52 protein-coding genes and 1 pseudogene (1 of these 53 running past the window's edge) are annotated in these 56492 nt (G+C 71.3%); 25 read left to right on the top strand and 28 right to left on the bottom strand.

Translation table 11 applies throughout. The annotated features are described in order from the left end of the window. The 3 genes from ACIBK1_RS35900 to ACIBK1_RS35890 form a co-directional block, all read right to left on the bottom strand. On the bottom strand, positions 1-1577 hold the 5' portion of the coding sequence (locus tag ACIBK1_RS35900) for an ABC transporter substrate-binding protein (protein WP_036408688.1). 34 nt of this gene lie to the left of the window's left edge; only the first 1577 of its 1611 coding nucleotides appear in the window; the start codon lies at positions 1575-1577; its stop codon lies beyond the left edge, outside the window. Continuing rightward, a complete protein-coding gene (locus ACIBK1_RS35895) occupies positions 1574-2788 on the bottom strand; it encodes an MsnO8 family LLM class oxidoreductase (RefSeq protein ID WP_396740210.1) in 1215 nt (404 codons plus the stop codon). Before ACIBK1_RS35895 ends, ACIBK1_RS35900 begins: the two co-directional genes overlap by 4 nt. A gap of 110 nt (positions 2789-2898) precedes the next feature. Beyond that, positions 2899-4107, bottom strand: a complete 1209-nt coding sequence (locus ACIBK1_RS35890) for an LLM class flavin-dependent oxidoreductase (RefSeq protein ID WP_396740100.1) — start codon at positions 4105-4107, stop codon at positions 2899-2901. Positions 4108-4325: 218 nt separating this feature from the next. On the opposite strand from ACIBK1_RS35890, the gene ACIBK1_RS35885 reads away from it, so the two are divergent. Further along, on the top strand, positions 4326-5273 hold the full coding sequence (locus tag ACIBK1_RS35885; RefSeq protein WP_030511522.1) for a GlxA family transcriptional regulator: 948 nt from the start codon (positions 4326-4328) through the stop codon (positions 5271-5273). Between the two features lie 154 nt (positions 5274-5427). After that, positions 5428-6426, top strand: a complete 999-nt coding sequence (gene gap, locus ACIBK1_RS35880; protein ID WP_396740099.1) for a type I glyceraldehyde-3-phosphate dehydrogenase — start codon at positions 5428-5430, stop codon at positions 6424-6426. Between the two features lie 16 nt (positions 6427-6442). Here gap and ACIBK1_RS35875 read toward each other — a convergent pair whose 3' ends face one another. Next, a complete protein-coding gene (locus ACIBK1_RS35875; RefSeq protein ID WP_396740098.1) occupies positions 6443-7699 on the bottom strand; it encodes a PP2C family protein-serine/threonine phosphatase in 1257 nt (418 codons plus the stop codon). A 264-nt stretch (positions 7700-7963) separates the two neighbouring features. Here ACIBK1_RS35875 and ACIBK1_RS35870 point away from each other — a divergent pair, with 264 nt between their 5' ends. Further along, the gene (locus tag ACIBK1_RS35870) at positions 7964-8578 is read left to right on the top strand and encodes a trimeric intracellular cation channel family protein (RefSeq protein WP_363425690.1); all 615 of its coding nucleotides are present in this window, start codon (positions 7964-7966) and stop codon (positions 8576-8578) included. 146 nt (positions 8579-8724) lie between these two features. Continuing rightward, the gene (locus ACIBK1_RS35865; RefSeq protein WP_030511518.1) at positions 8725-9525 is read left to right on the top strand and encodes a crotonase/enoyl-CoA hydratase family protein; all 801 of its coding nucleotides are present in this window, start codon (positions 8725-8727) and stop codon (positions 9523-9525) included. A 74-nt stretch (positions 9526-9599) separates the two neighbouring features. On the opposite strand, the gene ACIBK1_RS35860 is transcribed toward ACIBK1_RS35865, so the two are convergent. From ACIBK1_RS35860 to ACIBK1_RS35835, 6 genes are all read right to left on the bottom strand, one after another. Next, the gene (locus ACIBK1_RS35860; protein WP_396740097.1) at positions 9600-11837 is read right to left on the bottom strand and encodes a heavy metal translocating P-type ATPase; all 2238 of its coding nucleotides are present in this window, start codon (positions 11835-11837) and stop codon (positions 9600-9602) included. A 29-nt stretch (positions 11838-11866) separates the two neighbouring features. Continuing rightward, positions 11867-12811 (bottom strand): hypothetical protein, encoded by a 945-nt coding sequence (locus ACIBK1_RS35855; protein ID WP_396740096.1) that lies wholly within the window; start codon positions 12809-12811, stop codon positions 11867-11869. Continuing rightward, the gene (locus ACIBK1_RS35850) at positions 12808-13020 is read right to left on the bottom strand and encodes a heavy-metal-associated domain-containing protein (RefSeq protein ID WP_030511515.1); all 213 of its coding nucleotides are present in this window, start codon (positions 13018-13020) and stop codon (positions 12808-12810) included. The genes ACIBK1_RS35855 and ACIBK1_RS35850 overlap by 4 nt, the downstream gene beginning before the upstream one ends. A 25-nt stretch (positions 13021-13045) precedes the next feature. Then, positions 13046-13327, bottom strand: coding sequence for a metal-sensitive transcriptional regulator (locus ACIBK1_RS35845; RefSeq protein ID WP_030511514.1), 282 nt, complete (start codon positions 13325-13327; stop codon positions 13046-13048). 105 nt (positions 13328-13432) lie between these two features. Next, entirely contained in the window at positions 13433-14860 is a 1428-nt protein-coding gene (locus ACIBK1_RS35840; RefSeq protein WP_396740095.1) for an MFS transporter, read from the bottom strand. A gap of 137 nt (positions 14861-14997) precedes the next feature. Next, positions 14998-15303 (bottom strand): heavy-metal-associated domain-containing protein, encoded by a 306-nt coding sequence (locus ACIBK1_RS35835; RefSeq protein WP_396740094.1) that lies wholly within the window; start codon positions 15301-15303, stop codon positions 14998-15000. Between the two features lie 286 nt (positions 15304-15589). Here ACIBK1_RS35835 and ACIBK1_RS35830 point away from each other — a divergent pair, with 286 nt between their 5' ends. The 5 genes from ACIBK1_RS35830 (at position 15590) to ACIBK1_RS35810 (ending at position 18003) form a co-directional block, all read left to right on the top strand. Then, entirely contained in the window at positions 15590-15925 is a 336-nt protein-coding gene (locus ACIBK1_RS35830) for an ArsR/SmtB family transcription factor (RefSeq protein ID WP_030511511.1), read from the top strand. Further along, complete coding sequence (locus ACIBK1_RS35825; protein WP_396740093.1) at positions 15925-16626, top strand: cation transporter; 702 nt, start codon at positions 15925-15927, stop codon at positions 16624-16626. Before ACIBK1_RS35830 ends, ACIBK1_RS35825 begins: the two co-directional genes overlap by 1 nt. Before the next feature lie 112 nt (positions 16627-16738). Further along, a complete protein-coding gene (locus ACIBK1_RS35820; RefSeq protein WP_396740092.1) occupies positions 16739-17125 on the top strand; it encodes a hypothetical protein in 387 nt (128 codons plus the stop codon). Next, positions 17122-17568: a MerR family transcriptional regulator gene (locus ACIBK1_RS35815; protein WP_396740091.1), complete on the top strand. Its 447-nt coding sequence runs from the start codon at positions 17122-17124 to the stop codon at positions 17566-17568. The genes ACIBK1_RS35820 and ACIBK1_RS35815 overlap by 4 nt, the downstream gene beginning before the upstream one ends. A gap of 102 nt (positions 17569-17670) precedes the next feature. Then, positions 17671-18003 carry a YnfA family protein gene (locus ACIBK1_RS35810; RefSeq protein WP_396740090.1) on the top strand — a complete coding sequence of 111 codons (333 nt, stop codon included), beginning with the start codon at positions 17671-17673 and terminating at the stop codon, positions 18001-18003. A 535-nt stretch (positions 18004-18538) separates the two neighbouring features. Here the strand turns inward: ACIBK1_RS35810 and ACIBK1_RS35805 are convergent. The 6 genes from ACIBK1_RS35805 to ACIBK1_RS35780 form a co-directional block, all read right to left on the bottom strand. Continuing rightward, entirely contained in the window at positions 18539-18838 is a 300-nt protein-coding gene (locus ACIBK1_RS35805; protein ID WP_063754708.1) for a DUF6247 family protein, read from the bottom strand. 714 nt (positions 18839-19552) lie between these two features. Further along, positions 19553-20008 (bottom strand): hypothetical protein, encoded by a 456-nt coding sequence (locus ACIBK1_RS35800; RefSeq protein ID WP_156081194.1) that lies wholly within the window; start codon positions 20006-20008, stop codon positions 19553-19555. 265 nt (positions 20009-20273) lie between these two features. After that, positions 20274-20405, bottom strand: coding sequence for a hypothetical protein (locus tag ACIBK1_RS35795; RefSeq protein ID WP_269321828.1), 132 nt, complete (start codon positions 20403-20405; stop codon positions 20274-20276). Positions 20406-20736: 331 nt separating this feature from the next. Next, the gene (locus tag ACIBK1_RS35790; protein WP_396740089.1) at positions 20737-22731 is read right to left on the bottom strand and encodes an aconitate hydratase; all 1995 of its coding nucleotides are present in this window, start codon (positions 22729-22731) and stop codon (positions 20737-20739) included. 573 nt (positions 22732-23304) lie between these two features. Beyond that, positions 23305-23967, bottom strand: a complete 663-nt coding sequence (locus ACIBK1_RS35785) for a response regulator (RefSeq protein WP_396740088.1) — start codon at positions 23965-23967, stop codon at positions 23305-23307. After that, a complete protein-coding gene (locus tag ACIBK1_RS35780) occupies positions 23955-25091 on the bottom strand; it encodes a sensor histidine kinase (RefSeq protein ID WP_396740087.1) in 1137 nt (378 codons plus the stop codon). The genes ACIBK1_RS35785 and ACIBK1_RS35780 overlap by 13 nt, the downstream gene beginning before the upstream one ends. A 132-nt stretch (positions 25092-25223) precedes the next feature. On the opposite strand from ACIBK1_RS35780, the gene ACIBK1_RS35775 reads away from it, so the two are divergent. Then, the gene (locus tag ACIBK1_RS35775) at positions 25224-26216 is read left to right on the top strand and encodes a hypothetical protein (protein ID WP_396740086.1); all 993 of its coding nucleotides are present in this window, start codon (positions 25224-25226) and stop codon (positions 26214-26216) included. Between the two features lie 122 nt (positions 26217-26338). On the opposite strand, the gene ACIBK1_RS35770 is transcribed toward ACIBK1_RS35775, so the two are convergent. Beyond that, the gene (locus ACIBK1_RS35770; RefSeq protein ID WP_396740085.1) at positions 26339-27283 is read right to left on the bottom strand and encodes an SMI1/KNR4 family protein; all 945 of its coding nucleotides are present in this window, start codon (positions 27281-27283) and stop codon (positions 26339-26341) included. A gap of 280 nt (positions 27284-27563) precedes the next feature. Here ACIBK1_RS35770 and ACIBK1_RS35765 point away from each other — a divergent pair, with 280 nt between their 5' ends. The 3 genes from ACIBK1_RS35765 to ACIBK1_RS35755 all read left to right on the top strand — a co-directional run bounded on the left by ACIBK1_RS35765 (position 27564) and on the right by ACIBK1_RS35755 (position 30620). Continuing rightward, on the top strand, positions 27564-28490 hold the full coding sequence (locus tag ACIBK1_RS35765; RefSeq protein WP_396740084.1) for a hypothetical protein: 927 nt from the start codon (positions 27564-27566) through the stop codon (positions 28488-28490). A 547-nt stretch (positions 28491-29037) separates the two neighbouring features. Continuing rightward, positions 29038-29178, top strand: coding sequence for a hypothetical protein (locus ACIBK1_RS35760; RefSeq protein WP_156081192.1), 141 nt, complete (start codon positions 29038-29040; stop codon positions 29176-29178). After that, on the top strand, positions 29175-30620 hold the full coding sequence (locus ACIBK1_RS35755) for an aminobutyraldehyde dehydrogenase (protein WP_030511497.1): 1446 nt from the start codon (positions 29175-29177) through the stop codon (positions 30618-30620). The genes ACIBK1_RS35760 and ACIBK1_RS35755 overlap by 4 nt, the downstream gene beginning before the upstream one ends. Here ACIBK1_RS35755 and ACIBK1_RS35750 read toward each other — a convergent pair. The 8 genes from ACIBK1_RS35750 to ACIBK1_RS35715 form a co-directional block, all read right to left on the bottom strand. Continuing rightward, positions 30607-31842 (bottom strand): RNA polymerase sigma factor, encoded by a 1236-nt coding sequence (locus tag ACIBK1_RS35750; RefSeq protein ID WP_396740083.1) that lies wholly within the window; start codon positions 31840-31842, stop codon positions 30607-30609. The two genes, ACIBK1_RS35755 and ACIBK1_RS35750, sit on opposite strands and share 14 nt — an antisense overlap. Then, complete coding sequence (locus ACIBK1_RS35745; RefSeq protein ID WP_396740082.1) at positions 31839-32177, bottom strand: YciI family protein; 339 nt, start codon at positions 32175-32177, stop codon at positions 31839-31841. The genes ACIBK1_RS35750 and ACIBK1_RS35745 overlap by 4 nt, the downstream gene beginning before the upstream one ends. A gap of 108 nt (positions 32178-32285) precedes the next feature. Continuing rightward, positions 32286-33173: an alpha/beta fold hydrolase gene (locus ACIBK1_RS35740; RefSeq protein WP_396740081.1), complete on the bottom strand. Its 888-nt coding sequence runs from the start codon at positions 33171-33173 to the stop codon at positions 32286-32288. Next, the gene (locus ACIBK1_RS35735) at positions 33170-33763 is read right to left on the bottom strand and encodes a TetR/AcrR family transcriptional regulator (RefSeq protein WP_030511493.1); all 594 of its coding nucleotides are present in this window, start codon (positions 33761-33763) and stop codon (positions 33170-33172) included. The genes ACIBK1_RS35740 and ACIBK1_RS35735 overlap by 4 nt, the downstream gene beginning before the upstream one ends. A 99-nt stretch (positions 33764-33862) precedes the next feature. Beyond that, entirely contained in the window at positions 33863-35686 is a 1824-nt protein-coding gene (locus ACIBK1_RS35730; protein WP_036408678.1) for an ABC transporter ATP-binding protein, read from the bottom strand. Positions 35687-35691: 5 nt separating this feature from the next. Beyond that, a complete protein-coding gene (locus ACIBK1_RS35725; RefSeq protein ID WP_396740080.1) occupies positions 35692-36234 on the bottom strand; it encodes a peroxiredoxin family protein in 543 nt (180 codons plus the stop codon). A 131-nt stretch (positions 36235-36365) separates the two neighbouring features. Then, entirely contained in the window at positions 36366-36881 is a 516-nt protein-coding gene (locus ACIBK1_RS35720; RefSeq protein ID WP_156081191.1) for a MauE/DoxX family redox-associated membrane protein, read from the bottom strand. Positions 36882-36911: 30 nt separating this feature from the next. Continuing rightward, complete coding sequence (locus tag ACIBK1_RS35715) at positions 36912-37316, bottom strand: hypothetical protein (protein WP_156081190.1); 405 nt, start codon at positions 37314-37316, stop codon at positions 36912-36914. On the opposite strand from ACIBK1_RS35715, the gene ACIBK1_RS35710 reads away from it, so the two are divergent. After that, on the top strand, positions 37308-37784 hold the full coding sequence (locus ACIBK1_RS35710) for a S26 family signal peptidase (RefSeq protein ID WP_396740079.1): 477 nt from the start codon (positions 37308-37310) through the stop codon (positions 37782-37784). The two genes, ACIBK1_RS35715 and ACIBK1_RS35710, sit on opposite strands and share 9 nt — an antisense overlap. On the opposite strand, the gene ACIBK1_RS35705 is transcribed toward ACIBK1_RS35710, so the two are convergent. Further along, the gene (locus ACIBK1_RS35705; RefSeq protein WP_396740078.1) at positions 37733-41008 is read right to left on the bottom strand and encodes an AfsR/SARP family transcriptional regulator; all 3276 of its coding nucleotides are present in this window, start codon (positions 41006-41008) and stop codon (positions 37733-37735) included. The genes ACIBK1_RS35710 and ACIBK1_RS35705 overlap by 52 nt on opposite strands. 318 nt (positions 41009-41326) lie before the next feature. Between ACIBK1_RS35705 and ACIBK1_RS35700 the strand changes: the two genes are divergently transcribed. From ACIBK1_RS35700 to ACIBK1_RS35660, 9 genes are all read left to right on the top strand, one after another. Beyond that, on the top strand, positions 41327-42160 hold the full coding sequence (locus tag ACIBK1_RS35700) for a lysostaphin resistance A-like protein (protein WP_396740077.1): 834 nt from the start codon (positions 41327-41329) through the stop codon (positions 42158-42160). After that, complete coding sequence (locus ACIBK1_RS35695; RefSeq protein WP_030511485.1) at positions 42157-43311, top strand: sensor histidine kinase; 1155 nt, start codon at positions 42157-42159, stop codon at positions 43309-43311. Before ACIBK1_RS35700 ends, ACIBK1_RS35695 begins: the two co-directional genes overlap by 4 nt. Further along, positions 43308-43967 carry a response regulator gene (locus ACIBK1_RS35690; protein ID WP_396740076.1) on the top strand — a complete coding sequence of 220 codons (660 nt, stop codon included), beginning with the start codon at positions 43308-43310 and terminating at the stop codon, positions 43965-43967. The genes ACIBK1_RS35695 and ACIBK1_RS35690 overlap by 4 nt, the downstream gene beginning before the upstream one ends. Positions 43968-44139: 172 nt before the next feature. Then, positions 44140-45183 (top strand): LacI family DNA-binding transcriptional regulator, encoded by a 1044-nt coding sequence (locus ACIBK1_RS35685; protein ID WP_156081187.1) that lies wholly within the window; start codon positions 44140-44142, stop codon positions 45181-45183. A 224-nt stretch (positions 45184-45407) separates the two neighbouring features. Further along, entirely contained in the window at positions 45408-47666 is a 2259-nt protein-coding gene (locus ACIBK1_RS35680; protein WP_396740075.1) for a rhamnogalacturonan lyase family protein, read from the top strand. Positions 47667-47772: 106 nt separating this feature from the next. Continuing rightward, on the top strand, positions 47773-48192 hold the full coding sequence (locus ACIBK1_RS35675) for a hypothetical protein (protein ID WP_396740074.1): 420 nt from the start codon (positions 47773-47775) through the stop codon (positions 48190-48192). Between the two features lie 111 nt (positions 48193-48303). Continuing rightward, positions 48304-49962, top strand: coding sequence for a GNAT family N-acetyltransferase (locus ACIBK1_RS35670; RefSeq protein ID WP_197042887.1), 1659 nt, complete (start codon positions 48304-48306; stop codon positions 49960-49962). A gap of 299 nt (positions 49963-50261) precedes the next feature. Continuing rightward, the gene (locus tag ACIBK1_RS35665) at positions 50262-52052 is read left to right on the top strand and encodes a ricin-type beta-trefoil lectin domain protein (RefSeq protein ID WP_396740073.1); all 1791 of its coding nucleotides are present in this window, start codon (positions 50262-50264) and stop codon (positions 52050-52052) included. A gap of 261 nt (positions 52053-52313) precedes the next feature. Continuing rightward, complete coding sequence (locus ACIBK1_RS35660; protein WP_396740072.1) at positions 52314-53339, top strand: LacI family DNA-binding transcriptional regulator; 1026 nt, start codon at positions 52314-52316, stop codon at positions 53337-53339. A 112-nt stretch (positions 53340-53451) separates the two neighbouring features. Here ACIBK1_RS35660 and ACIBK1_RS35655 read toward each other — a convergent pair whose 3' ends face one another. After that, entirely contained in the window at positions 53452-54189 is a 738-nt protein-coding gene (locus ACIBK1_RS35655) for an SDR family oxidoreductase (protein ID WP_030511477.1), read from the bottom strand. Positions 54190-54269: 80 nt separating this feature from the next. Here ACIBK1_RS35655 and ACIBK1_RS35650 point away from each other — a divergent pair, with 80 nt between their 5' ends. Continuing rightward, positions 54270-54830 carry a TetR/AcrR family transcriptional regulator gene (locus ACIBK1_RS35650; protein WP_030511476.1) on the top strand — a complete coding sequence of 187 codons (561 nt, stop codon included), beginning with the start codon at positions 54270-54272 and terminating at the stop codon, positions 54828-54830. 88 nt (positions 54831-54918) lie between these two features. Here the strand turns inward: ACIBK1_RS35650 and ACIBK1_RS35645 are convergent, their stop codons facing one another. Then, a complete protein-coding gene (locus ACIBK1_RS35645; protein WP_357317450.1) occupies positions 54919-55473 on the bottom strand; it encodes a TetR/AcrR family transcriptional regulator in 555 nt (184 codons plus the stop codon). Between the two features lie 687 nt (positions 55474-56160). On the opposite strand from ACIBK1_RS35645, the pseudogene ACIBK1_RS35640 reads away from it, so the two are divergent. Continuing rightward, a pseudogene (locus tag ACIBK1_RS35640) lies at positions 56161-56492 on the top strand (hypothetical protein); the annotation flags it as partial.

Below are 56492 nucleotides of genomic sequence, written 5' to 3'. Positions count from 1 at the left end.
GGCGTGCCGGAGACGGGGTCGAATCCGAGGCCCTGCACGTTCCTGCTCGCGGCGATCTGGTCGGACGGCACGTAGACGGGGAAGACGACCGCCTCGTCGGTCACCACCTTCCGCTGGACCTCGGCGTACAGCGCCTTGCGTTCCGAGGGGTCGGAGCTCGCCGACGCCTTCGCGAGCCAGTCGTCCAGCTCGGCGTCCTCGTAGTGACTGCGGTTGATGGCCCCGCCCTTCGGCAGGATGAGGTTGAGCGCGGCCCCGGCGTCGGAGTCGCCGCGCGAGTTCTCGAAGATCTCGTACTCGTCCTCGTCGTACGCCTTCTGCGCCGTGCCCTGGTCCACGATCCTCACCTGGAAGTCGATGCCCGCCGTCTGCTTGACCTGCGCCTGGATCGCCTGGGCCAGAATGTCCCTGCGGTCGCGGACGAACGGCGCCGACGCCACCGAGCGGACCGACAGCCGCTTGCCGTCCTTGGTCCGATAGCCTTCGGCGTCGCGCCCGGTCCAGCCCGCCGCGTCGAGTAGCGCGTTCGCCTCGGCGGCGTCCCCGCCGTACGTCCTCTCCAGCGACGGGTCGTAGAAGGGGCTGGTGTCGGCGACGACGCTCCAGGCCCGCTTGGCGGTGCCCTGGTAGACGGACGCCAGCACGGCGTCGACGTCTACGGCCTCCCGGAACGCCTGCCGCACGCGTCTGTCGTCGAAGGGCGGGTGGGAGGTGTTGAAGTAGTAGGAGAACGACGTGCCGGAGTTGAGCGCCGACTGGAAGGACAACGCGGGGTCGCCCTTGACCGACTGGACGTCGGTGGCCGGGACGCCCTCGACGACCTGGACCTGCCCGGAGGTGAGCGCGCCGACGCGGACGGCCGCCTGCGGCAGGAAGCGATAGGTGACCTCCGACAGGTACGCAGGTCCCTGGTGGGCGCTGCCCTGCGGCGCCCAGTCGTAGCGGGGGTTGCGTCGATAGTGGGCCTCCTGGCCCCGCACGTAGCGGTCGAGGACGAACGGGCCGGTCCCGACCACGTCCGGACCACCGGCCTTGAGGTCCTTGGCCTCCCTGAGAGACTTCGGGGACACCTGCCCGGCGTACGGCGAGGCGAGGAAGTCGAGGAACAGCCCGTCAGGCTCCGTCAAGGTGATCTTCAGGGTGGTGGGCGAGAGCACCTCGGCCTTGTCGAGGGCGTGCAACTGGATGGCGGCGACCGCCGGGTTGTAACCGGGCTCGCGCAGCTTGTCCAGGTTCGCCTTCACCGCCGCCGCGTCGAACTTCGTGCCGTCCTGGAAGGTGACGTCGTCGCGCAACTCCAGGGTGTAGGTGCGACCGTCGTCCGAGACCTTCCACGACCGGGCGAGCCAGGGGACGAACGACCCGTCCTCACCGTACGCGAGGAGCGCGTCGAACTGGTTGAACACCAGCAGCCTGGCCTTGTTCTGCGCCCACAGATGAGGGTTGAACGTGATGGGCTCCGTCTCGACGGCCCACGTGAGAGAGGTGCCACCCGACTGCGCGGCGGGCGTCTGGGACCCGCACGCGGCCAGGGCCGCGACGAGGACGAGGGGCAGCGCGCCCCTGATGGCCTTCACAGTGATCCTCCTGCTCTGCCCGCGTGCAGCGCCCCGGCGTGCCACGCCTCCGCGAGCAGCTCGTAGGAGCGCACCCGGTCGGCGTGCCCATGCGTGATCGTGGTGATCAGCAGCTCGTCGGCGCCCGTGACCCGCTGGAGCACGCGCAGCCGCTCCGCGACCGTCTCCGGCGAGCCCGCGAACTGCGTGTCCACGCGGTCGGCCACCAGTTCCCTGTCGGCCTCGCTCCAGACGTGCGCGTCCGCCTCCCCCGGCGTCGGGTAGGGGATCGCCCCCTGGCCCGTACGGATGGCGCGCACCCAGAGGCCGTACGGTTTGGCCAGCTCCCTGGCCGTCGCGTCGTCCTCGGCCACGACCACGTCGGCGGAGACGACGACGTACGGCTCGGACAGCACCTTGGAGGGGGTGAACGCCTCCCGGTAGGCCTCCACGGCCTCCAGCACCGACGCCGGGCTGACGTGATAGTTGGCGGCGAACGGCAGCCCGCGCTCCCCCGCCACCTTCGCGCTCTGCCCGCCGCTGCTGCCGAGGATCCACAGCTCCACCTCGGCGCCCTCACCCGGCACGGCATGCACCGCGATTCCGCCGGGCGACCGGTAGGTACCCTCCAGGAAGGCGACGACCTCGTCGACCTGCTCGGCGAAGTCGGGGGTCCGTGCGCCCGGCTGCTGCAGCAGCGCCGCCTGGAGGGCGAGCTGCGGAGAGCGAGCCAGCTCGGCGAAGGAGAACGCGGGCGGGATCAGCAGCCCGTCCACCACGCGGGACTCGCGGGGCGCCGCTGTCCGGGCGGCCTGAGGAGCTTGCGCGGCCTGAGGGATCTGGGCGGATTGGGGCGTCCGGGCGGGTTGGAGCGACTGGGGAACCTCCGCCACGATCTCTGCCCTGCGCTGCCCGGAACGGCCCAGCCCGAGGTCGATCCGGCCCGGATGGAGCGCGTCGACGAGGCCGAACTGCTCGACCACCGCGACAGGCGTCTGGTGGCCGAGTTGCACCGCGCCCGAGCCCACCCTGATGTGGTTCGTCGCGGCCGCGATGAGGCCGATGAGCACCGCCGGCGCCGAGCTCGCGACACCGGCCGCGAAGTGGTGCTCGGCCACCCAGTAACGGAGGTACCCGAGACGCTCGGCGTGGCGCGCGAGGTCGATGCTGTTGCGCAACGCGTCTCCCGCGCCGCTGCCGGACGGGATCGGGGACAGATCGAGGATCGACAGGGGAACCGGCCGGCTGACCGGCTGCGCTGTGCTGACCGACCGTGCTGTGCTGACTGACCGTGCTGTGCTCACTGACTGCGCTGTGGATTGTGCTGTCGGCTCGGGGACGCTCATGCCGGCGCTCCGGTGCTCGTGACGGTGCTCTGACGGGTCTCGGCGCTCTGGTCGGTCTCGGTGCTGTGGTTGGTCACGGCGGTGTTCTGTTGAGCCACAGTGCTCCGGCGGGTCACGGCGCCTTCCTGCCGGGTCGCGCCGGCGCTCTGCGGAACCACCGGCACGGCGGGGAACGGCCTGCTCGGGATCTCCTTGCGCAGCACGGGGGCGACGTCGCTCTGGAACAGCTCCAGCGCCTCCCGGTGCTGCGCCCGGGTCAGGCCGTCGGCGTCCGCGCTGATGTGCATGACCTCGTGGCCGAGCCGCTCGTGGTAGCGCAGGACCTTGTCGATGATCTGCTGGGGGCTGCCGACGAGGATCGAGCCGCGTTCGACGGCGTCCTCCAGTGAGTCGAAGACCGGCTCCACGCCCGACTTGCGGAACAGCGCCACGCGCGCGTCGTAGATCGGGCGGTAGGTGGCGATCGCCTCCTGGGAGGTGCGCGCCGCATAGAAGCCGGCGCTGCCCGCACCCACCAGCGCGCCGGCCGGGTCGTGCCCGTAGTGCGCCCACCGTTCGCGGTAGTGGTCGACCAGCTCGGCGTACGGCTCGACAGGGTTGGTGACGTTCGCCGAGAACAGCGGATCGCCGTAGCGGGCGGCCAAGTCGACCGAGTCCTTGCTGGTGGCGCTGCCGTGCCAGACCCGGATCGGCCGCTGCAGGGGGCGCGGCCAGGTCTCCGCGTCCGTGAGGGACGGCCGGAACCGGCCCTCCCAGGTGACCCTGTCCTCCCGCCAGAGCCTGCGGAACAGTTCGTACGCCTCCCGGTTGCGGTCCCACTGGTCCTCGGGGGTGACGTGGAAGAGCCGCGCCTGGGCCGACCCGTTCCCCTTGCCGATGATCAGCTCCAGCCGGCCGTCCGACAGGTGGTCGAGCGTCGCGTAGTCCTCGTACGCCCGCACGGGGTCGAGCAGGCTGAGCGTGGTCACCGCGGTGAACAGCCGGATGCGGGAGGTCAGGGCGGCGATGTGGCTGAGCACGACCGGCGGCGACGAGGAGATGAAGGGCCGCTCGTGCCGTTCTCCCACCCCGAAGCCGTCGAAGCCCAGTTCCTCGGCGAGTACGGCGCTGTCCACGACGTCGCGGAACCGCTCGGTGGTGGACCTGGTCTCGCCGGTCAGCGGGTCGGGGCCGTGCGCGATGAGGGTGATGGCGAGGAATTTCACGTGGTCGCATACCTCTCGAAGGGGCGCTTTACCTACTAACTATGTAGGAAAAGCATGCTTTGTCAACGGCCGGGGAGAAGTCCGCCGTCCCCCGGATCCCCGGGCCCACACCGGCCGGCGCCCCGACGCGGACCGGTGGCAGGATGCTTGCGGTAGTGGTCACGGCGGTCACGGTGCGCGAGAGGCCCGCCGGACCGAGGGACAGCCGAAGGAGGCCGATGAGCCGGAAGAACCATCGCATCGCCGTGCTCGTGCTGGAGGGCGCGAAACCGCTCGACGTCGGCATCCCCGCACAGGTGTTCTCCAACCGGCCGAGCATGCCGTACGAAGTCCGGGTGTGCGGAGCCGCGCCCGGGCTGGTGACCGGCGGCGACGGCCTCTCCTATCACGTGGCCGAGGGCCTCGACGCCTTCGAACAGGCCGACACCATCTTCATCCCCGGCTACCGCGAGCCCGCGACCACGGAACCGCCGGCCACGGTCGTCGGCGCGCTCATGGCCGCCCGCGAGCGCGGAACCCGGCTCGCGGCCATCTCGACCGGGGCGTTCGCGCTGGCGGCGACGGGCCTGCTCGACGGCAAGCGGGCGACGACCCACTGGCACTACACGAAGGCCCTCGCCGACAGGCATCCCCTCGTGCGGGTGGACGAGAACGTGCTCTTCGTGGACGAGGGCGACGTGCTGACGTCGGCGGGCGCGGCGTCCGGCATCGACCTGTGCCTGCACCTGGTGCGGCGCGACCACGGCGTCGGGCTGTCCAACCATGTGGCGAGACGGCTGGTGGCGGCGCCCTATCGCAGCGGGGGCCAGGCACAGTACGTTCCCCGCAGCGTCCCCGAGCCGCTCGGCGACCTGTTCGCGAACACGCGCGAGTGGGCCCTGGCGCACCTGTCGGAACGGCTGACCCTGGAGACCCTCGCCCGTCACGCGCGGGTGTCGCCGCGCACCTTCTCCCGGCGGTTTGTGGAGGACACCGGCTACACCCCGATGCAGTGGGTGCTCAGGGCGCGCGTGGACCTGGCTCGCGAGCTGCTCGAACGCAGCGATCTGGGCGTGGAGCAGATCGCCGACCGGGTCGGGCTCGGCACCGGCGCCAACCTGCGCCTGCATTTTCAGCGCATCCTCGGCACCTCCCCCACCGAGTATCGCCACACCTTCTCCGCCTGAGCTTCCACACCTTCCCTCGTACGGGAGGATGTGGCGAGATCCTTGCGGACGGTGGCGAAACTTCTGGCTGGATCCTTGCGTACGCTGTCGTTCGAGCCACTGTCGGCCCGGCATCCGGATGGCGATCATGGAGCCCGGAACGAAAGGAACGCCCATGACTCGCATCGCCGTCAACGGATTCGGCCGCATCGGACGCAACACCCTCCGCGCCCTGCTCGAACGTGACAGCGACCTCGAAGTGGTCGCCGTCAACGACCTCACCGCCCCCGAAGCCCTCGCGCACCTGCTGAAGTACGACAGCGCGCTCGGCCGTCTCGGCCGCTCCGTCGAGGTGGACGGCACCACGCTGGTGGTCGACGGCCGCCGCATCGCGGTGCTCGCCGAACGCGAGCCCGCCAAGCTGCCCTGGGCCGAGCTCGGCGTCGACATCGTGCTGGAGTCCACCGGCCGCTTCACCGCGGCGAGCGCCGCCCGCGCGCACATCGACGCGGGCGCCAGGCGCGTGCTGGTCAGCGCTCCCTCCGACGGCGCCGACGTCACGCTCGCCTTCGGCGTGAACACCGAGACGTACGACCCCGCCCGGCATGTGATCGTCTCGAACGCCTCGTGCACCACGAACGCGCTGGCTCCGCTGGCGTCGGTGCTGGACGACCTGGCCGGCATCGAGCACGGCTTCATGACCACTGTGCACGCCTACACCCAGGAGCAGAACCTCCAGGACGGCCCGCACCGCGACCTGCGCCGCGCCCGCGCGGCCGGCGTGAACATCGTGCCCACCACCACGGGGGCCGCCAAGGCCATCGGCCTCGTGCTGCCCAACCTCGACGGCAAGCTGTCGGGCGACTCGATCCGCGTGCCGGTCCCGGTGGGTTCGATCGTGGAGCTGAACACCGCCGTCTCGCGGGAGGTCACCCGCGACGAGGTGCTCGCGGCCTACCGCGCCGCCGCCGACAGCAGGCTCAAGGGCATCCTCGAGTACGCGGACGAGCCGCTGGTCTCCAGCGACATCACCGGACAGCCGGCGTCGGCGATCTTCGACTCCGCCCTCACCCGCGTCGAGGGCAGGCACGTCAAGGTCGTGGCCTGGTACGACAACGAGTGGGGTTTCTCGAACCGGGTCGTCGACACGCTGGAACTGCTCGCGCGCGACTGAGCCGGCCGCGCGCGGCTCACATCGTGAGCTGGTGCTGCCGCCCGGTGCACCACTCGACCAGCAGCACCGTGGCGTCGTCCTGCAGGTGGCCGCGCTGGTAGACGAGGATCGAGCGGATCAGGCGGCGCAGGGTCTCCGGGGCGGAGACGCCGTCGATCTCCCGCCGGATGACGAAGTCGGCGAAGCGCTCCAGCCCGAACCTCTCCCCGTCCGGGGTCTGCGCCTCGATGATGCCGTCGGTGTAGAACAGCAGCCGGTCGCCGGGCTCGAGCTGACGGCGTGCGAGCACGGCGGCCGGGCTCAGGCGCAGGCCCATCGGGGTGTCCGGCGGACTGTCCAGCACGCACGCCACCCGCCCCTGCCGCAGGACGAGCGGCGGCGGATGGCCCCGGTTCACCCAGGTCAGCCATCCGGTGCGGAGATCCAGATCGGCGAGGACCCCGGTCGCGAAGCGTGAGGCGTCGAACTCCCCGGCGATCGCCTCGTCGATCGCGTCGCTGACCTCGAGCAGCCCGGCCCGGCGCCGGCGGCGGTTGTTGCGGTAGGCGCTCAGGGCGATGGCCGCGGTCAGCCCGGCGGAGGTGTCGTGCCCCATGGCGTCGAAGATCCCGAGGTGGAGGGTGTCGCCGTCGAGGGCGTAGTCGAAGGCGTCCCCGCCGACGCGGTAGGCCGGCTCCAGCGCCGCGCTCACCGTCATCGTGTCGGTCGCGAAGTTCCTGACGGGCAGCAGCGTCCACAGCATCTCGGCCGACAGGTGCATCTCCTCGGTCCGGATCAGCCGCGCGAAGGCGTCGCTGTAGGCCCGTTTGCTCACCACCAGCAGCGCGACCAGGCTGCCCAGCTCGGTCGCGATCCGCTTGGTGGCCGCGTCGACCGCGGGCACGGTCACGCCGAGCACCCCGACCCGTTCTGCGCCGTTCAGCATCGGCACCCACAGCCGCCGTGGCCCCTCGCTGCCGAGCGGTTCCGCGGCTTCGCCGACGTACGGGTCGACGGTGGGGCGCGCCTGGACGATCTCCAGGTTGCGGAAGGCGTGCCCCGCCAGGGTCGAGTCGATGGCGACGCGGTTCAGCGGCTCGCCGTACGCGTCGCGCTGCCCCGGCAGCGGCACGAGGTAAAGCGGCCGCAGGCTGGCCACGTAGATCATGACTTCGGCGTAGCCGAGCGGCCTGACGTGCTCGATGACGGAGGACGCCAGGTCGTCCAGGGGCGTCAGATGATGGTCCCGCACCAGGCCGCCCCAGATGCGCCCGGTGTCAGGGCGCCCGTTCACCAGCCGCCCCCTGCTGCACACCTTGCTGCCCTTGGCCGGTCTCCGGGCGGAAAGATCGCCGGCAGGGTCCGCATCCGACGGGGGTGCGGACCCCAGACCCTCGACGGCACATTCCCGACGCTACCCCAGCCCGCCGCAGAGCCGACGTGCGGGACATCCGCAGGCCAGGGATCGCGCTCGCCGCCTCCGGCCGCGGCGGCCTCCAGGCCTCGCCGCACGATCGTGACGTGGGGTTTTACCCGTTATATGGGAGACTGAGCGGCTGTGACCCCCGTGCTCGACCTCGTCGGAATCTTCGTATTCGCCCTGTCCGGCGCGCTTGAGGGCGTACGCAAACGGTTCGATGCGGTCGGCATCGCGGTGCTCGCGTTCTTCACGGCCGTCGGCGGCGGCATCGTGCGCGATCTGTTCATCGGCGTGCAGCCCGCCGCGCTGCGGGACACGGGATATCTCCTCGTGCCGATCGCGGCCGCCGTCATCGCGTTCTTCTGGCATCGCCAGGTCGAGCGGGCGATGCCCGGGGTGCTGGTCTTCGACGCGGCGGGCCTGGGCCTGTTCTGCGCGGTCGGGACGTCCAAGGCGCTGTACTACGGCCTCGCGCCGATGCACGCCGTGTTCCTCGGGGTCTGCTCGGCGGTCGGCGGCGGCGTCATCAGAGACGTCCTGTCCGGCGAGAAACCGACCCTGCTCTACGACCGGGAGCTCTACGCGGTGCCGGCGATGCTCGGCTCGACGATGATGGCCGTGCTGTACGCGCTGGGGGTGCGGGGGTTCGCCGCCACCCTGTCCTCGGCGGTGGTCGCCTTCGCGTTCCGCATCCTCGCCATGCGGTACCGCTGGCGCGCACCCCTGGCCAGAGGCGTCACCGCCAGGGAGTGAGCGGCTCGAAGGAGGGCGAGGACGAGGGCGGCACCGGCCACGACGCGGCCGGCTGCTCCGGCGCCGGCCCTGAGCTCCCGTCTCGCGTTCTACCGTGGTCTCGTTTCCACTGCCGGGCCGTGCAGGCCGTGACGCCGGGAGTAGCGATGGGTGACGTGCGGGTGGAGATCGAGGGACCGATCACCACGATCTGGATGGACCGGCCGGACCGGCGCAACGCCGTCGACCGGGCCATGGCCGGAGAGCTGCGGGCGGCGTTCGAGGAGTTCGAGGCCGACCCGGACCAGCGGGTGGCGATCCTGGCCGGCAGCGGCGGCACCTTCTGCGCGGGCGCCGACCTGACCGCGGCCGGGGACCCCGAGCGGCGCAACGAGCTGGACCCCGAGGGAGGCGGCGGCGGCCCGATGGGACCGACCCGGATGCTGCTGGGCAAGCCGCTGATCGCCGCGATCGGCGGATACGCCGTCGCGGGCGGCCTGGAGCTCGCGCTGCTGGCCGACCTGCGGATCGTCGAGTCCGACGCGGTGCTGGGGGTGTTCTGCCGCCGCTGGGGGGTGCCGCTCATCGACGGCGGCACGGTCCGGCTGCCGCGGATCGTCGGCCTGGGCCGCGCCCTCGACATGATCCTCACCGGCCGCCCGGTGCGGGCCGAGGAAGCCCTCGCGATCGGGCTGGCCAACCGGGTCGTCGAGCCGGGCCAGGCGGTCGCGGCGGCCCGTGAGCTGGCCGGGCAGATCGCGGCGTTCCCCTTCGACTGCGTCCTGGCCGACCGGGCCTCCACCTACGCCGCCCTGGACCTGCCCCTGGCCGAGGCGTTGCGCGCCGAGGGGGCGGCGGGCGTTCCGATCGTGGAGCGCGAGGGCGTGGCCGGCGCCGCCCGCTTCGCCGCCGGGGCCGGACGCCACGGAGTCTTCCCCGCTCATCCCTCCGGCCCGGGGCCGGCGTAGGCGCGGCCGAGAGCGCGGCGATCGGATGCCGCAGGGCCTCCGGGCGAGTCCGGAGGCCCTGTGTACGCGCTGCTCTATCGGAAGCGGCGCAGTCTGAGGCTGTTGCTGACGACGAAGACGCTGGAGAACGCCATCGCCGCTCCGGCGATCATGGGGTTGAGCAGTCCCGCGGCGGCCAGCGGCAGGGCCGCGACGTTGTACGCGAACGCCCAGAACAGGTTTCCCTTGATCGTGCCCAGCGTGCGCCGCGACAGCCGGATCGCATCGGCCGCCACCCGCAGATCCCCGCGCACCAACGTCAGATCCGCCGCCTCGATGGCCACGTCGGTGCCCGTGCCCATGGCCAGCCCCAGATCGGCCTGGGCCAGCGCCGCGGCGTCGTTGACCCCGTCCCCGACCATCGCGACCGTCTTGCCCTCGGCCTGCAACCGCTTGACCACGTCGACCTTGCCGGCTGGCAGCACCTCGGCGATCACCTCGTCGATGCCCACCTGCGCGGCGACCACCTCCGCGACCGCCCGGTTGTCGCCGGTCAGCAGCACCGGCGTCAACCCCAGCGCCCGCAGATCGGCGATGGCCTGGGCGCTGGTGGGCTTGACCACGTCGGCCACCACCAGCACCGCCCGCGCGACGCCGTCCCAGCCGACCGCCACCGCCGTACGGCCGGCGGCCTGCGCCTGCTCCAGCGCCCGCACGAGGTCGGCGGGCAGGTGCTGGGACCACTCCTCCAACAGGCGGGGCCGCCCCACCAGCACGGCATGGCCGTCCACGATCCCCTGGACGCCGAGGCCCTCGACGTTGGCGAAGTCCTGCGGGGCGGGCAACTGGCCCACCCGCTCGGCCGCGCCCCGGGCGATCGCCTGCGCGATCGGATGCTCGGAGGCGTGCTCCAGGGCCCCGGCCATACGCAGCACCTCCTCGGGGTCCTGCCCGTCGGCGGGGTGGACCTCGACGAGGGTCATCCTGCCCTCGGTGACGGTGCCGGTCTTGTCCAGCACGACCGTGTCGATTGCCCGGGTCGACTCCAGCACCTCCGGCCCCTTGATCAAAATGCCGAGCTGCGCGCCGCGGCCGGTCCCGACCAGCAACGCCGTCGGCGTGGCCAGCCCCAGCGCACACGGGCAGGCGATGATCAGCACCGCCACCGCGGCGGTGAACGCCGCCCCGGCCCCCTCACCCGTGCCGAGCCAGTACCCCAGCGTGGCCACCGACAGCGCGATGACGATCGGGACGAAGATCCCGGAGATGCGGTCGGCCAGGCGCTGCACCTGCGCCTTGCCCGTCTGCGCCTCCTCCACCAGCCGCGCCATCTGCGCCAGCTGGGTGTCGGAGCCGACCCGGGTGGCCCGCACCACCAGCCGCCCGCCCGCGTTCACCGTCGCCCCCGTGACCGCGTCGCCGGGCCGCACCTCGACCGGGACCGACTCGCCGGTGAGCATCGAGGCGTCGACCGCCGAGCTGCCCTCCTCGACCACTCCGTCGGTGGCGATCTTCTCTCCCGGCCGCACCACGAACAGGTCGCCGACTCTCAGCTCCCCGACGGGGATGCGCACCTCGCGGCCGTCGCGCAGCACCGCCACGTCCTTGACGCCCAGCTCCAGCAGGGCGCGTAGCGCCGCACCGGCCCGCCGCTTGGACCGCGCCTCGAAATACCGCCCGGCCAGGATGAACGCGGTCACCCCGGCGGCGGCCTCCAGGTAGATGTTGCCCGCACCGTCACTGCGGGTGATGGTCAGGTCGAACCCGTGGGTCATCCCGGGCACCCCAGCGTCACCCAGGAACAGCGCCCACAGCGACCAGCCCAGCGCGGCGATCGTGCCGAGCGACACCAGGGTGTCCATCGTGGCGGCGCCGTGACGCAGGTTGGTCCAGGCGGCCTTGTGGAAGGGCAGCCCGCCGTGCACCACGACGGGGGCGGCGAGCGTCAGCGACAGCCACTGCCAGTAGGTGAACTGCAGGGCGGGGATCATCGCCAGCGCGATCACCGGCACCGCGAGCACCACCGACACCAGCAGCCGCGTCCGCAGCGGAGCGAGCTCGTCTCCCGGCTCATCACCCGCCTGCTCGGCCGTGGGCGGCTCGGGCAGCCTGGCCGTGTAGCCGGCCTTCTCCACCTCCGCCACCAGCAGATGGGGATCCAGTTCAGCGGGGAAGGTCACCTTGGCCTTCTCCGTGGCGTAGTTCACCGTGGCCGTGACCCCGTCCAGCTTGTTCAGCTTGCGCTCGATCCTGTTCGCACACGACGCGCAGGTCATGCCGCCGATCGAAAGCTCGACCGCGCCGGACGGCCGGTCACCGGTTATGGAGGCCATCGTTCCTCCTTTCCGCGTCATGCTCGCTGTCAGTGGCCGGAGTGGGAGTGTTCGGATCCGTGGTCCGCCGTGGCGGTGGGGACCGCCGCCCCCGACGGTTGCTCCGCCCGTACGGTGAAGGCGGCGGTGTGCACGGCTCCGTCGTGCTGGAAGTCGAGGAAGAGCCGGTAGTCGCCGCGGCTGGGGACCTCGGCGTAGAAGGTGATGCCGGGACCGGCGGGGGTGACGCCGTCACCCGGAGCGCCGTCGGGGTGCACGTGCAGGTAGGCGAGGTCGCCCACGCGCAGCGCGACCAGATGCCCGTACGCCCCGAGGTAGGGCTGCAGGTCGGTCACGGGCTTGCCGTCCTTGCTGATCTCGGCGGTGAGCCCGCCGGCCGCACCCGGTGTGAGCGTGCCGTCGAGCCGCACAGTGTATCCGTCGACCGTCGCCGTACGGCTCGGCGCGGGCAGGGCCCGGGGCGCGTAGTCGCCGGGGGCGTACAGGTCGGTGCCGAGAGTCAGGCCTTCCGCGCCCTGGGGGACGAAGTCCGCGAACACCCGATAGGCGCCGGCGTCGGGCAGCGTCAGCGGCACCGACCAGATTCCCTCGCCCGACAACTCGGGGTGCAGGTGCCGGAAGACGACTCCATCCCGGCTGACCACGATGAGATGGAGCTTCTTGTCGTGCTGGGTCTCGTAGGCGGTCACCGGGCGGCCGTCGGGGCCGTCCACGGTGAACCGGAAGTCGGTCTGAGTCCCGGGGGTGACGGTCGCGGTCCGCGGGGTGAGGGTGTAGCCGTTCTGGGACACCTGGAGTCCTCCCGGCACGTGTTCCGTCGTCTGCGTGGCCGGTGGAGGGGTCGTGTGGTCCCCATGGCTGTTCTTCGCGGGCGCCGGTCCGGTCGCGCCGACGGCGCCGCCGACGCCGAACGCCCCTGCGAAGACCACGGCGAGACCGAGGACATACGTGCCCAGGCGGGCCGGCGTGTTCATTGCTTGTCCACCACTTCATATCCGGCCTCCTCGACGGCGGCCCTGATCGTGGCCGTGTCGAGGGGGCTGTCGCTCTCGACTGTCACAAGCCCCGTGGCCAGCTCGACCTCGACACCGGTGACACCGGGCACCTCGCCGATCTCCTCCTTCACCGAGCTGACGCAGTGTCCGCAGGTCATACCGGTGACGGTGTAGATGGCAGTGGTCATGACGCTTCTCCTCTGTGATAACCGATCAGGAACGGACGAGACGGGCGACGGCCTCGGAGGCTTCCTTGATCTTTACGTCGGCCTCGGTGCCGCCCTTGGCGACGGCCTCGGCGACGCAGTGCGCCATGTGCTCGTCCAGCAGTTCCAGGGCGAACGCCTGGAGCGCTCTGTTGGCGGCCGAGACCTGGGTGAGGATGTCGATGCAGTACTTGTCCTCGTCGACCATCCGCTGCAGTCCGCGGACCTGCCCCTCGATCCGGCGCAGCCGCCTGAGGTGGTCTTCCTTGGTCCCCGTGTATCCGGCCATCTCCCCGCCTCGCTCTACTGAGATCCTCCCCTGTATCTAACACCTTACCCCCCTAGGGTATTTCGCGGGCCCACCTCACCAGGGGATGGGCCCGGTCGGTGGGACCTAGACCTGCGCTGCCTGGGCGTCCGCGGCGACGGGCGCCGGCGACGCGCGTTTGCGCATGAGCAGCAGCGTCAGCACGGCTCCCGCCGCGGCCACGAAGGCCGCACCCGCGAAGGCGGCCTGGAAGCCGTCGGTGAGCGCGGCGGGGCCGTCCGCTGCGGCCGCTCCCCCACCCGCGGCGAGCGCGGTCATCACGGCCAGGCCGAGGGCCGAGCCGATCTGATAGGTCGTGTTGACGATGCCCGAGGCCAGCCCGCTCTCCTCGGGCCGAGCACCGGACATCGCCGACATCATCGCCGGGATGTAGACCAGGGACATGCCGACCGCGGCGACCAGCGAGGCGGGCAGCACGTCGGCGGCGAAGGTCCCGTCCGGTCTGACCAGGGACAGCCCGGCCACCCCTGCCGCCAGCACGGCGAGCCCGATGACGATCAGCGGCTTGGCGCCGAACCTGCCGAGCAGCCGGGCGGTGATCCCGATCATGAAGATCATGATCGCGATCGTCATGGGAAGCAGGGCCGCTCCGCTGGGGAAGGCGCTGTAGCCGAGGACCTGCTGCAGATAGAGGTTGAGGAAGTACCACATCGGGATCCAGGCCGCGCCCAGCAGCGCCATCGCCAGATTGGCGACGGCCAGCCCGGGGGTGCGCCAGATCCGCAGCGGCATGAGCGGCTCCCGGATCACACGCTGCACGATCAGGAACAGCGCGAGCAGCACAGCCGCCCCCGCCAGTTCCAGCAGCGTGGCGGCCGACCCCCAGCCCTGGTCCGGTGCCCGCACGATGGCGAACACGGCCAGGGCGATCCCGGCGGTGACGGCGAGGCCGCCGAGCACGTCGACCGACCCGCGCCGACCGGCCACCGCGGGCAGCAGTGCGGGCACGGCCAGCAGAGTGGCCACGCCGATGGGGATGTAGACGATGAAGACCCACGGCCAGCTCAGATACTCGGTGACGACCCCGCCGAGGAACACCCCCGCGGTGCCTCCGGCCGGCGCCGCGGCGCCGTACAGGGCCATGGCCTTGCCGAGCTCCCGCGGATCGTGCGAGAAGAGCATCATGAGCAGGGTCATCGAGGCCGGGGCGATGAGCGCGCCGCCGACGCCCTGCACACCACGGCCCAGGATCTCCATCCAGGGGCCGCTCGCCGCGGCGGCGACGACCGACCCGGCGATCAGGACGAGCCAGCCGACGGTGAAGATCCTGCGGGCGCCGAACAGGTCGGACAGACGGCCCCCGAGCAACAGCAGCCCGCCGAAGGCGATGACGTAGGCGTTGAAGACCCACTGCAGCGCGTCCGGAGAGAAACCCAGATCGCGCTGCATGTCCGGTAAGGCGACACCGATGATCGAGGTGTCCATGATGACCATGAACTGCGCGGCGGCGAGCACGACCAGTGCCCGCCACCTACGCGGATTGACGGCGTTCATTGCCGCACTCCTGTTCTTCGCATCCACCCCCGATGGGAGGATGCGGGTGGGGTTGAGTGTGATGCCGAATCGGACCGGCCCCGCAGGTGGGCGTGCATGCCGGTGCACGCCCACCGCCTTTCTTGGGGCCTGATCCGCTAGGACCGGCCCGCCGGCTGATAGCCGGCCTGTTCCACCGCGGCGTGGATCTCCTCGTCGGTGAATCCCGCGCCGCTGACGGTGACCGCGCCGGTCGGCAGGTCGACGACGACCCCGGTGACGCCGCCGACCTTGCCGATCTCCCCGGACACCGACGAGACGCAGTGGCCGCAGGTCATCCCGCTCACCGAATAGACCTTGCCGACCTTCCCGGCCGTGCCGCCCGCCGCGCTCGCCTCAGCGGTCACCTCAGCGATCACCTCGGCCTGGGCCGACTCCGTGCCGCACGCACATGCCGTGCACATACCCGTCCTCCTTTCGCAGTTACCCCTGGGGGGTATCCGGTCGTGAGAGACCATAACATACCCCCGGGGGGTGTCAATGACGGAGGAGCCCGCGATCCGGCTTCAGGCGGGCATCACGCGGCGGTCGCTGCGGGGACGCCCCCACCGGGCACGACCAGGCCCACGGGAGCTCGTCTCCCTGTCTCGTGCGCGACGTCTGTCAGACCGCCGGCGGCTCGCACGGCGCAGGGACCGCGACCCATAATCCAGAAATCCATGAATTCAGGATCCCGTGTATCGTCGGCGCATGGCCACCATCGCCTCCGACATCGACGTGCTCGCCCGGTTCGGCCGCGCCCTGGCCGACCCGATCCGCTGCCGCATCCTGATCGCGCTTCGCGAGGCTCCGGCCCATCCGGCCGACCTGGCCGATCTGCTGGGTATCTCCCGCACCCGCCTGAGCAACCACCTGGCCTGCCTACGCGACTGTGGCCTGGTCGTCGCCGTGCCCATCGGCCGGCGTACCCGCTACGAACTTGCCGACGAGCGGCTCGGCCATGCATTGGACGACCTGCGCACCGCGGTGATCGCGGTGGCCGCCGACCGCACCTGCGTGGACACGGAAGAGAAAGGGTGTTGCTGATGACCGCGATCCCTCTCGGCCCGACCCCCGCCCGTCGCGACACGCTCCGTCGGCGCATCCGGCTGCTGGTGGCCGCCACCATCACCTACAACGTGATCGAGGCCGTCGTCGCCATCACCGCCGGCACCCTCGCCTCCTCTGTCGCACTGATCGGGTTCGGCCTGGACTCCGTCGTAGAGGTCGCCTCCGCCACTGCCGTGGCCTGGCAGTTCTCCGCGGCCGACCACCAGGCACGGGAGAAGACCGCGCTGAGGATCATCGCGATCTCCTTCTTCGGGCTGGCCGCCTACGTCGCCGCCGACGCCGTACGGACCCTCCTCGGCGCCGGCGAGGCCGGCCACTCCACTCCCGGACTGGTCCTGGCCGCCGTCTCTCTGGTGATCATGCCGGTGCTGTCGTACGCCCAGCGTCGCGCCGGCCGCGAACTCGGCTCCGCCTCGGCGGTCGCCGATTCCAAGCAGACCCTGCTGTGCACCTACCTGTCGGCGGTGCTGCTCGCCGGGCTCGCCCTCAACAGCGCCCTCGGCTGGTCCTGGGCCGACCCGATCGCCGCCCTGGTCATCGCCGCTGTGGCGGTCAAGGAAGGCCGCGAAGCCTGGCGTGGGGACGCCTGCTGCGCCGTTCCCGCACGCACGCCGTCCCCCTCGTCCGGCCGGTGCGGCGACCCGTGCTGCTCCCCTGCCCGGGACGACACCGGGTGATCGGCGGTCCGACGCCATCCCGCGTACATGCCGCCCGCACAATCCACGGCGCGTGGCGACCACGCCCCAGGGGTTGCAACCGATACCCAGGTACAGGCTTACCGTCAGAGGCATGACCCAGGACATCGCCCTTGACCGGGGATGGGCTCCCTCGGCGTGCACCCTGCCCACCGCGGAGCGGCCGCTGCGGGTGGCCGAGTTCGACGCCTTGTTCGCGGAGGCGGTCCGGGCGGTGCGGCGCCTCGGGCGTGAGCGGCTGCGGCTGGAGCTCGCTTTCAGCCCGGAGCATGCGGCCCGGGCGGCCGAACTGACCGCGCGGGAGAACGGCTGCTGCTCCTTCTTCACCTTCACCCTGACCGTCGCCGACGGGGGCCTGGCACTGGAGGTGGCGGTGCCGCCGGAGCACGTCGAGGTGCTGGACGCGCTCCAGGCACGCGCCGTGTCGGCCGCATCAGGGCCTGCCGCACCGGAGTCCGCCGCATCGGGAGGATCGGCGTGAGGCGGGATCTCGACGGCTCCTACCTGCGCAGCGGGCAGGTGGCCAGGCAGGCCGGCGTCAACCCGCAGACATTGCGCTACTACGAGCGTCGCGGGCTGATCGCCGAACCGGCGCGCAGTCTCGGCGGGCACCGCGCCTACCCTCCGGAGACCGTCACCCTGCTGACCGTCATCAAGGCCGCCCAGCGGCTCGGCTTCACCCTGGACGAGGTCGCCGAGCTGATCGACACCGGCCGGCACGGTCACCCCTCCCCCGACCTGCGCGCCCGCGCCCAGGCCAAGATCGCCGAGGTGGACGCGCGCATCGCCGACCTCACCACCATCCGTACCGCGCTCACCCGAGTGGTCACCGCAGGCTGCGACAGCCTGACGAACTGCACCTGTCCCGACTGCCCGCTGCCGTACGCCGACCTGGCCGCCTTCCGCGCCCCGGAAGAGGACTGACCGTCGTGAGCACCCACCCGCACCATCGCTGAGCGCCCGAGCCGCGGTGCGGAGGGTGACCCGGAGACGCATCGACCGCTGCCATGCGCTGTACTACCGGCCATGACGGTCATCCGCTCCCTGCTGCTTTTCGTCCTGGCCGCCTTCGCCGAGATCGGCGGAGCATGGCTGGTCTGGCAAGGCGTACGCGAGCAGCGTGGCCTGCTGTGGATCGGCGGTGGCGTGATCGCGCTGGGCCTGTACGGGCTGGTCGCCACGTTCCAGCCCGACGCGAACTTCGGCCGGATTCTTGCGGCCTACGGCGGCGTCTTCGTCGCCGGCTCCCTGGCCTGGGGCATGCTCGTCGACGGGTTCCGGCCCGACCGCTGGGACATCATCGGCGCGCTCGTCTGCCTGGCCGGCGTACTGATCATCATGTACGCGCCACGTGGCTGACCGAGCAAGGTCTTCGTCAACATGCTCATCCGCAGGCGGGATCGCCTATGTCCAGAACCTCTACATCCTGGTGTTCGCGTGGCGACGAGGAGATGCCGCGGCAACACCGGTGCCCGCCACCACCAGCGAGGACAAGCCGCCGGCCCAAAGACCTGACCCACTGACCGGGTCATCTGATGGACGGTCAGATAGCTTCCGCGCAGTTCGGGCCGGTGCGACACTCGCGGCCAGGGCGGCGGCAGGTGTACAAGATCATCGTCGACCCGGTCCGCCGAGAGCAGGTCAGCCGGCCCAGAGGATGTCGATGATGCGCAGGGACTGCGCTTCCTCGTCAAGGATGAACGTCAGCATTCCTTGGCTGTCACCCCCGAAGAAGGCATGTCTCACGGCGGACTGGCCAGGACGCTCCGCGATCGCGTCCCAGGGGTCGCGGAGGAGTTCGATGAGTCGCTCCAGGAGGGGGCCGTCGCGAACCTCGTGAGGAAGACCGTTCAGCTCAATAGAGCGCGTCCGTGGAAACCATCGAACTTGTAGCTCACACCCGGCCTTCCCACTCCGGCGGGGTGTAGCGAGTGAACATCTCGGCACGCTCCTGAAGAGCGTCCTGGACGGCCTCCTCATAACCCGGGCGGTTGTAGGCGATCACACGCAGGCGCCACTGACGCAGCAACGTCTGCACCTGCTTGAAGCGCGCCAGGTCGTGCGCGGCCTCCAGCGCCTCGTCGTACTCGGCTCGGAAGCGGGCCCGGTGCGGCGGCGGCAGCGCCTCGAAGATCGCGGCTGGATCCTCACCGGGATCACGGAACCCGACGGGATCCACAGGCTGAGCGCTCATACCGACCAATCTATCTTGTGGGCCGACGAGCACAGCTTGTACACGGTTGATCAACTGACGATAATCGTCCTCATCGCTAGTTGATCATCACGACGCAGTCGCGCCTCGGCCCTCCGCATCTGGAACCGGTCGAGTCCTCTTCGTCTACACCGTCGAGTTCAGACCTCAGCAGTCAACCGCTCGTCTCATCGCCACTGAGAACCTCCAGGGATCGGCTCAACGGGAATCACACCGGCGTGCTCCGACTGGCTGGTAGCTCGCACCACCCCGGTGCCGCCGTTCTGGTCCATCGCGCATCGCCCCTTCCGCCAAAAGGCGGCCCGCGTACAAGCCTTCGCCATATCCGAACGTAAGCAGCGTAGCGTCCTCGGTGACGCCGGAGAGGTTGGTCGGCCGCTGGAGCGTTCATGCAACGACTGCACCTCTTGCATCCCTGGTAGCGGACGTCTTCCATGGTTTGCATGACGAGGATGACCTGAAGGATCGCGGTGGCGCGGCGAGGGCAGCAGCAGAACTTTGACACTAGCTCCCCCCTTTCAAGGTCGCGATGGCGCGTTCGCCCAGGGCGCGGATGCAGTGGTGAGCGCGGTTGACGTCCTTATGCCCGGGGCCGGTGCCGGTGGCGGTGGCGTTGAACGGGTCCGAAAGGTTCCGCCTGCGCCGTGGTAGCCCTTGTCGGCGAAGGTCATCACGTTTGTTGCGCAGCCCAACTGCTTACTCCTGTTGTTCCTTCGGGAAGGCCCGCCCTCTCAGAAGAGGGCCACAGCGCGACTTCACCTTCTCACCTAGACGACGGACGCGTTTGATCACCCAATCGTCCATCACGATATTTGTGTAGTCGTGATTTATCTCTAGGATATTTTCGTAAGCATCGAGGAAGTGATCAACGGTCTCAAGCTGCCCCCTTTCTGCGGCATCCTCGAAGATAAGTAGTAAGTTGATCACATAGGTGGAGAAGCTGACGAACGGTTCTCGACCCACCTCCGCGGCTTCCTCGGCCTCGCCATCCTCCAGCTCTTTAATCAGTGAGCGCGCCTCTGGTATCGAATCCCACAAGATCTGACGAGTCCCCAAATTAGGGTCCGCGACTGACTGATCCACCCGCAACTCGCCACCAAGAATCATATCGCCGACATTTCTTACCCTTGAATTCCCACTGGATGAAACCATGCAGCACCTCCCCGGTGTCTGGCCCTTCATGCCGCATTCTTCGCCCCACCGTCGCCGCCGAATTGCACCTTCCGGCCGGCCCTTGCCTTTGGCCGGCTACAACAGGTTCCGGGCGTCCTCGTAGTCCTGTTGGGGATCGCCTGCGTCTGCCCTCGGTTGCACACCGCCGCACTCCGGCTGGAGGCTCTGTCGCCGTTTCTCAAAGTTGCGCAGAGCCGAGACTGTGCCTTGTTCCGCCGCACTGGACGTCCGGAGCGCAGGAGCTTCAGAACGCGGCGATCTGGTCGGAGGCGCGTTCGCGGCGGGCCAGGGTGCGGATCACAGGCAGGACACCGTGACGGGCGACGGCGATGCGGGTCAGGCAGGCGGCGACCGCGTCGGCGGCCCCGGCGGGCACCGCAGGTGGGTGTCTCCAGGCTGACCGCCAGGTCGTCGAGATGGACAACGAGTTCCACGAGCCGGGTCAGCAGGCGGGCCGGCCAGGCCGCTGACCCGGAAGTCGGCCAGCGCGATGGCCGCTCCCAGCGTTCGGCCAGCGCCGGCGAGTGCAGCAGCCCGGACACAACCTCGGCGGTCTCGAGCAACGCAGAGATCATCGCAGAAGGGTCGCGGCCAGAAACGCAGACCCTGACAATGGCGCACGAACATCACCACCGGGGCCGATGTCGCAGCAGGTCTCGAGGGTGGTGAGTAGCGAGGCTGGTCGCCGCCGCGGCCCGCAGCATCGCTTACCCGGCCTCGCGAGAGGCGACGGGCTCCGGCCGTTGGCTCCCCCTCCGCTGGCGGAGCCAGGGAATCAGCCCACCGGCCAGCACCATCGCGACCTGCCGGTCGGACAGGCTGTGCCGGGTGCAGTAAAACTGGCCTCGGCTGACGTTGCGCACCGTTATCTCGGCACCGCCGGAGGCGATCGCGTGCCTCAGGCCGTCCAGCACGAGAACGTCACCCTGCTCGACGCGGTGGTAGTCGTCGGGATCGGCGAATTCCAGCGCGAGCACGCCGAAGTTGGCCAGGTTCTGCCAGTGGATCCGGGCGAAGGACACAGCCAGCACCATGTGCAGGCCGAGATGGCGGGGGGCGATGACAGCGTGTTCGCGCGAGGAGCCCTGTCCGTAGTTGGCGCCGGCGACCACGATGTGCCCGGTGCCGCGGGAGGCGTGTGCCCGACCGACATAGTCCTCGTCGATCTGTGCAAAGGTGAACTCGGCCAGCTTGGGGATGTTGCTGCGATAGGGCAACGCCCGGGCGCCGGCGGGCAGAATCTCGTCGGTGGACACGTCATCGCCGACCTTGAGCGCGACCGGCGCCTCCATGCGGTCGGGCAACGGCGGGAAGCCGGGCAGCGAGGAGATGTTCGCTCCCTTGACCAGTTCTGACCGATCGGCGTGCGCGGAGGGCGGCGGTTCGAGCATGGCGGTGTTCACACTGGACTCGGCCGGTAGTTCCAGGTGCGGACAGTCGATGCCGAGAAGGTGTGGCAAGTCGCGAGGGTCGGTGATCTGGCCGGTGAGAGCGGCCGCGGCGGCGGTCTCGGGGGAACAGAGAAAGACCGAGTCCTCGCGCGTTCCGGACCGGCCGGGAAAGTTGCGCGGAACGGTGCGCAGGCTGTTGCGCCCGTTGGCCGGCGCCTGGCCCATGCCGATGCAGCCCATGCAGCCGGACTGGTGCAGCCGCGCACCGGCCGAGATCAGCGCGAACGTGGCGCCCATCTTCGTGAGGTCCTGCAGGATCTGCCGTGAGCTCGGGTTGATGTCCAGCGACACCCTCGGATGCGCCTGCCGCCCGGAGACGATGGCGGCGACGACGGCGAAATCACGCAGTCCTGGGTTGGCTGAGGAGCCGACCACCACCTGGTCGACCTGCCGACCGGCTGCCTCGCGCACTGTGACCACGTTCTCCGGTGAGCTGGGCAGCGCGATCAGCGGCTCCAGACGCGACAGGTCGATCTCGTCGGTGACGTCGTAGGTGGCGTCCGCGTCGGCGAGCAGCTCGACGAAGTCGTGCTCACGCCGCTCTGCCCGCAGGAACGTGCGGACCTGATCGTCAGCCGGGAACACCGTGGTGGTCGCGCCGAGTTCGGCCCCCATGTTGGCGATCACATGCCGGTCCATGGCAGTCAGTTGCGCCAGCCCAGGCCCGTGGTATTCGATGATCCGGTTCACGGCGCCTTTGACGCCGTGCCGGCGCAGCATTTCGAGGATGACGTCCTTGGCGCTCACCCAGGGCGGCAGTTCGCCGGTCAGCCGTATGCCCCAGATGTCGGGCATACGCAGGTAGACCGGTTCGCCGGCGATCGCCATCGCCACCTCGATGCCGCCCAAGCCGATCGCCAGCATCCCCAGCGAGCCCGCCGCCGGTGTGTGGCTGTCGGAGCCGACCAGGGTCTTGCCGGGGATGCCGAAGCGCTGCATGTGGGTCGGATGGGAGACACCGTTGCCCGGCTTGGAGTACCAAAGACCGAAACGGTGGCAAGCAGAGCGCAGGAAGGCGTGGTCTTCGGCGTTCCTACTGTCGGTCTGCAACAGGTTGTGGTCGACGTACTGCACCGACACCTCGGTCCGGACCCGGTCCAGGTCGAGCGCCTCCAGCTCCAGCATCACCAGGGTGCCGGTCGCGTCCTGGGTGAGTGTCTGGTCGATGCGGAGTGCGATCTCCTGCCCGGCGGTCATGTCGCCGGACAGGAGGTGGGTGGCGATCAGCTTCTGTGCCACGTTGTGCCCCATGCCGGGCCTCCTGGCCTGCGTTGGAGATGTGCGGGCGCCACCGCGCGCCGGTCGCCGTGAGCAGGGTCAGCACTCCACCTCGGGCGAGTTCGCGCAGGTGCGTGACCCACCCGGCCATCCATCCGTCAGCTGTTCATCCGCTGACGCACATCCACTGTTGTCTAGAGCTCCACCAGGGCCGATACCCCTCTCATGACACCGACGCTACGCCGATGGACGTCAAGCCCAGTTCAGTGCATTACCACGACGATGGAGCCTTCGCCCATCTCCTTGGCTCCTGCTGGGGTTTGTCATCACCCGCGTTGCGGGTCCTCGCCGTACGGGAGAAGCGGTCCGCCGACGTCGAGGAAGAGCAGCGGACGTTCGGCATGATCGGTCATGCCGCCCTGATCTCGTCACGTTCGATGAGCGCGCCCCGTCCGAAGCGACTCCGGCACGTACGAGAGCCGCCAGGTGAGGTGCGTTGACCGTGCGCGAGCGGGCCTGGGCCAACTCGACCCGCGCCGCGCAGCCGCCCCGGCGCGTTTCAGGACAGGGTGTCTCGCACGGGCAATGGCCGGTATCCGGTCGGTCCTAGAGCGGATTGTCGTGGGCGAGGAGGGCGAGTTGGACGCGATTGTCCAGGTTGGTCTTCGTGAGGATGCGGGAGATGTAGCTCTTTACCGTGCCGACGCTCATGTGGAGCTCGGCCGCGATGTCCGCGTTCGAGCCGCCCCGGCCGACCGCGGCGGCGACCTCGCGCTCGCGGTCGCTGAGCCTGGACAGCAGCCTGCGCGCCTCGTCGCGGCGACGGTCCTGCGCCTTGGGCGCCAGGTGGGCGATCAGGCGCCGGGTCACGCCGGGTGACAGGATCGGCTCGCCCGCGGCGACCCGGAGGACCGCGTCCACGATGCCCTCCGGCGGGGTGTCCTTGAGCAGGAACCCACTGGCCCCGGCGCGCAGCGCGCCGAAGACGTGCTCGTCGGCGTCGAACGTGGTCAGCATGATGACGTGGGGAGGGTCGGGTCGCCGCCGAAGCAGCCGGGTGGCGTCGATCCCGTCCAGGCCCGGCATCCGGATGTCCATGAGCACCACATCGGGCGCGTACGCGTCGACCGCGGCTCCGACGTCGGCGCCGTCGGCCACGCCGCCCACCACGACGAGCTCGTCAGCGCCCTTGAGCATCAGCGTCAGGCCTGCCCTGACGAGCGGGTCGTCGTCCACGACCAGCACGCGTATGGCGCTCACACCGGCCATGGTAGCCAGACCGCCAGGCGGAACTCGCCTTCCTCAATCCCGGCCTGCTCCACGCGGCCGCCCGCCAGCTCGGCCCGCTCCCGCATCCCGGCCAGCCCGGCGCCCTCGCCCCGGGGAGCGTGCACCACGGCATTGCGCACCACGGGATTGCGCACCTCGATGGCGAGCCCCCGCTCCGGCCCGCCGTCGAGGCGGACAGTCACGGGCCTGCCCGGCGCGTGCTTCCTGGCGTTGGTGAGCGCCTCCTGGACGATCCGGTAGGCCGCCCGCGCCGTCAGGCCCGGCAGGCCGGGCAGACGCACGCCGTCGTCGTGCATCTCCACCTCCATGCCCGCCCGCCGTACCTCCTCGACCAGAGCGTGCAGGTCCAGCTCGGCCAGGACGGGCGCCTCGCGGAGCACCGAGATGACCTGGCGCAGCTCCTGCAACGCCTGGTGCGCGCTGGAGCGCACCACCGCGGCCGCCTCGACCACCTCCTCGGGGTCGGCCCGCGCGTTGAACTCCAGCGCCCCGGCGTGCAGCGCCAGCAGCGACAGCCGGTGCGCCAGCACGTCGTGCATGTCGCGGGCGATGGCCAGGCGTTCGGCATGGCGGGCCTGCTCGACGCGTCGCCGTTGCTCCTCCTCGGCCCTGCGGACCCGCTCCGCCAGCGACAGCACCAGTTGACGGCGGGCCCGCGCCAGCATCCCCCATCCGGTCAGCGCCACCCCGAACAGCACCGCGACCAGCGCCCACACCGGATAAGGCGCAAGCCCCGGCGGCCGCAGCCAGAACCGGGCCAGCGTCGCGGCCACCCACGCCGCGCCGACTCCGATCGCGACGGCCGAGCGGCGGTACAGAGAGGTCATCAGCGTGGCGATGCCGGCCGCGACCGACGCCGAGGCCGCGGGCACCGCCAGCGCCACGGCCACGAGCGCCATGGTGGCCGGCCACCGGCGCGACAGCCACAACGCCCCGCACGCCGCCGCACCGCCGGCCACGTCCGCGACCAGCCAGCCGGAAGCCCCGTCGACATCGGCTTGCACGACGACCCCCGCCGCGACCAGCGCGCAGACGACGCCCCCCACTCGGATCGCCCGGTCCCGCCGCGTCCTGGCCGGGCCCGGCCGTACGTCTGCCGTCACGGACGCCCAGCGTAGTGACGGCGGGGCGGCCGACGGCAGCAACCAAAGTCGACGCCGGGTTGTCACCTGGGTTGCCACGGCCAGGACCCGGGGCGGCAGACGCGCATGGGGCGTGCGGAAGACGCTGGGCCCATGACCTCGAACAAGACGCGCGGCCGGCTGGCCGCACTGCTCCTCGCGGTGATCACACCGCTCGTGGCCGAGTTCACCCTCGGCAACCCGCCGCTGCGGATGGCCTGGCTCCTGCTGCTGTGGATCCCGATATACGGCGCGGGCGTCGTCCTGGTGCGCGAGCTGGTGCGGCGGGCCGGGACGGGCTTGACCGGGGTGCTGCTGCTCGGGGCGGCCTACGGCATCGTCGAGGAGGGCCTGGCGCTGCAGGCGCTGAGCAGCCCCACGATCTACGGCGCCGCCGGATGGGCGCCCCGGGTCCTGGGCCTCAACAGCGCCTACGCCGAGCTGCAGATCCCTTACCACGCGGTCTTCAGCGCCGCGATCCCGATCCTCCTGACCGACCTGATCGTCCCGTCCCTGCGTGACCGGCCCTACCTGGGCAGACTCGGCACCTGGCTGGCCGGGACGGTCTTCGTCCTCGGCGCGCTGCTGCTGCGGGTGACGGTGGTGACGTCCATCGACCCCGGGTACGAGGCGCCACCGGCGGTCCTCGCGGGCTGTGCGGCCGCCGTGGTCCTGCTGGCGGGGGTGGGGCTGCGGTTGAAGCTCCGCCCGGGCATGCCTTCGGTCAGCCCGCCCGCGCCTGCGACGGCCGGAGTGTTCGGCGCCGTGGCCGCCTTCGGATACCTGGCGTTGCTGTTCCCCTTCGGGGGCGCGACCCAGCCCGCGTTCACCCACGGCGGGTGGGTGATCGTGCCCATGGCGGCTGCCGCCGTTCTGGCGGTCGCCGTCACGTGGCTCCTGCGCCGCTGGACCGCCGGCGGCCTGTGGACGGACCGGCACAGCCTCGCCCTGGCCTCCGGCGCCCTGATCGCGCACACCGCCTTCGGCCTGATCTCCAACACCGACACGGCGGCCGACCGCGCCGGCCTGGCGGCCGTCGGGGTGGTCATGACGTGTCTGCTGGCCCTGCTGGGCCGCCGGGTCGCCGGCCTCTCCCGCGTCAGATGACCCCACCGGCGAGATCACCGCGATCGCGTCGCATGTGTCAGGCCGTCGACCGGTAGGCGGCGAACCGACCTGCGGTCAGCCCCGACTCGCGGCCAGGAGTTCGCGTCCGCGTTCTGGCGTGATCAGCCGCGCGGCCCGAGGGTCGGCGAGCAGGGCGATGGGCGCGATGTGGTCCTCATGCAGTGGCCGCCAGTGGACGAGGGCGTCGAGCAGGCGCGGCCAGGCGTCTTCACCGGCGTCGAGAGCGGCATGCGCGGCCGCGTCGAACTCCGGATCGCCGAAGCAGACCCGGAACGCCGGCTCCTCCCGCCGTGCTTGATGACGGCCGAGGGGCCTCTCGACCCGCTGCGTCCGGCCGTCGCCTGGGAACTGGTATTTGACCCGTTGTGATCGGCGGTCTTGTCGCGAGCGGGGCATCGAATCGCGCGGTCGCGGCCGAAGCGCGCCGCCTGCGCGAACACGGCCAGCGGACGGTCCACCTCGCCGCGCAGGCTCGCCAGCCGGGCGTCCTCGACCGTGGCGTCCCACTCACGCTGGGTCTCGCAGCGGGGGCGGTCGAGGGCGTGGAATTCGGCGTAGAAGTGGTACATCTTCTCGTGGAACGAGCCGTGCCGTTCGGGCCCCCTCGCTCTCCACGAGAACACGTCGTAGGCCGCCCATTCACCGCGCTCGTCGACGTCGCCAGGATCGAGGTAGACGACACCGGCGTCCGCCCGCAGGGAGATCAGCAACGATCGTGCCGCCGCCGGGTCCTCGTACTTCACCTCCCGGTCGACCCAGGTTTCGGCCCACATCGGCTCCAGATCGGTCAGCCAGCCGATCTCCTCGGTGCCGCGCAGGCTCCAGACGAAGTTGCCGGCGTGCCGCCAGCCGTTGGTGACCAGCAGGAACTCCCGGAATGACGGGGGCAGCACGCATCCCAGTCGCGCCTCCAGCGCCTGCACCTCGTCCTCGGTGGCGGGCGGGCACCCGAGCCAGGGATCGCCGCCCGGCTCCTCACCGGGATGGGCGATGCGCCACTCCTCGCTCCAACGCTGGAGGAACGGCTTCCACGCGTGACGGTCCACGACGGGGCTCCTACGACGTCGCACGATCTGGTTTCGCCGATTCCATCAGATGCCACCGACATCGCCGGTCCGATCTCGCGGGCAAGAAGGTCTCGGAGCTGGAGCGGATGGGCACCCCGCCGATCGGCGCACGGCACCGGCCAGGAGCCGGGCCGGGCGGCCGAGGACGTGAATTCCCACCCGGATACGGCCACGATCCGGACTGCAAGGAGAAAGCGGAATCACGCTACATTCACCACACACCAAGATCGATCTGCGCTCACTCACCTGGATGTATGGCATGCACCCCCTCATCGTCGCCCTGACCCTCGCGACCGCCGCTCCCACCACCGCCCATGCCCAAGCCGCCGAACCCGATCCGCTGGCGGGCCTGCGTTCCCTGCTCGCCCTCGGCGCCGGCGCGACCACCGAGTTCTACGCCGGCGCCTCCACGGATCTGACGCGGCAGGTGCAGCTGAGCAACGGCAAGCGCACCTACATCGGGAGCGGCATGGAACTGCACGGCACCGGCAAGGTCAAGCTGGGGCGGTCCGGCGTGATCGCCTCGGAACACATCCGGCAGCTGAGCGTCGGCAACAAGCAGCTGATGGTGGACGAGGCGGCCAAGGACCCCTACTTCGCCGGTCTGCTCCGTACGGTGGGGACGCTGCGCACGGTCAGCGTGGGCGGCTGGCAGTACCAGCTCGCGCCGCGGGCGAAGTCGTGGACGCGCACCGGCCGCGCGAGCGGCGCCGCCGCCGCGTACGGCGACCAGTTCATCAACGTCCTGGAGCCGGCCACGCTGCGCACGCTGCTGTCCACCAAGAGCCGCAAGACCGTCACACCCTGGACCAAGGACCGCACCACCGGACGCAAGCAGCGGATCTACACACTTACCGGGACGATCCGGCTCAAGGATCTCTACCGCGTCTCCCCCAGCTTCCGCGAGGCCGCGGGGACCTCGGCCCTCGGCACGTCCGAGGTGACATGGACGTACATGTACGACGACCGCGGCTGGCCCTACCGGGTCGGCTGGCGCTTCTACGCGCACCCCCGGCCCGCGGTCCGGGGACTCGGAGACGACCGGATTCTGCGGGCGCACCTGGCCACGCAGTACCGGAACTGGGAGAAGCCGATGACGATCACTGCGCCGAAGGCGAGGCCGGGGCGCGGGCTGGAGGTCGACGACCTCAGCGACGTGCTGAGCGCTCCCGCGCGCCGCAGGTGAGCGGCCCCGGCCGTGAGGGACTGAGGGCGAGGGCTGTCTCAGGCTGGTCATGCCGATCGGTGACCAGGGCGATACCGGGCAGCGGGTACCCATCATGCGAGGGCGTGCAGGCCCTCACTCACATGATCCTGGAGGTGTCTTCATGGGGAAGGACCAACAGGGAAGCCGGTCCAGGCGCCCGCGGGAAGAGCGGGCGCAGACCCCGGACTGCCCGGGCCACCGAGGCGACGCCCTGCTCGACGGTGAACCCCGGGGCGGGAACGACATGTCTCTGGACGACACGGCAGAGATCCCGATGGGCTCGGATGCCAATCGGAAGTCCCGCGAGATCGAGGACCCGCCGGAGTACAGCCGGAGAAGTCCGGGCCGGTAACCGCAGGGCGGCTGGGCGGCTGTGATGCCGCCTGGGCAGTGGGGCCGGCGTGGCCGTGAGAGCCCGCCGGCGTCGCGACGGTGATCACGCTCCGGACCGGCCGCACGGGCCGGTCCGGAGCCACCCGGGCCACCACCCCCGCACATCGGGAGGCCGCGACCGGACGACATCCGGGTGCTGGAGGGCGACCTCGACGGCGAAGTCGTCGTCGGCTACCACCGCGGCGGCGAGCTGGTCGGGGTCGTGCTGGTGGGCATGGCCTCCGCCGCCGCCCGCTATCGCGCCGCGCTCACCCGCGCCGCCGCGACCGTATGACCTGGGAGGAAACGGCCGTGGACACCGTGCGCAACGTGATCGCCGGACAGAGCCGGGCCCCGGCGTCCGGAGAGTGGATGGACCTGGTCGACCCGTCCACCGAGAAGGTGTACGCCCGGGCGGCCCGCTCGGGCGGGGAGGACGTGGACCACGCCGTCGCGGCCGCCGCCCAGGCGTCGCGCACCTGGCGGCGCACCACCCCGGCCGAGCGTCAGCGGCTGCTCCTGGAGCTGGCCGATCTGATGGCGGACAACAGGGAAGCACTGGCCGAGGCCGAGGTGCGGGCGACCGGCAAGCCGCGCGGCACCGCGCTGCGGGTCGACGTGGGCGGGGCGATCGACGCCATCCGCTATTTCGCCGGCGCGGCGCGGGTGCTGGAGGGCCTCGGCGCCGCCGAGTACGCCGAGGGGCACACCTCGTTCGTACGCCGTGAGCCGATCGGCGTCGTCGCCCAGGTGACGCCGTGGAACTACCCGCTGATGATGGCCGCCTGGAAGGTCGGCCCGGCGCTGGCCGCGGGGAACACGCTGGTGCTGAAGCCGTCCGACACGACGCCCGGCTCGACCGTGCTGCTGGGCGAGCTGTGCGCCCGGGTGTTCCCGCCCGGCGTGGTCAACGTCGTGTGCGGCGACCGGGACACCGGCCGCGCCCTGGTCGCGCATCCAGGAGTGGAGATGGTGGCCATCACCGGCTCGACGCGGGCCGGAGCCGAGGTGATGGCGGCCGCGGCGAGCGATCTCAAGGACGTCCACCTGGAGCTGGGCGGCAAGGCCCCCGCGCTGGTCTTCGCCGACGTGGACCCGGCCGCGGCGGCCGCCGGCATCGCCGAGGCGGCGTTCTTCAACACGGGACAGGACTGCACGGCCGTCACCCGCGTGCTCGTCGAGCGGAGCGCCTACGACGGGTTCGTCGAGGCGCTCGCCGAGGCGGCGCGTGCCCTCGCCGTCGGCCACCCCGACGAGGAGGGCGTGTTCCTCGGCCCGTCCAACAACGCCGCGCAGGCCGGGCGGGTCGCCGGGTTCCTCGACCGGCTGCCCGCGCACGCCCGGGTGGTGGCCGGCGGCGCCCGGCTCGACCGTCCCGGCTACTTCTTCCCGCCGACGGTGGTCGCGGACGTGCGGCAGGACGACGAGGTCGTGCAGCAGGAGATCTTCGGCCCGGTCGTGACCGTGCAGCCGTTCGCGGACGAGGACGAGGCCGTCGCCCTGGCCAACGGAGTCGAGTACGCGCTCGCCTCCAGCCTGTGGACCAGGGACACCGGGCGGGCCATGCGCCTTTCCGCCGCGCTGGACTTCGGCGCGGTCTGGGTCAACTGCCATCAGGTGATCATCCCCGAGATGCCGCACGGCGGTTTCAAGCACTCGGGCACCGGCAAGGACCTGTCCCGGTACGGCCTCGACGCCTACACCCGCGTCAAGCACGTGATGATCAGCCACACCTGACGTCTCCGTGAGCCGGGTCCAGCCGCTGGTGGAGCAGGGCCTGCTGGGCCGGGTTGGCGGTCAGGCCCAGCGCCCGCTCGTCCGAGATCCGCGCCTGGCTCGTGTCGCCCAGCGCGCGCAGCAGTTCTGCCCGGGTGGCGTGCAGGAGCGGATAGCGGGACAGGGTCTCCTCCAGGCCGGTCAGCTCCGCCAGCGCGGCCGCGGGCCCCTTGACGTAGCGCAGGGCGACGGCCCGGTGCAGCCGGGTCACCGGCGAGGGGGCGACGGCCAGGAGCATGTCGTACAACACGAGGATCTGCGCCCAGTCGGTCTGCTCGAAGCCGGCCGCCTCGGCGTGACAGGCCACGATCGCGGCCTGTAACTGGTAGGGCCCCGGCCGGCGATGAGCCCGGGCGGCGCGGGTCAGCGCCGCGGTCGCCTCGGCGATCGCGGCGTGGTCCCACAGCGTGCGGTCCTGCTCGGCGAGCGGCACCAGACGCCCGTGGGAGTCGAACCTGGCCGCGCCGCGCGCGCGGTGCAGCCGGATGAGCGCGAGCAGCCCGGCCACCTCCGGCTCACCCGGCATGAGGCCCGCCAGGAGCGCGGCCAGCCACTCGGCGTCGTCGGCCAGGTCGCGTGCCTCGGCCCGGTCGCCGGTGCTCGACAGATAGCCCTCGTTGAACAGCAGGTAGACGACCGCGAGCACGGCGCCGAGCCGCTCGGGCAGTTCGTCCGCGGCCGGGATCCGATAGGGGACGCCCGCTAGGGCGATCTTCCGTTTGGCGCGGGTGATCCGCTGGGCGACCGTCGTCTCCGGCACGACGAAGGCCGCGGCGATCTGCGCGGTGCTCAGCCCGCACACCACGCGCAGGGTCAGCGCGATCCGGGCCTCCGGCGACAGCGCCGGATGGCAGCACGTGAAGATCAGCCGCAGCCGGTCGTCGCCCTTCCCCGGCTCGGGCCACCGCAACTGGGCCAGTTTGGCGCGGTAGTTCGTCTCCCGCCGCAGCACGTCGAGGCCGCGGCGGCGTGCCACGGTGAGCAGCCAGGCGTCCGGCCGGTCCGGCACGCCCTCGACCGGCCAGCGGCGCAGCGCGGTCTCCACGGCGTCCTGCACCAGGTCTTCGGCGGCGGAGAAGTCGCCCAGCAGCGACACCAGGCAGGCCGCGAGGCGGCCCGCGTGCTCGCGCACCACGCGGGCCAGCGCCTCGCGGCTCCCCCGGCCGCCGTCCGGTCCGCTCATGCGATCGGGCGGATCTCCACGAGCGGGCACGCCGGCCAGGACCTGGCCAGCTTCAACGCCTCGTCCAAGTCGGCCACCTCCACCTCGGCGTAACCGCTGACGACCTCCTTGCCCTCGACGAACGGCCCGTCGGTGACGACGGGCTCGCCGCCGTCGAGACGCACGGTGGTCGCGGTGTGCGCGGGCGCCAGATGCGCGTGATGGGTGATCTTGCCGGAGTTCTCGGCGAACCAGCGCATCACCGCCTCGTAGGCGGCCTCGCGCTCCAGCTCGTCCATCGCCTCCAGACGCGTGACGAACTCCTCGGTCTCGGCGAACATCAGCACGTACTTCACGGTTGACTCCCTTCCCTCGATCGGCCTTCGATCGGCCTTCGACAGGAAGACGATTGGGCACCCGCCTCATACGACACCCGGCGGCAGGACTTCGCCGGCGCGGCCCGATCAGGCGCTCAGCACCTTGCGGAGCAGCTCGCCGAACTCGGCGGGGTGCGTGCTGAGCCCGGTGTGCCCGCCGGGGAAGTGGACGAGCTCCGTGCCGAACCGCTCGGCGAGGAAGGCGGCGGGACGGTAGGGCAGTTCGCCCCGCGAGTCCGCTCCCGCGGCGAGCACGAGCCGGTCCGACAGAGCCTCCAGGCGATCCACGTCCGGTCTGTACGCCATGAAGCCCGGCACGATGCGCCCGAGGAAGTAGGGCATGTCCGCCATCGTCCGCTGCACCCGGGCCGCCGCCTGCGGGGGAAGCTCGGTGGCCGCACCGGTATCGACTCTGGCATCAGCTCTGGCATCGACTCCGGCATCGGCCCTGACGTCGACGGGATCGGCGCCGGGCCGCCTCAGGCCGGCCGCGAAGACGGCCGCCGCCGGCATCAGCCCCTCCCGGCGGAACGTGTCCTGGACGCGGGCGAGCAGCAGGCGGTGCTCGGCCGCGTCCGGCAGCACCTCCACCACCGGCGGCTCGTGCGCCACGACGCGTTCGATCCGTTCGGGATGGGCGGTGAGCAGGTGCAGCGCGACGATGGCGCCCGAGCTGCAGGCGGCCACGCGGGCGGGCGCGTCCGGAGACAGCAGCTCCAGCAGCCGGAACGCGTCGTCGGCGTGCCGCTCGACCCGCTGCGGGGCCTCCGGGTCGTCCAGCGGGCTGCGGGAGATGCCGCGCGGGTCGTAGGACGCGACGGTGTAGTCGGCGGCCAGGGCGTCGGCGACGCCGTCGAAGGAGGCCGTGCCGCCCGTGCCGCCGGGGATCAGCAGCAGGAGCGGCCCCTCTCCGCGCACCTCGTAGTGCAGGGTGGCGCCATCCACGCGCAGGTGGCCGATGGCCGGGCTGGTCATGCCGAGTCTCCTTCGTCGTGCGTGGGCCAGTGCTCAAGGAGGGTGTGCAGGGCGTCGAGGCAGCGGGCCCAGGTGTCTTCGGCCGGACGCGCGTGCGCGAACCCGCCCGCGGCCTCCAGGCTGGTGAAGCCGTGGAGCGTGCTGCGCATCAGCCGGACCGCGTCGGTCAGGTCGGGTTCCTCCAGCGCGTAGCCGCGCAGCATGCTGTAGGTCAGCTCGACGGCGCGCCGCGGCCCGGCGGCCCGGGCCGCGAGCTCGGGATCGATCTGTATCGGGATCTGCGTCGCCGTGTATCGGCCCGGGTGGTCGTGGGCGTACTGCCGCCAGGCGTTCGCGTACGCCACCAGCGCGTCCTTCCCGGCCCGCCCGGCGGTCGCCTCCGCGATGCGGATGGTCTTCTCGTCCGCCGCCAGCAGCGCGATCCGCCCGCGCAGGTCCTCAAGGCTGCGGACGTGCGCGTACAGGCTGGCGTCCTTCACCCCGAGCCGTCGTGCCACCGCCGACATGGTCACGTGCTCGAGCCCGACCTCGTCCGCCAGTTCGGCACCGGCGAGCGTCACCCGATCCGCCGTCAACCCGGCCCGCGCCATGTGCCTGCCGCCCTTCTCAAACGATCCGAGTTTTCCTAGGAGCCCTAGATTTTTCCTTGGGGTCCAAGGTTGCCTCAGATAGGCGCGGAGCACAAGCGGTTATCGCGGTGACGGCTCGGCCCGGCCCAGCTGGAAATCGGCCGCCTGGCGGGTGAACAGGCGGGCGTACTCGCCCCCGAGGGCCATCAGCTCGTCATGGGTGCCCTGCTCGGCTACCCGCCCGCCGGCGAGGACGACGATGTGGTCCGCGCCGCGCACCGTGTTGAGGCGGTGCGAGATGAGAAGGCTCGTACGGCCGCCGCGGTAGTCGCGGAGCCGCTGATGAATGGCGTGCTCGGCCTCGGGGTCGAGTCCCGAGCTGGGCTCGTCGAGGATGAGCAGGTCGGCGGTGTCCGCGCGGAGAAGTGCGCGGGCGAGGGCGACGCGCTGCCACTGCCCGCCGGACAGGAGCACCCCCCGGCCGGGATCCTCGTCCTGCTCGGCGGCGAAGAACCGCGACAGGATGGTGTCGTAGCCGCGGGGAAGGCCCGCCAGCGCGTCGTGGATGTCCGCCCTGCGGGCCGCCTCGTGGATCCGCTCCGGCCGGCCGAGAGCGCCGACGTCGCCGACGGCGACGTTCTCGGCCGCGGTGAGGTCGTAGGCGACGTAGTCCTGGAACACGGCTCCGATCCGGCGGCGCAGGTCGTCGACGCGCAGCTCGCGCAGGTCGGCGCCGTCCCAGCGGACGCTGCCGCGCTCGGGGTCGTACAGGCGGCACAGCAGCTTGACGACGGTGCTCTTGCCCGCGCCGTTCAGGCCGACCAGGGCCACGCTCCGCCCGTGCGGGATGGTCAGGTTCAGGCCGCGCAGCACGTACGGATGACCGGCGTCGTACCGGAACCACACGTCGCGGAGTTCGATGTCGTGCCGCAGCGGTGACACGCCGCCATCGGTGGCGGGTTCCGGCAGGTCGGGTCCGATGGTGACGACGTGGGCGTAGTGCCCGGCCAGGACGAGTGCCTCGTTCAGGTGTGCCACCTGGATCACCGTGCCGGACAGGGAGGACTGGGTGCCGGCGAGGGCGGCGGTGAGGACGGCCAGGTCGCCGATGCCGGCCTGGCCCTCCGCTATCCGGGAGACCAGCACGACCAGCGCGGCGCCCGCGATGACCGTGCTGAGTGCGGTGAGCGCTCCGTTGTAGCGAAAGGCCGTCAGGTCCATCCGGCGTTCCGCCCGCTGCTCGGCGGCCAGTTCGCCCAGCATGCGCCCCCGCAGGAAGCCTCCGATGCCGAACAGCCGGATCTCCTTGGCGGCCCGATGGTCGAGCATCAGCGTCTGGTAGAACATCCGGCGGCGCTCCGCGGGGGCCATCTCCAGGCGGAGGTACGCCCGCCGGCGGCCGAGCCGGAGCTGGACGACCAGTTCGGGCACGGCGGCCGCGGCCACGACGGCGGCGAGGAGCGGGCTGAGCGTGCCGAGCGCGCCCAGCAGCCCGGCGATGGTGATACCGCCGCGTGCCGCGCCGAGCGCCGACTCGGTGACGAGCTGCGGGGCGGTCTGCGCGGACTGCTGCGCCAGCTGGAGCCGATTGTGGAAATCCGGGTTCTCCAGCCTGGTCAGTCCCTGCATCCGGCACACCGCCGTGAACAGTTCGTCGCTGGTGCGCCACGCGATGCGGCGCTGCTGCTCCCGCTGGACCCATCCGGACAGGTGGGGCAGCAACGCGGTCAGGGCTCCGGCCACGGCCATCGCCGCGGCGAGCGGCGGCGTCGAGGAACCCGGCCCGGTGCTCAGGCGATCGATCAGCAGCTTGGTGAGCCACGTGATCGCAACGGGAGAGGCGCCGGCCAGCACCGCCATGACGATCTGGGACAGGGCGAGAACCGGTCCGGCCCGCCAGACGAGCGCCAGGGTGAGCCGCAGCGGCCCGAGTCGTGACCTCACGCCGGTCAGGCGGGGGTCGGCGCGCCCGCCGGCAGCTCCGGCTTCAGGCTGCTACCGGCGACGGTCCCGTCGGGGGCGACCAGGAAGAACGACGGGAAGGCCCTGACCTCGAACGCGTCCGCCATCGCGCCGCCTTCGCCCTCCACGACGACGCTCACCTCGTCGGCCAGGGCGGCGAGCAGCTCGGCGGGTCTCCGCTCGCCCTCCACCACCACCGCCAGCACGCGTACACCGTCGGAGGCGGCGTCACGGGCGGTCGCGACGAAGGTGGGCGCCTTCGGCAGGCAGTGCGGGCAGTCGGTGCTGAAGAACCCGACGAGGGTGCGCTCGCCCGCGAAGTCGTCTTTGGTGACCTTCGTGTCCGTGACCGTGAGCGCGGAGAAGGCCGGGACCTCGGCGCCCACGCCGAGCCCGGGACTTCCCGGCAGTCTCCCGGCACGGGACTCCTCGGTGGTCTTCCTGAGTCTCCTGATGACCGCGCCGGTCAGGAGCAGGTTCACCAGGACAAGCCCGCCGAGCAGGACGACGGCGGCGACCAGGACGGCCATGGGCGTTCCCTTCCATCAAGGGGTCAACGGGCATCAGGGGGGTCAACCGACATCGGAGGGTCAGCGGACGTCGGAGGGTCAGCGGACATCAGGGGCCGGCGGACGTCGGAGGGCCGGCGACTCCCGGAAGGTCATCGGAGGAGGTGGACCAGGTCGTCGAGGAGCACGACGGCACCGACGGCGACCGAGGCCCCAATCAGGCAGAGCGCGGCGGCGGGCGGCGCGACGGGCGTGCCGCCCGCGGCGGACGACATGGCGGCCCCGGCCACCGCGCACGCGACGAGAACGACGTTGCGCGCCACGTGCCGGCGGTTGACCGGCTCACCCGATCCGCCGAAGCATCGGCACGCGACGGTCGTCCCGCGCCGCAGCGCCGCGACCAGGACCGCGGCGAACCCGAGGAGCAGGCCCCCGGCGAGCAGGAGGCCCACCCTGGCGTCGCCGTCGAGGCCGGGCGCCGCCAGCATGACGACGGTTCCGGCCTCGACGGCGACGACCACCACGGCGGCAGGCGTAGCGAAACGCGAGGGAAGGCCGCCGAGCCGCCGTACCGCCGTGGTGAAATCGCCGAAGGCCCGCCGCGTGCGCAGCTTCGTGAGGACGGATACCAGGAAAACCCCCGTCAGCACGAGCCGGACGGTCAGCACGGCATAGACCATTGGACGTGCCGGCCGGCGTCAGCAGTAGCCGATGTTCTGCCAGGCGCTGCTGCAGCTGCTCCGCCAGTACGTGATGCAGAGGAAGCCGGTCGGGTTGGGGTAGCAGTCCTTGAAGCGGTTGCAGTTACCCGACGGCCAGTATTCGAAACAGTTGTCAGCCTGTGCTTCGGCGCCGGGGAGGAGCCTTTCGAGCAGCCGGTCTCCCAGGCGGTGCAGCGTACGGATCATGGTTTCTCCCTTGGCTGGGTTCGGGCGTGGTAGGCCGCCCGCCCTGTGAGGATGCTCGGCGCGGCCTTCGCCGCGGTTGCGCGCCGGCTGCGCGCCGTGCGGCAGGAGCCGCGCAACCGGCGCGCAGGCGGGGCGCAGCCGCGGCCCGGCAGAATCGCGATCGGCTGCCGGGCCGAAAGGTTGATCATGCAACATCTCGTGATTTCGCTGCTGTCGCCGGCCGTGGTCGCCACCGTGGTCGCCGGGGTGGCCGCCGGGGTGGCCGCGGCCCGGCGGCGCTTCGTCGTGGTACGGGTGGCCGGGACCAGCATGGTTCCGACGTACCAGCCGGGAGATCGGGTGCTCATCCGGCGCGGCGGGCGGGCGGTCCTGCGGCGCGGCCAGGTGGTGGTCTTCCGGCGCCTCCAGCCGGGCGGCGCGGGCTCCTCCGGACGCGCGTCCGGACTGCGTGAGACGGAGTGGCTGATCAAGCGGGTGGCCGCGATGCCGGGCGACAGAGTGCCCGACCAGGTCGCACCGGGCGTGCGCGCCGCTCCGGGCGACGTGGTCCCGGCCGGCCGGCTGGTGGTCCTCGGCGACGGCCCGACCAGCCGGGACTCCCGGCACTGGGGTTACCTGCCGGTGAGCGAGGTGCTGGGCGTCGTCATCCGCAGGTTGTCGTGACCGGGCAGGGCCCCGCCCGCGCCCGCCACGCCGGTCTCGGCGGCCTCGGCGGTGTTGCCGAGTCGCAGGAGCAGCCGGTGGGCCGCCGTCCAGGACCGCGTGGCCGCCTCCCGGTCGCCGCGGTCGTGCTGGGCCCGGCCGAGGGCCGTCAGCGCGAGCGCCTGCTCGTGGAGGTCGCGTAGCCCGCGCGCCACGCGTACGGCGTCGCCGAGCGCGCGTACCGCCTGGCCGGACCGGCCGCCGAGACGGTGTGACTCGCCCAGGACGCGGAGCCCGGCGGCCTGCCCGGAAGGAACCCCGAACTCCTCGAACACGGCCAGCGCCCGCTCGATCGGCTTCTCCACGTCCCCGCGGCCGAAGCGAACGCACAGCTCGCCGAGAGCGAGCAGCAGATACGCCTGGAGCAGCCGCTCCCCACGTCGCCGGCAGATCTGCAGGCCCTCCCACAGATGGAGGGAGACGCGCCTGGCCCTGGCGGCGTCGCGGCAGGCGGCGGCCATCTCCCGCAGGGCGAGGGTCCTGGCCGCGAGACTGTTCCCGCGGATCGCCAGGCCGAACGCGCGGTCCGCGCAGGCGAGCGCGTCCTCGTGGAGCCCCTGCTCCCGGTCGATGACGGCGCGGACATACCAGAGACGGCTCAGGGCGAGCTCGTAGCCGATCTCCTCGGCCATGACCACGGCCTCGTCCACCACCGCGCGGGCCTGGCCGGGGTCTCCCCCGCGGCACAGCGCGAACGCCCGCAGGCACAGCAGGTCGAGCGCGCCGTGCCGTTCCCCCGCCGCGCCGAACACCGCGAGTGCCGCCTCGATCGCCTCCGGTGCGACACCGCGCCGCGGCTCCACGCCGATCATGAGCAGGTGGCCGAGGCCGCGCGTCATCACCGCCTCGCCCCACTGGTCGCCGCCTGCCGCGCACGCCCGCAGCGCCAGCTCGTGGGAGAACGCCCAGTCCCGGTAGTGGCCGCGGAAGGCGTAGTAGCCGGCCGCGCGGGCGGACAGTTCCCAGGCCGCCTCGCTCAGACCGAGCCGGCAGGCCTGCGTCACCCCCGCCAGCAGGGTCTCCCGCTCGCCGTCGAACCAGGCGGCCGGATCTCCGACCAGGACCCCGGTGGCGGGGACGGCACACCGGCAAGGGGCCCCGCCCCGGATGGCGGAGGCCGGCTGCTCCGGCAGGCAGCTCTCCGCCGTCTCCGCCAGCGCGAGCAACGCGCCGAGAACGCGAACGATCGCCGTGTGCCGTTCGCCGGCGGGCTCCTCCAGTTCGGCGCGTTCCCGCGCGTAGAGCCGCACCAGCTCATGCGGGCGGTAGCGGAACCGCCCGTTCCCGTCGCCGTCCTCGCAGCTCAGGAGCTGGGCGTCGACGAGCAGTTCGGCGTACGTCTCGGCCTCGCGCACCGTCACGTCGAGGGCCGCCGCGAGCATCCAGGCGGCGAAGGCGGGGACGTCGAGCAGGCCGAGCATCCGCAGCGCCCGCCGGGTGGCCGGGTCGAGCCTGTCGTAGTCGGCGGCCAGCCCCGCCCGGACCGACAGGCCGCCGAGGGCGAGCTCGTCCAGGCGCCCCCGCTCCTCCCGCAGGCGATCCGCCAGGTGGCCGAGGTGCCAGTGCTCCCGCAGCGCCAGTTTCGCCCCGGCGATCCGTATGGCCAGAGGGAGGTGACCGCAGAGCCGGACGATCTCGGCCGCTACGGCGGGCCGCGCCGCCACCCGGACCGGCCCGGCGATCCGCCCGAGCAGCTCCGACGCACATGCCGGGTCCAGCGGGCCGAGGCGCACGGTGCGGGCGCTCAGCCCGGCGACCCCGCGCCTGCTCGTCACCAGCACGGCGCAGCCCGGACCACCCGGCAGGAGCGGCCTGACCTGCTCCTCGCCCGCGGCGTCGTCGAGCACCACCAGCACGCGACGATCGGCCAGGACGGTGCGGAACAGCTTCCCGCGCTCCTCGGCTTCGTCGGGCACCGCCCGCGCGTCCACCCCGAGGGAGATAAGGAACCGCGCCAGCGCCTCGGCCGGGTCGATCGGCCGCGGGCAGGTCCCGCGCAGGTCGACGTAGAGCCGGCCGTCGGCGAACGTCTCCCGCAGGCGGTGGGCGACGTGGACCGCGAGCGTCGTCTTGCCGGTGCCCGCCCCGCCGTACAGCGCCACGACCGGCGTCGCGGCGGTCGTGGTGGCGGTCGGTCCGCCCGCGCCGGTGAGCCACCGCCGAAGTGACTCCACCGTGTCCCGGCGTCCGGTGAAGTCCGCGATGTCCGGCGGTAGATGGCACGGCACGGTCGCCGCGGGCCCCGCCCACCCCTCATCCGTCCGTCCTCTGCCCGTCCACCCCGGGTCCGCCCGGCCCTCCGCGTCGCCCCCGATGGCGCTTCCGATGGGGCTTCCGGCGGTGTTTCCCACGGTGTTTCCCACGGCGTCCCGGGCTTCGAGGCGCCCGGCACGCGCGTACGCGCAGGCGGCTCCCTCCGGCCCGAGGATCTCGTCGGCGAACGAGCCGGTCGCCTCACCCCGCAGGATCGCCTCGTGCACCCGTCGCAGCATCCGGCCGGGCTCGACGCCGAGTTCCTCTCCGAGCACGGTCCGCGTCCGCTGGTAGACCCGTAACGCCTCGGCCTGACGCCCGGCCTGGTCCAGGGCCAGCATCAGGCAGGCGTGCAGCCGTTCCCGGTACGGATGCCGCCCGGCCATCTCGGTCAGGCCGGTGACCAGCTCCGCGTGGCGGCCTCGGGCCAGGTCGACGACGGCCAGCTCCTCACAGGTCAGCAGCCGTTCCTCCTCCAGCCGCCGAGCCTCGTCGGCGACCACCGCCACGTCTCCGACGCCGGTGTAGGCCGGTCCCCGCCACAGGCCGAGCGCACGCTCGAACAGCATGCCCGCCGTCGCCGGATCCGCGGTCCTCCTGGCGGCCCGCCCGGCCGCCGTCAGCTCCCGGAAGCGCAGCGCGTCCAGCTCCTGCGGCAGCACGGCGGCGGCGTAACCACCGGCGCAGTGGACGACGCGGTCGCGCTCGCCCAGCGCCTGCCGCAACCGCAGCACGTAGATCTGAAGGGTTTTGTGCGCGCTGCGGGGTGGTGTGCTCCCCCACAGGGCCTCGATCAGCGCAGGCACCGCCACCGGCCGGCCCGGCGTGCACAGCAGGGCCGCCAGCATGCGTCGCAGCATCGCCGCGCCCAGCGGAACGGGAACCCCGTCGCGGCTCACCCGCAGCGGCCCGAGAACGTCGAACTCGAACACCGTCACCCCCCCGTGAGGCCGGTCACCGGGGCGGGCCTTCGATCAGCCGGGGCGCCCGCCGCCCGCTCCCCCGGCCATGCCCTCCCCCGGCGGCCCCGTCGCGTGGTCACCTTCTCTTCGCGTGAGTGTGCGGGCACGCCCGAGCATTCGAGACGCCGGTATACGCGAGGTATAGGCCCTGGTGGCGGTGCCGGCTTGTCCCCCGTGCGAGCTACCGGCGAATGTCCACCGTGCGGTGACGATCCCAGGCCGTCGAATCCCTAGCGTTCTCGGCGTAGCCGCGGCGCTCCGGTCGCGGAATTTCCTGAAGGAGTCGTCATGCGACTGTTGAAGCAGCTCGTGGCCGTCGCGGTGGTCGCCTTCGCCGGCGGCGCGATCGTGGGCGCGGTGCAGGGGAACGCGTTTCTCACCCTGGTCCTCGGTGTCGCGACAGCCGCCCTCGCGGTGTTCGTGTACGCCCGGGTGGTGCGGTGGTCCGAGCGCCGCGCGCCGGTGGAGGTGGCCGGGAAAGGCGCCGTCCCCGCCGTCGGCCGGGGGCTGCTGATCGGTGCCGGGATGTTCGCGGCCGTCATCGTGAACATCGCCTTCATCGGCGGCTACCGGGTCGACGGTCTCGGCTCGGTGACGGGTGCGATCGGGATGCTCGGCTTCATGGCCGCCGCCGCCGTGACGGAGGAGCTGCTCTTCCGCGGCGTACTGTTCCGGATCATCGAGCAGCGGACCGGCACGTGGATCGCGCTGACACTGACCGGGCTGCTGTTCGGCCTGATGCACCTGACCAACCAGCACGCCAACCTGTGGGGCGCGATCGCCATCGCGATCGAGGCCGGCGGAATGCTCGCCGCCGCCTACGCCGCCACCCGCACGCTGTGGCTGCCGATCGGCCTGCACTTCGGCTGGAACTTCGCCGCGGCAGGCATCTTCAGCACCGAGGTCTCCGGCAACGGCGCGACCCAGGGACTGCTGAACGGCGTGACGTCCGGCCCGGCGCTGCTCACCGGCGGCGACTTCGGGCCGGAGGCGAGCCCGTACGCGGTGGTGTTCGGCGCGCTGCTGACGATCGCCTTCATGTGGCTGGCCCGCCGTCGTGGCAACCTGGTCCCCCTCCGGCGCCACGCCCGGGCGGACGCGACCGCTACGCTCGCCCCGTGATCGACTTGGCGCGGGTCGCCGACCGGTGGCGGCGGTACGACGTCGTGGTCCGGGACGCGCCGTTCGGGCTGCTGATGGCCGTCGTGTCGCTCCTGCCGGCGCTCTACGGCAAGGGGACGCAGGTCGGGGACCTGCCGCTCCGTCCCTTCGACGCACTGGCGTTCGTGGTGATCGCCCTGGAGTGCCTCCCGCTCGCCGTTCGCCGCCGGTGGCCGGCCGTGTGCCTGGCTCTGGTGTCGCTCGGCTTCGTCCTCGACCAGATCCGCGCCTACCACGTCTTCGCGAGCAACGCGATGTCCGTCGCGCTCATCAGCGCGGGCGCCCATCTGGAGCGCCACCGGCGCGCCGCCGCGCTCCTCCTGTCCGCGGCGTACGTGCCGCTGGCGGTCGCGCTCGACCGGCTCGGCGCGACCGAGAAGGTGGAAGGCTACGTGGTGTTCTACCTGACTCTGGTCCTTGCCTGGGGCATCGGAGTCTGGCTGCGCTCCACCCGCGCCGCCGAGGCCGAACGACGCCGCCACATCGCCGAGGCCACCCGCACCGCCGAACGCACCCGCATCGCCCGCGAGCTCCACGACGTCGTCACCCATCACGTGACGGCGATGGTCGTACAGGCCGAGGCGGCACGCTATCTGACCGCCGCGCCCGATCGTCTCGACACGGCCCTGAGCGCCGTCACCGACACCGGTCGGCGGGCCATCTCCGACCTTCGGCGCCTGCTCGACCTGCTCAACCCCGACCATGACACCGACGTCAGGATGCCGTCCGTCCGCGAACTTCACACGCTGGTGGAACAGACCCGCCGGGCCGGGCAGCCGGTGGAGTTCGCCGAGGAGGGCACCCCGGCCGAATCCGCCGGCAGCGCCGAGTTCGTGGCCTATAGGGTCGTGCAGGAATCCCTGACCAATGCCCTCAAATACGCCCATGGCAGCCGCACCGAGGTCCGGGTGCGCTACGGCGAGAAGGAGATCTTCGTGGAGGTCGGCACCGACGGCTCCGGCTCGCGAACCGGCGCTCCCGGTGGGAGCGGGCGCGGTCTCGCCGGGCTCCGCGAGCGGGTCGACGCCCTGGGCGGCGAGTTCAGCGCCGAGCGGCGGGCGGGCGGCGGCTTCGTCGTGCGGGCGCTCATCCCCGCGGGGAGCCCGTCGTGACCGCGCCGGTCCGGGTCCTGGTCTGCGACGACCAGGCACTGATCCGCACCGGGTTCGCGACGATCATCGATGCGCAGCCCGACCTCGAGGTGGTGGGCGAGTGCGGGGACGGCCGCGCCGCGGTCGACCTCGCCCGCCGGCTGAACCCGGACACCGTGGTGATGGACGTGCGCATGCCGGTGCTCGACGGCATCGAGGCGACCCGCCTGCTGGCCGGCGCCGGGGTGGACGATCCCGTCAAGGTGCTCGTGGTGACGACGTTCAACCTGGACGAGTACGTGTACGAGGCGCTGCGCGCGGGAGCGAGCGGGTTCCTGCTCAAGGACGCCCCACCGGCGCAGCTCCTGCACGGCATCCGCACCGTGGCGACGGGTGCCGCGCTGCTGGCGCCCGAGGTGACGCGGCAGCTCGTCGGCAGGTACGCGGCGCGGATCCGTCCCGCCGAGGGCACACCGGGCGACATCGCGCTGACCCCGCGCGAGCTGGAGGTGCTGCGCCTCATCGCCGACGGCCTGTCCAACAGCGAGATCGCCGCGGCGTTGGTCATCAGCCAGGAGACCGTCAAGACGTACGTGTCGCGCATCCTCACCAAGCTCGACCTGCGCGACCGCGTACAGGCGGTGGTCTACGCCTACCGCAGGGGCCTGGTGACCTGAGAGAACGCGAGCGCATGCCTCGTACCGTCTGAACCCTTCGGTCGGCCACCGCCGCCGTCCGCGTGCCACGCTCCGGGGACGGCGGCACCCCCCGGCACCACTCGGCGCCAGGCCGGCGCAATCGGCCCGATAATGCGGTCTTTTGCCGGTCCGAAGTGGATATGGTGCTGCTGTGGATGGGGGAACCTCGGAGGTCTCCGCGCCGCGCCGCCGCGGCATGCGTCGTGTCGCGGAGATGGCCGGCGTCTCGCCCTCGACCGTGAGCAACGTCTTGAACAATCCCGAGTTGGTCGCGGAGGAGACCCGCCGGCGCGTCCTGGCGGCGATGGAGCAGGTCGGGTACGTGCCCAACAACGTGGCCAGACGACTGCGCGGCCTGCCGAGCCCCCTGGTCGGCGCGGTGGTGCTCGACCTGGCCAACTCCTTCTACACAGAGGTGTGCCGGGGCGTGGAGGACCGGCTGCTGCAGGACGGGTGCATGCTGATGACCTGCAGCACCGACGTGCAGCCGGGCCGCGAGCAGCACTACCTGGGGGAGCTGGAGAAGCAGGGAGTGCGCGGCGTCCTCATCACGCCGGTGGCGACCGGCCTGGAACCGCTCGTCGCCCTGTCCGGGCGCGGCGTCCCGGTGGTGCTGCTGGACCACCTGGGCGACGGACGGTTGTGCTCGGTGTCGGTCGACAACGCCTCGGGCGGTGAGCAGGCCGCCGCCCACCTGATCTCCCTGGGACACCGGCGGATCGTCATGCTCACCGGCTCGGTGGCGGTGCAGCAGACCACCGACCGGCACACCGGTGTGCGCAAGGCGTTCCGGGAGGCGGGGCTGGATCCCGACCACGCGGTGCTGGAGGTGCGGATACCTCCGCCGGACGTCGCCGCGACCGCCGAGGCCGCGCTGGACCACATCCTGCGGCTGTCCGACCGGCCGACCGCGATCGTCTGCGTCAACGACCTCGCGGCGCTGGGGGTGATCAGCGGCCTGCGGGACCGGGGGATCGACGTGCCCCGGCAGATGTCGGTGGTGGGGTACGACGACGTCGTGTTCGCCTCGCAGCTCGCTCCGCCGCTCACCACCGTGTGGCAGCCCAAGCGGGAGCTGGGGCGGACCGCCGCCGCGATGCTGCTGGACGAGTCTCACCCCGGTCACCGGCATCAGAGCCTGGTCTACCGGCCGCGGCTGGTCGTCCGCGCCTCGACGGCGCCCCCCTGCCGCTGACCGCGGTCGCGGCCACGCCGGCGACGGCTCGGATTCCGAAAGTTTCAAAGCGGCGGACCGTGCTCCGCCGCGGCCATTCCCCGGCCTGACCTGAAACGAAACAACGCCCCCTTCGCCCTCGCTCCGGCAGCACCTCGACGATTGTTTGACGCGTTCACGTCTGCCTTTCTAGCGTCTCGTGGCATCCACCACCGACCGCAGAGATGCACCAGATTGGACGATTCATGAAACGTTTAATCTGGCCGGCGGCCCGCTTCACGGCGGCCGTCGGCACCGTCTGTATGGCCATCACAGGAGTGATCGCCGCGCAGGCACCCGCCACCGCCGCCGTGGCCTGCCGGGTCAGCTACGACATCACCAACCAGTGGCCCGGCGGCTTCGGCGCCAACGTGACGATCGAGAACCTGGGTGACGCCGTCAACGGCTGGCGGCTGACCTGGACCTACGGCGCCGGGCAGCAGATCACCCAGCTCTGGAACGGCACCGTCAGCCAGAGCGGAGCGAACGTCACCGTCACCGACGCCGGCTACAACGCCGCCATCGGCTCCGGGGGCAGCACGGCTTTCGGGTTCAACGGCTCCTGGAACGGCTCCAACCCGATCCCCACGGCCTTCTCCCTCAACGGCACGGTGTGCGACGGCACCCACTCCTCGCCCTCGCCCAGCGCCGGCCCGAGCCGCTCGGCGACACCCAGCCCGTCCGCGAGCCCGTCGGCGAGCCCGTCCCCAAGCCCGAGGCCGAGCCCCAGCGCGAGTCCGACGGGTGTTCCCGCCGGGGCCAAGCAGATGGAGGACCTGGACCGGGGCCTGATCAGCGTGCGGTCGGGCAGCGGCAACCTGGTGTCCTGGCGGCTGCTGGGCACCGAATCCCGCGACACCTCGTTCACCGTCTATCGGGGCGCCACCCGGATCGCCACCGTCACCGACTCCACCAACTACCTCGACTCCGGCGCGGCGGCCGACGCCTCCTACACCGTACGCCCGGTCGACGGCGGCACCGAGGGCCCGGCCTCGCCGGCCTCGCTGCGCTTCGCCGACGGTTACCTGGACGTGCCGATCAGCCCGCCGGGCAGCTCCTACAGCGCCAATGACGCGTCCGTCGGCGACCTGGACGGCGACGGCCGGCTCGACCTGGTGCTCAAGTGGGACCCCGCCAACGCCAAGGACAACTCCCAGTCCGGCGTCACCGACCCCGTCTACATCGACGGAATCACGCTGAGCGGCACCCGGCTGTGGCGCGTCAACCTCGGCCGCAACATCCGCGCCGGCGCCCACTACACCCAGTTCCAGGTCTACGACTACGACGGCGACGGCGCGGCCGAAGTGGCGATGAAAACCGCCGACGGCACCGTCGACGGCACCGGCAAGGTCATCGGCAACGCCGGCGCCGACTACCGCAACTCCGACGGCTACGTCCTGTCCGGCCCCGAATACCTCACCATGTTCAACGGCCGCACCGGCGCCGCGATGTCCACCGTCAACTACGACCCGCCACGCGGCACCGTCTCCTCCTGGGGCGACAGCTACGGCAACCGCGTCGACCGTTTCCTGGCCGCCACCGCCTACCTCGACGGACAGCGTCCCAGCCTGATCATGTCCCGCGGCTACTACACCCGCACCGTCATCGCCGCCTGGGACTTCCGCAACGGCTCGCTGGTCGAACGGTGGAAGTTCGACTCCAACTCCAGCACCGCGTACGCGGGACAGGGCAACCACAACCTGTCGATCGCCGACGTCGACGCCGACGGCAAGGACGAGATCGTCTTCGGCTCGATGGCGATCAACGACAACGGCCGGCCGCTGTGGAACACCCGCAACGGCCACGGCGACGCCATGCATCTCGGCGACCTCGACCCCTCCCGGCCCGGCCTGGAGGAGTTCAAGGTCGACGAGGACAGCAGCAAGCCCGGCTCCTGGTTCGCCGACGCCCGCACCGGTCAGGTGCTGTGGTCCACCGCATCCGGCGGTGACAACGGCCGCGGCGTGTCGGCCGACATCTGGGCCGGCAGCCCCGGCGCCGAGTCCTGGTCGGCCAGGGACGGCTCGCTGCGCAGCCCCAGCGGCGCCACCCTGGGCCGCAAGCCCGGGTCGATGAACTTCCTCGCCTGGTGGGACGGCGACCCGGTGCGCGAGCTGCTCGACGGCACCCACATCGACAAGTACGGCACCGGCGGCGACACGCGCCTGCTGACCGGCTCGAACGTGCACTCCAACAACGGCACCAAGTCCACCCCCTCCCTGTCGGGCGACATCCTCGGCGACTGGCGCGAGGAGGTCGTCTGGCCCACCACCGACAACCGGGCCCTGCGGATCTACTCCACCCCCGTCCGCACCACCGTCAAGATCCACACCCTGCTGCACGACCCGCAGTACCGCGTCGCCCTGGCCTGGCAGAACACCGCCTACAACCAGCCGCCGCACCCGAGCTTCTTCATCGGAAACAGCATGCCCACGCCGCCTCAGCCCAAGGTCTACCTGCGCTGATCCGGTGAGCCGCCGCAGGCGGCCGCTCCGATCGGGTCCCCGGCCTCTCCACGGTGCCGGGGACCTCGGCTGATCGCCCCACCGCTCCGGTACCGTTCCCCTGTAGATGATCGTCGGGTGGGGAGGACACCGGCACATGATGCAGCCTGGCGATTACGGCGTTCCCGGTTCGCTGAACCGGGTGCTGACCGACGTGACAGCGGAGCGAGTCGCCCAGGATGCGATGTGGGGTCTGCCGGAACACCCCGACGGCACCGGGCCCGCGTACGCGTCCGAGGCCGACCTCGCCAAACAGGCCGTGGCCGACGCCGCCGCCGAGGGCCGGCTGACCTGGCGGCACATCCTGCACGAAGAAGTGCTCGAGGCGTTCGCCGAGGACGACGCCGACCGCCTGCGCACCGAGCTCATCCAGGTCGCCGCGGTCGCGGTGAAGTGGGTCCAGGCCCTTGACAGACGCGCGGTGGCGCCCGCCGAGCCTCAAACCATCTCGCGGCCTGACACCGCGAATGCAGACACCACGACTTGATCAGATGCGGGGACGACCACGCCGGGGCCTCAACCCGCTCGGTTTCGCCCCGATGACGGCCCGCGACGCCCAGGAGAACGGTTCGTGAGTTTCGGCGCCCACGCACGGCGCGTGCGTGACCGCACTCTGCCCCACCCCTGTCGATACCTCGCCCTGCGCCGCGCGGCCGGGCATCACATGCCGCTGGGTCCGCGCGCGACCTGGGACTACATCACCGGCCGTGCCGGCGACGTGCGTCACGATGAGGGCGCGCTCGTCCACGCGCTGGACGTCCTGGAAGCCGGCAGAGATGCCCGGCACGCCGAGCTGGCAGAATTCGCGCGACGTCGCAGCGCGGACAAGCGGGAACGGCACAACCGTACGGTGACGGTCGAGGAGACCCGCTACCGCCACGGCTGGCGCTGGCCGGGACCCGACGCGCACGACGCGGCGCTGCACACGGTGACGGCGCTCTGGGAGGAGCACACCCGGGTGCCCTTTCCCGGCAAGGTGCCCCTGGCCGACAACGGCGACCTGGTGGAACTGGACTCCACGGTCGCAGGCGTCGTCTGGACATATCTGCGGCGGAACGGGAATCTGCACCCCGGCCACCGGCCGCTCCTCCGGATTCGCCTGAACGAACTGCGGAACCTCCGCCTCGCCGAGCGCGGCTTCATCGATGCCTCCCTCGCTTTCATGCGGATGGAGAAGATGGCGGAACTGATCGCGCACGACGCCCTGCCGCTTATCCGCCGCGCCTGGTCGGGCGACGCAGAGCACATCGCCGACGTGCTCCTGTCCGCCCGGGCCGGGATGACCTACCTGTCCCGCCTGCACTCCGACGAGGAGACCCGGACCTGGGTCGCCGACGTCGTGCTCCCGGCCTCGCAGGTGTGGGTCGCGGAGCTACGCGGTCGGATCGCCGGCTTCGCCTGCCTTCGGGGTGACCGGCTGGACCACCTGTACGTCACGCCCGCCGCTCAAGGATGCGGCATCGGCACCGCGCTGCTCGACCAGGCCAAGAAGGCCCGGCCGCGCATGCTCCGCCTGCACGTGTTCCAGCAGAACACCGCCGCCCGCCGCTTCTGCGAACGGCGCGGTTTCGCCCTTGTCGAGGAACGGGACGGCGGCGGCAACCAGGAGAACCCGCCCGAGGCCCATTACCGATGGCGGAGCATCGACGATTCCCGGGAGCCGGAGCCCTCCGGCCTGAACGAGTCGCTGACCTGCGCCTTCCCCGACGCCCTCGAACGTGAGGTCCGCGCTGCCGTCCGCGTCCTCCCCAAGGCGCGTTTCTCGCCGGTGGGCTCGTTCCGCGTGACCGTCGGCGACGACCGGGTGACCATCCCCGGACGGATCTACAACCCGGAAGTCTCGCCGAGAAGGCTCGAGGGCCTGACACCGCTCCAGCGGACGATCCTCCACTGCCTCTACACCCGCCACCACGACGGCTTCGTGCGTCAGCACCACCTCACGCAGGTCATCGGCAGCCTCGAGCCATGGGTCCTCCCCTACGTCGTTCATCTCGTTGGGGAGTACGTCCTGGAGATCGTGACCGGCATCGGCGCCGAACTCGGCGACCTCGACGTTCCGGGCTCCCTCGCAGGCCGGGCCTACGGCCGTTTCCTGGCAGACAACCCCCGGTTCTGCACCCTCGTTCAGCAGCGCGTGGCGAGCTACTGGGCCTGCTATCACCGCGGGGAGTTTCCTCGCCTCGCCGACTATCCAGGACACCGGCTCATCACCGCCATGCGCGCCGCCCTCACGCAGGACTCCGATCTCCGGACCTGACCGGGAAGCATCCGGCGAACCGATTCGAAGCACGCCGCTGAACTGGAGGTTTCCGCGCTCCGGCGGCGAAACCTGCACCGGTCCACGCCCAGGACATCTGCCTTTAATGTCCGCGATACACGCAATTGACACGCGTTCCCGCGTGAATTTACGCTTTCTGCGAATCGATTCGATTATGTCGCCTGCGTTGAGACCACCCCCTCGCTTCACCCCGACCGCCGGACGGCACCACCCCAGGTTCCAGGACGACGCCACGGCTCGCCCTGCGTTCCCCACCCCCTCCGTCGAAGGAGTCATGTGTGAACATCACCTCACGTTGGCGGCACCGCCGCCGCGGCCTGGCCGCCCTGTTCTCCGCCGCGACACTCGTCGCCGCGTCCGTCCTCGCGACCGCCTCGCCCGCCCAGGCCGCCGACGAGTCCATCACCGTCGACTTCTCGGTCGCGGGCGGATCCCCGACCTACCGAGCGTCGGGGTGGATCTACGGCATGACCGAGAACGCGGCCAACCCTCCGGACAACTACTTCACCGACGTGAAGTTCCGGTACATGCGCGCCGGCGGCGCGCAGCTCGACAGCCCCGGCGGCTGGGTGTCGGGCAAGTACGACCGCCGGTGGAACGCCACCCGCGCCCAGTTGCTGCGCACGCGGTCGCTCGGCGGGGAGTTCGTCCTGCTCGTGCACGACCTGTGGGGAGCCGACGGCTACCCGATCTCCCGCTTCCCCGGCGACAACGGCAACTGGACCGACTACGACAACTTCCTGACCCGCCTGATCGACGACGTACGGGCGACCGGCGCTCCGGTCCAGTGGGACCTGTGGAACGAGCCCAACATCACCCTGTTCTGGAACCGCCCCCAGTCGCAGTACTTCGAGATGTGGAAGCGCGCCTACCAGCGCATCCGCGCCGCGTTCCCCTCCCACCTGATCGTGGGCCCCAGCTTCGCGGGCGTGCCGTCCACCGGCGGCTGGTGGACGCAGTACCTCGACTACGTCAAGGCGAACAACGTCGTGCCCGACATCGTCAGCTGGCACTCCCTGCCCGGCGACCCGGTGGCCAACGTCGCGACGGCCGACACCACGCTGAACTCGCGCGGCATCGCCCACCCCCGCCCGTACCAGATCAACGAGTACGGCGCCTCCAACGAGCAGAACCCCGCCGACGGCGCCTGGTACATCGCGCGGCTGGAGCGGGCCGGGGCCGACGGCCTGCGCGCCAACTGGGCGGGCGGGAACAACCTGCACAACGACCTGGGCAACCTCCTCGTCCACAACTCCTCCGGCCAGTACCAGCCCAAGGGCGAATGGTGGGTCTACCGGTTCTACGGCTCGCAGACCGGACAGATCGCCTCCGTCACCCCCAGCTCCAACTACGACGCCTTCGCCACCAAGGCGAGCGGGAACGCGAAAATCCTGGTCGGCGGCGGCCGCACCACCGGCAACGTCGCCGTCAACCTGCGGCGCCTGGACACCACCAGCGGCATCGTGCAGAACAACCAGGTCCGCGTCCTCGTCGAGCGCATCCCCTACAACGGCGGCGGCGCCGTCACAGGCCCGGTCACCGTCTCCAACAGCGTGGCGACGCTGTCGAACAACGGCACCACGGTCAACCTTCCGCACACCGCCGTCGACGACACCTTCACCATCACCCTCCTGCCCCCCTCGTCGTCCCCTTCGCCGTCCCCCTCGCCGTCCGGGCCGGGCTCGACGTCGATGTTGCGCAACGTCAACGCCGGCCGATGCCTGGACGTCCCGAACCAGTCGCAGACCAACGGCACGCAGCTCAACCTGTGGGACTGCAACGGCCAGACCAACCAGAGCTGGACCTACACCTCCGGCAAGGCGCTGCAGGTGTACGGCAACAAGTGCCTGGACGCCGAGGCCGCCGGGACCGCGAACGGCACCAGGGCGATCATCTGGGACTGCAACGGCCAGGCCAACCAGCAGTGGAACGTCAACGCCGACGGCACCGTCACCGGCGTGCAGTCCGGTCTGTGCCTGGAGGCGAGCAACTTCGGCACCTCGAACGGCACGAAGGTGCAACTGTGGTCGTGCACCGGCACGACCAGCCAGAAGTGGACCCGAAGCTGATCAGGTGACCGGCGACGCCGGCCCGCGTCGCCCGTGACCGCCCCGCCGGTCGGACGTGCAGCACCGCGCGTCCGGCCGGCGTCCGGCTCTGTGCGACGCGCTCGCCGCCACGCGTGATCGAATCGGTTCGCAGGATCGGAAACGACCAGATCGCGCACGTCACGGGGGTCGGACGGAGCACGGCAGGAGTCGCGGCGGTCGATCCGTGCGCTCGATTCGACTTACGATGTGCATATCGGTCGGATCAGGTGAGGAGCGCCGGTGAATATCGGGGAGATCGCCAAGCGGTCGGGTGTGGCGCGCAGCACCGTCTCGTACGCCCTCAGCGGCAAGCGTCCCGTGTCGGAGGAGACGCGACGGCGCATCCAGGCGGTCATCGACGAACTGGGCTACCGGCCCAACGCCGCCGCCAAGGCGCTCAAGGAGGGCAGGACCCACACCATCGGCCTGGTCATCCCGCCCGCCAGCCGGCGCCTGACCGACATGCAGCTCGGGTTCGTGGCCAGCGTCGTCGACGCCGCCGCACACGCCGACCTGGACGTCCTGTTGTCACCGTCCGGGGGCGAGCACGACCGATCGTTCGAGCGCGTGGTCGGCGGCAGACGCGTGGACGGGGTCATCGTCATGGAGATACGGCTGGAGGACGACCGGGTGACCCGCCTGCGGCAGGCCGGGCTGCCCTTCGTCGGCATCGGCCGTACCAGCCGTCCCGAGGAGATGTCCTGGGTGGACATCGACTACGAGAAGCTGATCGCCAACTGCGTGCACCACCTGGCCGACCTCGGTCATCGCCGCATCGCCCTGGTCAACCGCTCCGAGGAGCTGGTGGCGGCAGGGTACGGTCCCGGCCACCGCGCCCAGGCCGGTTTCGCCCGCGCGATGACGGAGCACCGTCTCGACGGCGTGCAGACGTGCTGCGCCGACGACGCCCAATCAGGGGTGTCCTGCGTCGAGCGGCTCCTCGACGAGCATCCCGATCTGACCGCGATCGCCACCATCAACGAGGCCGCCACCCCTGGGATGTACCACGCGCTGGCCCAGGCGGGCCTGGTCGTGCCCCGCGACTTCTCCATCGCCGGCGTCGCGGCCCGGCACTGGGCGGAGAACCTGCACCCCCCGCTCACGGCCGCCGACGTCCCCGCGGACGAGCTCGGTGCCCGCGCCGTCGAGATGCTCATCCGGCTGATCGCCGATCCCACCACTCCGCACGGCCATCTCCTGGTCGCGCCGCCCATCTCCCTGCGGGGAACGACCGCACCCGCCCACACCCGGGATCACCGTCCCTGACGGCCGAACGGGGGCCCCGACCCGTCGCGCCCCAGGCCGTCCACGTCCAAGCGTCCACGTCCAAGGTGATCGCGCGCGGCGCCCGCCCGCTGAACCGCCTCGCGCCCGGGGGTCAGTTCTGCCTGGTCGGACGGATCGTGAGTTCCCCGATCTCGACGTCGTCGGGTTGCTCGATCGCGAAGGCGATGGCGCGAGCCACGGCGTCCGGACTGATCCCCTTGGCCATGACACGCTGGGCCTCCGCCCGGACCACCGGATCCTCGATGTAGTCGAGGAGTCCGGTGTGCACGTACCCCGGTGAGATCGAGGTCGTGCGCAGGACGCCGTCGGTGGACTCCTGGCGCAGCGCCTCCAGCAAGGTGCGGACGGCGTTCTTGGTGCCGGCGTAGACCGCCTGCGTCGGGACGATCTTCAGGCCCGAGGTCGACACGGTCGTGACGAGGTGCCCACGGCCCTGGCGGCGGAACACCGGCAGCGCGGCCGCGATCCCGTGCAGCACTCCGCGCACATTGATGTCGATCATCTCGTCCCAGGCCTCGACGTCGAGGTCGCTCACCAGACCGGTCCTCGCGATGCCGGCATTGCTCACGAGCACGTCGAGCCGTCCGAACCGCTCGACCGCCACCTCGACCAGTTGCTTCAGGTCCGCACGCCGAGTCACGTCCAGGGCGACCGCTTCGGCCTGCCCGCCGTCTGCCCGGATCCGTTCGGCCAGCGCGTCCAGGCGATCCTTGCGCCGGGCGCCGATCACCACCGCGGCACCGCGCCGGGCGAGTTCCAGTGCGGTCGCCTCGCCGATGCCACTGCTTGCTCCGGTGATGGCGACAACCTTGCCGCTGACTCCGCTCATCTTGACCTCCAGCTAAGCTGACAGTTGTCCGCTTAGGTCGAGCATAGCGGACAATTGTCCACTTAACGGGGAGGTCTGCGATGGTCGCTCGGGCACGCCGCTCGGACGCGGTGCTCAATCGCGAGCGCATCGTCACCGCCGCCCGTGCGGCCCTGACCGAGCTGAACGGCGCGGACGAGGACCTGGCGCTACACCTGGTCGCCAAGTCCGCGGGCGTCGGACAGGGCACCCTGTATCGGAACTTCCCGACCCGCGAGCACCTGCTGGCCGAGGTGTACCGGCAGGAGATCGACGAACTGGTCTCCGCCGTGCCGGCGCTACTCGCCCAGCGAACACCACTGGACGCGCTCACCCGGTGGCTGGACCGGCTCATCGAATACGCGCGCGTCAAACGCGGGGTCATGGCCGCGATCGAAGCGTCCGCGTGGCAGGACCTCTACGCGGACAACCACAGCAAACTCGACAACGCTCTCACCGCACTGCTCACCAAAGGCCAGGCCGAGGGCGAGATACGCGAAGGGGTCGACGCCGCCGACGTCATCCTGCTGCTCGGCGCGCTGTCACGAGTGCCCCAAACCGAATGGGAGACCCGGGCGCCCACCGTGGTCACGATCATCGTCGACGGCCTGCGCCGACGATGACCCGAGGCGATGGTGACGACACCGGCAACCCACCGAAGCCGAGGTCGCTCTTGGCGGTGTCGCGACCGATTCACCCTCTGGCATCCGGCTACCTCGTCGAGGAACGGGCACTCAGTCCGTCGGCGACGACGGCGAGGATCGGCTCCAGCGGGTCTTTCCTGGCCATGCATGCCGATATCAGCGCCCTCACATCCGAGTAGCCGACGTCAGGACGCACGGCGCCCGATTCTTGGGCGGCGGCCAGCAGCTCCTGCAACCGGCCGCACAAGTCGGCGCCCGCGCGCTCGCCGAGCTCGTCCAACCGGCGATCGGCGCGGGCCAGCTCGGCCAGTCCGCAGTCGGCCGCGCCCGCTCGCACGAAAGCAGTGAAGAGAGCGAAGAAGGCGGTGCCGGGATCTTCCCGGCGGGCGAGCTCGTCGGCTTCGGCGGTCAGGTCCGCCAGCCGGGTGCCCACGATCGCGGTGAGGAGATCCTCTTTCGTCGGGAAGTGCCGGCTCACCGTGCCGGTACCCACCCCGGCACGGCGCGCGATCTCGTGTACCGGCACCGAAAAGCCCTCGGCGGCGAACACCTCGGCCGCCACCTCCAACACGCGTGCCCGGTTGCGCCGCGCGTCGGCTCGCGCCGTGCGTTCGTCCGTCATGGCCCGCACCTCTCCATCGGCAAACCGGGACGGCCATCCGCGTAGTCGGCAAAGCGGGATGCCCGTCCCGATTCTAGGAGGTCCTCACCTGCCGAACCAGCCCACTCCGGGAGTCATCGGCAGCGGGACCCGGCGGCGCCGGCGGCGGCGCGACGCCCGACCGCCTGAACCGTGGCCGCCTCATGAGACTGCGCCCTTTCAACTGGTCTTTTCTCGATCCCCCGGGTGAAGTCTCGTCACCCTTGGCAGCTCGGTTCTGCCGGCGCACAGCCCCCGCGTCGGCGTCGTGAAAGTTTCACCCCGTGCCGCCCGCGGCGATCGGGCCCGCCCTCATCGCGGCAGATGAAGCGCCCCGGCAGGCCGGGAAGACCGGCCCGAGCGAGGCGGGAGCCTTGACGCGGAGTCGGCCGTCGTATTTGCTCCGCCGCACCACCACCTACGTCAGACGCAGAGAAAGGGCCCGTCCTGTAGGCACGAATGTTAACGCTAACAAGGCTGCCGAACCGGGTTTCCCGGACAGGCTCTCTCCCCGATCAGGGCTCGGCCTTCCCTGAGCAGGCCGAGCCCGGACCGTGTGGACGCCGCCTCTCCCCTGGGCGCGGATCGGTCCGCACCGGCCCTCACGTCCGACACCGCAGGTGAGCGATAACAGCACATCGTCTGTCCCGCACTCTCCCAGGAGCATCTATGAGAATCGCACACCTTCTGCGCCTGGCCGGCGCCGGAGTCACCCCTCCCAGCCCGCTCGGCGAAGATGAGCCGGGCTTCCGCCGTACGCCGGACCGGCCGCGCTCCCTGCCGGCGAACGGAGGGGCGGCCGTGCGCACGTGGAGACGTTCGTGGACCGCGGCGCTGCTGGCCGTGGTCGTGGCGGTGACGGGCGCGCTGACCGGCACGCTTACGGGCACGGGCGTCGCCTTCGCGGAGTCGAACGGCGGGGTGCGGGTGATGCCGCTGGGCGACTCGATCACCGAGGGCACGCAGGTGCCCGGCGGCTACCGGATCGGGTTGTGGCAGCG

Source organism: Microbispora rosea, assembly GCF_044460045.1.
Taxonomy (GTDB): Bacteria; Actinomycetota; Actinomycetes; order Streptosporangiales; family Streptosporangiaceae; genus Microbispora; species Microbispora rosea.
The sequence above is the reverse complement of the archived record's forward strand: the minus strand, read 5'-3'. Positions and strand labels throughout refer to the sequence as shown.

What these genes read in the sequence shown, in the direction of transcription:
- ACIBK1_RS35790 (WP_396740089.1), bottom strand. Translation starts at nt 22,731, where the DNA reads ATGGGGCACAACGTGGCACAGAAGCTGATCGCCACCCACCTCCTGTCC.
- ACIBK1_RS35725 (WP_396740080.1), bottom strand. Translation starts at nt 36,234, where the DNA reads ATGGCCGTCCTGGTCGCCGCCGTCGTCCTGCTCGGCGGGCTTGTCCTG.
- ACIBK1_RS35885 (WP_030511522.1), top strand. Translation starts at nt 4,326, where the DNA reads ATGAGCCGGAAGAACCATCGCATCGCCGTGCTCGTGCTGGAGGGCGCG.
- gap (WP_396740099.1), top strand. Translation starts at nt 5,428, where the DNA reads ATGACTCGCATCGCCGTCAACGGATTCGGCCGCATCGGACGCAACACC.
- ACIBK1_RS35800 (WP_156081194.1), bottom strand. Translation starts at nt 20,008, where the DNA reads ATGGTTTCATCCAGTGGGAATTCAAGGGTAAGAAATGTCGGCGATATG.
- ACIBK1_RS35840 (WP_396740095.1), bottom strand. Translation starts at nt 14,860, where the DNA reads ATGAACGCCGTCAATCCGCGTAGGTGGCGGGCACTGGTCGTGCTCGCC.
- ACIBK1_RS35735 (WP_030511493.1), bottom strand. Translation starts at nt 33,763, where the DNA reads ATGGCGCGGGCCGGGTTGACGGCGGATCGGGTGACGCTCGCCGGTGCC.
- ACIBK1_RS35740 (WP_396740081.1), bottom strand. Translation starts at nt 33,173, where the DNA reads ATGACCAGCCCGGCCATCGGCCACCTGCGCGTGGATGGCGCCACCCTG.
- ACIBK1_RS35645 (WP_357317450.1), bottom strand. Translation starts at nt 55,473, where the DNA reads ATGACGGACGAACGCACGGCGCGAGCCGACGCGCGGCGCAACCGGGCA.
- ACIBK1_RS35805 (WP_063754708.1), bottom strand. Translation starts at nt 18,838, where the DNA reads ATGAGCGCTCAGCCTGTGGATCCCGTCGGGTTCCGTGATCCCGGTGAG.
- ACIBK1_RS35765 (WP_396740084.1), top strand. Translation starts at nt 27,564, where the DNA reads ATGCACCCCCTCATCGTCGCCCTGACCCTCGCGACCGCCGCTCCCACC.
- ACIBK1_RS35755 (WP_030511497.1), top strand. Translation starts at nt 29,175, where the DNA reads ATGACCTGGGAGGAAACGGCCGTGGACACCGTGCGCAACGTGATCGCC.
- ACIBK1_RS35865 (WP_030511518.1), top strand. Translation starts at nt 8,725, where the DNA reads ATGGGTGACGTGCGGGTGGAGATCGAGGGACCGATCACCACGATCTGG.
- ACIBK1_RS35650 (WP_030511476.1), top strand. Translation starts at nt 54,270, where the DNA reads ATGGTCGCTCGGGCACGCCGCTCGGACGCGGTGCTCAATCGCGAGCGC.
- ACIBK1_RS35845 (WP_030511514.1), bottom strand. Translation starts at nt 13,327, where the DNA reads ATGGCCGGATACACGGGGACCAAGGAAGACCACCTCAGGCGGCTGCGC.
- ACIBK1_RS35675 (WP_396740074.1), top strand. Translation starts at nt 47,773, where the DNA reads ATGATCGTCGGGTGGGGAGGACACCGGCACATGATGCAGCCTGGCGAT.
- ACIBK1_RS35680 (WP_396740075.1), top strand. Translation starts at nt 45,408, where the DNA reads ATGAAACGTTTAATCTGGCCGGCGGCCCGCTTCACGGCGGCCGTCGGC.
- ACIBK1_RS35775 (WP_396740086.1), top strand. Translation starts at nt 25,224, where the DNA reads ATGACCTCGAACAAGACGCGCGGCCGGCTGGCCGCACTGCTCCTCGCG.
- ACIBK1_RS35785 (WP_396740088.1), bottom strand. Translation starts at nt 23,967, where the DNA reads ATGGCCGGTGTGAGCGCCATACGCGTGCTGGTCGTGGACGACGACCCG.
- ACIBK1_RS35830 (WP_030511511.1), top strand. Translation starts at nt 15,590, where the DNA reads ATGGCCACCATCGCCTCCGACATCGACGTGCTCGCCCGGTTCGGCCGC.
- ACIBK1_RS35750 (WP_396740083.1), bottom strand. Translation starts at nt 31,842, where the DNA reads ATGAGCGGACCGGACGGCGGCCGGGGGAGCCGCGAGGCGCTGGCCCGC.
- ACIBK1_RS35655 (WP_030511477.1), bottom strand. Translation starts at nt 54,189, where the DNA reads ATGAGCGGAGTCAGCGGCAAGGTTGTCGCCATCACCGGAGCAAGCAGT.
- ACIBK1_RS35700 (WP_396740077.1), top strand. Translation starts at nt 41,327, where the DNA reads ATGCGACTGTTGAAGCAGCTCGTGGCCGTCGCGGTGGTCGCCTTCGCC.
- ACIBK1_RS35810 (WP_396740090.1), top strand. Translation starts at nt 17,671, where the DNA reads ATGACGGTCATCCGCTCCCTGCTGCTTTTCGTCCTGGCCGCCTTCGCC.
- ACIBK1_RS35835 (WP_396740094.1), bottom strand. Translation starts at nt 15,303, where the DNA reads ATGTGCACGGCATGTGCGTGCGGCACGGAGTCGGCCCAGGCCGAGGTG.
- ACIBK1_RS35855 (WP_396740096.1), bottom strand. Translation starts at nt 12,811, where the DNA reads ATGAACACGCCGGCCCGCCTGGGCACGTATGTCCTCGGTCTCGCCGTG.
- ACIBK1_RS35860 (WP_396740097.1), bottom strand. Translation starts at nt 11,837, where the DNA reads ATGGCCTCCATAACCGGTGACCGGCCGTCCGGCGCGGTCGAGCTTTCG.
- ACIBK1_RS35710 (WP_396740079.1), top strand. Translation starts at nt 37,308, where the DNA reads ATGCAACATCTCGTGATTTCGCTGCTGTCGCCGGCCGTGGTCGCCACC.
- ACIBK1_RS35715 (WP_156081190.1), bottom strand. Translation starts at nt 37,316, where the DNA reads ATGTTGCATGATCAACCTTTCGGCCCGGCAGCCGATCGCGATTCTGCC.
- ACIBK1_RS35850 (WP_030511515.1), bottom strand. Translation starts at nt 13,020, where the DNA reads ATGACCACTGCCATCTACACCGTCACCGGTATGACCTGCGGACACTGC.
- ACIBK1_RS35825 (WP_396740093.1), top strand. Translation starts at nt 15,925, where the DNA reads ATGACCGCGATCCCTCTCGGCCCGACCCCCGCCCGTCGCGACACGCTC.
- ACIBK1_RS35820 (WP_396740092.1), top strand. Translation starts at nt 16,739, where the DNA reads ATGACCCAGGACATCGCCCTTGACCGGGGATGGGCTCCCTCGGCGTGC.